Genomic DNA, 55964 nt, shown 5'->3' on the forward strand with positions numbered 1-55964 from the left:
CATCATCCGGGCGATGATCCGCGAATCGGGGTTCACCGTGACCAGACCCAGCGGCCGGCGTTCGGCATCCTCGAGCAGCGCAAAGCTGCCGGGCGGGATCGCCCGCGTGCGCCGGTCGGTGACCAGTTCGTCGGCAAAGACCCAGGGAAAACCGTGGCGGATTGCCTGCGGCTTGGATTTCGGGCGCAATCGGATGATGGGCAGATCGGCGTTCATGGCGGCCTCGTGCAAAACGGGGCAGGATTGCCACGGCAGGCGCCCGCGGGCAAGAGCGGGCCGGTTGCAATGTTACCGCTAACAGGATAGATTGGCAGCAAAGGAGACGCCAGCCATGACCTTGCACGCCACCATCGACCGGGTGACCGACCGCATCCGCGAGCGTTCTGCAAAAAGCCGCAGCGCCTATCTGGCCAAGATCGCCCGCGCCGCCGAGGAAGGGCCGCGCCGCGCCCATCTGTCCTGCGGCAACCAGGCCCATGCCTATGCCGCCATGCCGGACAAGCAGGATCTCGCCACCACGCGCAAGCCGAACATCGGCATCGTCACCGCCTATAACGACATGCTCTCGGCCCATCAGCCCTATGAGCGCTATCCCGACCTGATCCGGCAGGCGGCCCATGCCGCAGGCGCTACGGCGCAGGTCGCGGGCGGCGTGCCTGCGATGTGCGACGGCGTCACGCAGGGCCGGCCGGGGATGGAGCTGTCGCTGTTCTCGCGCGATGTGATCGCGCTGGCCTCGGGCGTGGCGCTGACGCATGACACATTCGACGCGGCGCTGTATCTGGGCGTTTGCGACAAGATCGTGCCGGGGCTGATCATCGCCGCCGGCACCTTCGGCCATATCCCGGCGGTCTTCGTCCCGGCCGGTCCCATGCCCTCGGGCCTGCCGAACGACGAGAAATCCAAGGTCCGGCAGCAGTTCACCACCGGCGAGGTCGGCCGCGAGGCGCTGATGGCGGCCGAGATGGCCAGCTATCACGCGCCCGGCACCTGCACCTTCTACGGCACGGCGAACAGCAACCAGATGCTGATGGAGTTCATGGGCCTGCACCTGCCCGGCTCCAGCTTCGTCAATCCGAACACGCCCTTGCGCGATGCGCTGACCAGCGCCGCGGTCCAGCGCGCGGCCGCGATCACCCGGCTGGGCAACGACTACCTGCCGGCAGGCGAGGTGCTGGACGAACGCGCCTTCGTCAACGGCATCGTCGGACTGATGGCGACCGGCGGCTCGACCAACCTGGTGCTGCACCTGCCTGCCATGGCGCGGGCGGCGGGGGTGATCCTGGACCTCGAGGATTTCCACGACCTGTCCGAGACGGTGCCGCTGATGGCCCGGGTCTATCCCAACGGGCTGGCCGACGTGAACCATTTCCATGCCGCCGGCGGCCTTGGCTACATGATCGGCCAATTGCTGGATGCCGGGCTGCTGCATCAGGACGTGCGCACTATCGCCGGCGGCGGCCTGGACCAATATGCCCACGAACCCCGGCTGAAGGACGGCCGGATCGAATGGGTCGAAGGCGCGCGAGAGACGCTGAACAACAAGATCCTGCGCCCGGCCGCCGATCCTTTCGCCCCGACAGGCGGGCTGAAGCAGCTTTCCGGCAACCTGGGCCGGGGGGTCATCAAGGTCTCGGCCGTGGCGCCCGAGCGCCATGTCATCGAGGCCCCCGTCCGGGTGTTTTCCGACCAGGAAGAAGTGAAGGCCGCCTTCAAGCGCGGCGAGTTCACCGAGGACGTGATCGTCGTCGTCCGCTTCCAGGGACCGCGTGCCAATGGCATGCCCGAACTGCATTCGCTGACCCCCACGCTGGCCGTGCTGCAGGATCGCGGCCTGCGGGTGGCGCTGGTCACGGACGGCCGCATGTCCGGCGCCTCGGGCAAGGTTCCCGCCGCGATCCATATCTCGCCCGAGGCGGCAGATGGCGGACCGCTGGCGCGGCTGCGCGACGGCGACCTGGTCCGGCTGGATGCGGCAAGCGGCACGCTGTCCTGCCTCGCCGCCGGCTTCGAGGATCGCCAGCCGGCCGAACATGACCCCTCGCATTCGGCCGAGGGATTGGGGCGCGAGTTGTTCGCCGCCTTCCGTCGCCATGTCGGGCCGGCGACCGAGGGCGCGGCGGTCGTCGTCTGACGGCCACCGCCCTTTGCCCTGCAGGCGGGCGGCCTCCATCAATGCTCACAACACGCCACGGGGCGGATGGCGATACCGTCCCGGGACTGGCCGTATCGTTGCAGCCACGACTCGGCCGGCGCGCGCGCCGGCAGGCAGATCATCTGCGCCATATCGGCCATCCCCGGCAGGTCCAGCCGCATCGGCCCCGCACCCTCGGCCAGTTCGCGCAGGAACAGCACGTTCAGGCAGATATGGCCGTCATCGTCGTGAATCGGGCAAAGGCGGGCATCGGCCCGGAAGCGTCGCCCAGACTTGGCGACCTGCGCCAGCCCAGGCAAGCGCAGGTCGCACCCGCCCGGCGTCTCAAGCATGCGCCAAAGCCGGTTCGGACCCTTCTCCGAGGGGTCCAGCAGGATCGCCACCGGCCGGCCGATCAATTCCTCGCGCCGATAGCCGCACATGCCGAGATAACTCTGGTTTACCGCGACGATATGGCCCGCAAGATCGAGGATGAGCACCGCGCGATGCGTGCCCATCGCCCGCATGGCCCATTCGAGGTCGTGGTGAAGCCGCTGGATTTCAGTCATTCCGGAAAACTCCCGCAAAGGATTTCCGGCAGGATTGCCCCAATAGGCTAAGATTCCGTTAGCGCGAGAGCTTTTTCCTCAAGCCTCGATCGGTGGGCCGAAGCGTTCGATCATCCGCTTGCGGATCTGGTCTCGCACGGTGCGGTAAAGCGCCAGTTTCGCCTCGCGCCCCTCTGCCAGGCCGCTGGGGTCCATGATCGGCCAGTATTCCACATCCAGATGAGAAACTCGCGTTAGTTCAAGGGCTTGCCTTTGGCTGGCCGGCGACAGGGCGATCACCAGGTCAAAGCTGGTCAGGTCGTCGCCCCAAGCCTTCATCTCCTCGAAGGAACGCGAGCGATGGGTCGAAAGCTCGACCCCGATCTCCTTGCAGACAGCGATGGCGAAGCCGTCGATCTCCATGTCGTTCTTGACGCCGGCCGATTGCACATAGGCGGCACGGCCGTAGAATTTCTTCATCATCCCCTCGGCCATGGGGGAACGGATGGCGTTATGGTCGCAGCAGAACAGCACCGAATGGGGAATCGGTCCGGCCACGAATCACCCCGGAACCAAGGCGCAGATCAGGGTGAACAGGCGCCGGGCGGTGTCGATATCGACCTCGGCCTTGCCCTCCAGCCGCTCTTGCAGGGTGCGGGCGCCCTCGTTGTGGATGCCGCGCCGGGCCATGTCGATGGCTTCGATCTGTGCCGGCGGCAGGCGCTTGACCGCATCGAAATAGCTGGTGCAGATCTGGAAGTAGTCCTTGACCGTCTGCCGGAACGGGCCCAGCGACAGGTGGAACTCGGCCACCTTGCTGCCCGATTCGGTGGCGATGTCGAAAACCAGCCGCTTCTCGCGCACCGCCAGAGCCAACGCATAGGGGCCGGGGGGAACGTCCTGCCCCTCGCGGCCAGGCAAGGTGAAGCTGTTGTCTTCCAGCAAATCGAAGACCGCGACGCGCCGGTCCTGCTCGATCTCGGGCGAGGGCGGCGGCAGCGCACTGTCGTCGATGTCGATCCGGCACAGCCGGTTCGCGGATTGGCTCATCCCTGCCCCCCGTTCAAAACCGCCAGCCGCGCCGAGACCGAACGGCCATGCGCCGACAGCCCCTCGGACTCGGCCAGCCGCACCGCCGCCGGGCCGATCGCCGCCAGCGCCTCGGGCGAAAGCCTGGCGATGGTGCTGCGCTTGAGGAAATCCATCACCGACAGGCCCGAGGAGAAGCGTGCCGAACGAGCCGTCGGCAGGACATGGTTCGGGCCGCTGACATAATCTCCCACCGCCTCGGGCGTCCAGCCGCCCAGGAAGATCGCCCCGGCATGGCGGGTCTTTTCCGCCAGTGCCTCGGGATCGTCCACGCAAAGCTCCAGGTGCTCGGGCGCCAGCCGGTCGGAAAGCGCCGCCGCCTCGTCGAGGTCGCGTGTCACGATCACCGTGCCATAGTCGCGCCAGCTCGCCCCGGCCACCTCGGCGCGCGGCAGCGCAGGCAGGATCCGCTCGACCTCGGCGACCACGGCGCGGGCCAGGGTTTCGTCCGGCGTGATCAGGATCGACTGGGCATCGGCGTCATGCTCGGCCTGCGCCAGCAGGTCCAGCGCCAGCCATTCCGGGTTCTGCTCGCCTTGGGCGATGATCAGCACCTCGGAGGGGCCGGCGATCATGTCGATGCCGACGCGCCCGAAAACTTGCCTTTTGGCCGCAGCCACATAGGCATTCCCCGGCCCGGTGATCTTGTCCACCGGGCGGATGGTCCGGGTGCCGTAGGCCATGGCGGCGATCGCCTGCGCACCGCCGATGCGATAGACCTCGTCCACGCCGGCAAGCTCCGCCGCCAGCAGCACCAGCGGATTCACCACGCCGTCGGGCGTCGGCACGCAGATCACCAGCCGCTCGACCCCCGCCACGCGCGCGGGAATGGCATTCATCAGGACCGAGGAGGGATAACTCGCCTGCCCGCCCGGCACATAAAGACCGGCGGCCGAGACCGGCGTCCAGCGCCAGCCCAGCGTTGCGCCTTCGGGATCGGTCCAGTTGAGATCGTCGGGCATCTGCCGGGCGTGATAGGCCCGGATCCGGCTTGCCGCCATGGCCAGCGCGGCACGATCCTCGGCCGAGACCTTCGCCGTTTGCGCGGCAATCTCGTCCTTCGAGAAGGCCAGCGTTTCCGCCGTCAGTGCCAGACGGTCGAAACGCCCGGTCAACTCGACCAGCGCGGCATCGCCCCGGCCGCGCACATCGGCGATGATCGACGCAACGGCATCGTTCACATCGGCCGCATCCTCGCGCTTCATCGAAAGAAGCGCGGCGAAGCGTTCGGCAAAATCGGGCTGGGCGGTCGAAAGATGGATGGGCATGGGTCGGGCCTTCAATGACCCGACCTTGTTAGCGGCTGCGGGCAAGGGGCTCAAGCGGCTATGGCACTGCTGAACCTGCCCGTTCAGCGCCGGTTGCATGACGGGATTCGAGTATTTAGGGAACAGAGAAGCCAAGCTCTCTTCTTCGTTCTCCAAATACTCATGCGGCCAGGCAACCAGCGCCGTCCCCGACCGGAAGGCGCGGCGGGATCAACTGTCGGGATGTTGCGGCGCGTGACGCGAGGGCGCGACATAGGGCCGGGTCACGTCGCGCAACTCAACATTCAGGCACTCCGCCTCGACCGCCAGCGTGCCGTCGCCGGCGAATTCCAGAAGCAGCAGGCCGGTGCCGTCCTCGCCCGCCTGCCATGTCAGGGTCAGCAGTTCCAGGATCAGGTCCTTGTCCTTGCGGTCGATCCCGTCGCTCAGCACGCGGCGCACGTCGGAGACCAGCAATACCGAGCGCACCCGCTCATAGGGGCGGCCGTCGCGGCGGGCCAGTTCGGCATCCTCCCAGCGGAAGCGGTTCAAAAGCAGCGCGAGCTGCCGGTGGCGGCTGTCATAGGCGATCTCGGTCACCGGCAGGATCGCGTCCTGCACCAGGGCCGAGATCACGGTCAGATCCTCGGCATCGCTGGCCAGAAGCGCCAGCGGCGCGGGATCGGCGTCGGTAAAGCGGGCGTCAGCCATCGGCGACCTCCTTGATGCGTTCGATATCGGCGCCGACGCCGCGCAGCTTGCGCACCACCTTTTCATAGCCGCGATCCAGGTGATAGACGCGGCTGACGATGGTTTCGCCCTCGGCGGCGAGCCCGGCAAGGATCAGGCTGACCGAGGCGCGCAGGTCGGTCGCCATCACCGGGGCACCGCGCAGCTTTTCGACGCCGTGGACGGTAGCATGGCCGCCATGCACCTCGATCCGGGCGCCCATGCGCGCGAGTTCCGGGGCATGCATGAAGCGGTTCTCGAAGATCTTCTCCTCCAGCACCGAGGTGCCCTCGGCGGTGCAAAGCAGCGCCATCATCTGCGCCTGGAGATCGGTGGGGAAGCCCGGGAAGGGTTCGGTCACCACGTCGACCGCGCGCACGCGGCCGTTCTTGCGCGAAACCTTCAGCCCCCGCCCGGTCTCGACCACCTCGATGCCGGCCTCGTCCAGCTTTTCGCAGAAGGCCGCGACCAGGTCGATCCGGCCGCCAAGGCATTCGACCTCGCCTCCGCAGATCGCGGGGGCCAGCATGTATGTGCCCAGTTCGATCCGGTCGGTCACCACCGGATGCGTCGCGCCGCCAAGCGCCTGGACGCCCTCGACGGTGATGGTCGATGTTCCCTCGCCCTCGATCTGCGCGCCCATGCGGCGCAGGCATTCGGCCAGGTCCACGATCTCGGGCTCGCGCGCGGCATTGTTGATGACGGTCGTGCCCCGCGCCAGCGTCGCCGCCATCAGCGCGTTCTCGGTCGCGCCGACCGAAACCAGCGGGAAGTCGATCACCGCGCCCCTGAGCCCACCCGAAGGCGCCTTGGCATGGACATAGCCCTCGCGCAGGTCGAGATCGGCCCCCATCGCCTCGAGCGCGCGCAGGTGCAGGTCCACCGGCCGGGCGCCGATGGCGCAGCCGCCGGGCAGCGAGACAACGGCATGGCCGTCGCGCGCCAGCATCGGCCCCAGCACCAGGATCGAGGCGCGCATCTTGCGCACGATGTCGTAATCGGCCCGGTGGCTGGTCAGGTCATGGCTCGACAGCGCAAGCACCTGCCCGTCCTGGAGGCTGGCGACCTCCGCCCCCAGCGATTGCAGCAGCGCGGTCATGGTGCGGATATCCGACAGCCGCGGCGCATTGGTCAACGTCAGCGGCTGGTCGGTCAGCAGCGTTGCCGGCATCAGCGCCAGGCAGGCATTCTTGGCGCCGGTGATCGGGATCTCGCCCTTGAGCGGCCCGTTCCCCCTTACAATGATCTGGTCCATCTATTCCTCGTTCCCGGGCGCCTGTCCGTTCGGCGGCATCTCTGGCCCGTGCTGCTCGTTCTGCGTCGTCTCGTCCGATGCCCCCGTCCGCGCACGCCCCTGTGCCTTGCGCCGCGCAAGATTGGCCCGCAGCGCGGCCTTGAGCCGCGCTTCGCGTGCATCGCCCTTGGGATCGCGGGGTGTTCTTGTCATGTCTTTCTGTTAGCGCCCTTGCCGGCTTGCGTCCAGCGGCGGCACCGTCGCCGCCGCGGCGATCGGCAACGAACGGCGAAGTTGGATTTTTTCCAACTCCCCCCTTGCACCCTTCGCCCAGTCGGTCTAAAGCCCCGCCCACGATGCTGTGGTAGCTCAGTGGTAGAGCACTCCCTTGGTAAGGGAGAGGTCGAGAGTTCAATCCTCTCTCACAGCACCATGAAAATCCCGAGATCTCGAGACGGCTCTTTGCAGTTGATCCGTGCATGCGCATGGCCCTTGCGAAGGCCAGGACACGCCCATGCGGGGCCGTGCATCGAAAAACTCGCAAGACCCGTCGGTTCCATGACTCTCGCAGGAGATTGCGGAAACGGTCGAGCGTACGGCGATCAGACGATACGACCGCGCCGGCAACCAAGGCCGCGCAATGCGCCCAGGCCGTTTTCGCAAGAAAGCCGTCAAGGCGGGCGGCGCTGGGGGTGCCAGCTTGTCCCAACGGGCCCCCGGGATTGGATCGGCCCTGCAAAGGCAGCGTTAGCCCGCGTGGTAATAATCCATGTTGTTGCCGCTGTAATAGTCGATGGCGCCGCAACCGGAGAGCAGAAGAGGAGCCGCGGCGGCGATAGCCAGCATCAGCTTGTTCATGCTTTTGCCCTCCCACTGATCCTGCGGACCATCTCCGACAGTGACGAAGGCCCGCCCAGTCCGGCGAGAGGGCCGGGTTCTAGCCGAACACCTGCCGTTCCTGCTCCGACCCTCGCCCGCCAGCGCCTTTTCCGGCCAGCATGGAATGCGCCGCTCATTCTTATCTGTTGCCGGACAAGCGGGCTTGGGGAAAGCCCCGCATTCCACCCGGCTCCAATCGAAACGCCGAATGGCTGGCCACCATGTTTACAGCGCACGAGGCGCAATCCGCCGCCGTCTGCTGGCGCTGACCCATCTCTTGCCTCCCGCGCCGGCCATGGCGATCCGGCAGCGAACTGGGGAAGCGATCAGGGGCATGACGAGGCATCATTGCGAAAAAAAAACGGTGAAACAATGGCTTGACGGCGATATGGCGGAGGGGATGGGTCTGAAAGACAACCTTCTCCACCTAAGTCGTTGTTTTCGCTGCTAGCGCTCGTGCAAGCTCAGCATGATCCGCCTGCACGCCCGTCGGCTCAACTGGAATAGCTAGTTTGCCTGTGACACGCTCTCCTGGTAACTCCGTTCGCGCTCCGGCCAGGTGCTCTTGATATAGGCGAGGACAGCCCGGATCTCGGCGTCGCCGAGGACATCGGCAAACCCCGGCATGTCGCTCTCATAGCCGCCCCCGACAATGGCGGCCGTGCCTTCCTTGACGATGCGGAACAGGATGTCATCGGGATGGTGCCATGTGTGGCCGCCGGCATCGTGCGGTGGCGCCGGGAGACGCCCGGACGGAAGCGGCGTCTTCCAGTCGGGCTGCCCCTCAAGCTGCGCACCGTGGCAGGACGCGCATTGATCCGCATAGACCTGCCGGCCCTGTTCGATGACTTCTGCAGACGCCGCGGCGGTGGACGCAGTACGGACCTGATACCATCCGACGAAGATCGCCAGGATCAGGCCGCCGAGGAGCAACCCGAGCCACAGAATATCGCGGAGTTCTTTGCGCATGAGTTGCATGATTGATGGCGAGGAATTTCTATTGGATACATGCCGAGGATGAATTTCTGCCAGAGGCGCGACGCTGGAGGCAATGGACATTCCCGTGACCAGCGCCTATCTTTCCGGCATGTTTTCGCGCCTTGTTGCCATGCTTGCCGTACTCGCGATCGCCGTTATGACGACGGTGACGTCCGCGCATGCGGCGGGCTTGAGCACAGAGCCCGATCACGCGGCGCATGTCAGCGAGATAATGCAGATTGCGGCCGGCAGCGACCATTCCTGTGATGGCGATCAGCACTGCGGATCGATCGACGCCGAAAGCTGTGAACTGCTGTGCGTAGGTCTTTCGGTCTTCCTGACCCCGCCGAGCGAAGGCTCGGGCCGTGATTACGCGCCTGCCGGCCATGACTTCCCCACCGGCGTCATCCTCGCCAGTCGGGCACCCGGGCTGAACGAACGCCCTCCCAAGCTCCGTCTCCTCTGATCGCGTCCGGGCCACGAGGCCCGCGGCGTCCTATCGGTTTTGATGAACGGGACTGCTGTCCCGAGGAGACGACCATGAATACCCTTTCACGACGCGGCTTTCTTGCCGCTGGTGCCGCCGTGCTGGCCTCTGCGCATCTGCCCCGGATCGCGGCGGCGCAGGGTCTGGCCCCGCTGCCTTTGCACGCCGCCAGCCGGGTGATCGATATCGACGGTCGCGCCGCCACCGTCTGGGGTCTGGCCGGGCTGGCTGGGCAGGGCCTGACGCTCGATCCTGGCGCGCGGTTCCGGGTGGATCTGCACAACGATCTCGATGTTGACACGCTGATCCACTGGCACGGCCAGATCCCGCCCAACGCACAGGATGGCGTGCCCGACATGCCCTTGCCGATGCTCGCCCCCGGCGAGACACGCAGCTATGATTTCGCGCCGCTGCCCGGCACCTATTGGATGCACGCGCATGTGCCGCTGCACGAGATGCGCCTTCTGGCAGCACCGCTGATCGTGCGCAGCGCTGAGGACGTCGCCGCCGACCGGCAGGAGGTGGTGCTGTTCCTGCATGATTTCTCGTTCAAGGCGCCCGAGGAAGTGATGGCCGAGATCCTCGATGGCCACGGGACCGCAGGTGGTCACGGAGGCAACCATGGCGCGGGCATGGGCGGCATGGCGGGTATGGATCATGGCGCCATGGGGAACATGCCGATGGGGGGCATGGATCACGGCGCGATGGGCGGCATGGCGGGCATGGGTGCCGCGGGCGGCATGGCGATGGACCTCAACGATTACGACTGGGACGCCTATCTGGCCAATGACCGCACGCTGTCCGACCCCGAGGTGGTGCAGGTCGAACGCGGCGGGCGCATCCGCCTGCGGGTGATCAACGCCGCCGCTGCGACGGTGTTCTGGATCGAGACCGGCACCGCGCAGGCCCGGCTGGTCGCCGTGGACGGACATGCGGTTCAGCCGGTTCCGGGAACGCGCTTCGGCCTGGCGATGGGCCAGCGACTCGATCTGGAGATCGATCTGCCGCAGCAAGGCGGCGCCTGGCCGATCCTCGCGCTGCGGGAAGGCGCGCCCGAGCGCACTGGCTTGATCCTTGCTACGCAGGGCGCCGAGGTCCGGCGCATCGACCCCATGGCAGAGGCCGAAGCCCCCGCCTTCGACACCGACCTTGCGCAGGAGCAGCGCCTGATCGCCGCCGACGCCCTGCCGGATCGTCCGGTGGACCGCAGCCACATGGTGATGCTGGGCGGCACGATGCAGCCCTATGTCTGGACGATCAACGGGGCCGTCTGGGGCCAGCATCGCCCAATAGCCGCGCGCAGCGGTGAGCGGGTGGTGCTGTCATTCCATAACATGTCGATGATGGGTCACCCGATGCACCTGCATGGGCATGTGTTCCAGGTCGTCGGGCTGAACGGACGTGCCGTCCGGGGCGCGCTGCGCGACACGGTCTATGTGCCGCCGATGTCGATGGTCGATGTAGCGCTCGACGCCGGCGAGGCCGCGCGCTGGATGCTGCATTGCCATCACATGCCGCATCTTGAGACCGGCATGATGACCGAATTTACCATCAGCGCATGATCGTATGATGCTGGGGGCGCCCATGCCAGCGCCCCCAGCGGGAAATCTGCAAAGGGCAATATTCCAAGCCTCCTGATCGCCTCTTGACCTTCCAGCGGTTGGAAAGTGCAGAACAGGTGAAACGCAAGCTCAGGATGAAACGCCGAGGAGGCGTAAAAATGAACAGCAAGATCGAACACGATCACCAGAACCGCGCTCATTCGGCCAACGATCATCGGCACGATCACACGCATGACCACGCCGCCGCGTCGGACACAGCCCACAAGGTCAAGGACCCGGTCTGCGGCATGATGGTCGACCCCCACACCACCGCCCACAGGACCGACCACGGCGGCCGACCGTATTACTTCTGCTCGGCCGGGTGCCGGGAAAAATTTCTGGCCGATCCGGAGCGCTACGTCGACCCTTCGGCGACGGAGGCCAAGGCAGAACCGGTTCCCGAGGGGACGACCTACACCTGCCCGATGCACCCCGAGATCCGGCAGGTCGGCCCGGGGTCGTGCCCGATCTGCGGCATGGCGCTGGAGCCGGTGCTGGTCAGCCTCGATACCGGACCGAACGAAGAACTGATCGACATGACGCGCCGATTCTGGATCGGTCTGGTGCTGACGCTGCCGGTGTTCGTGCTGGAGATGGGCGGCCACCTTCTCGGTCTGGACCACCTCATCAGCCAGCGGACGTCGAACTGGATCCAGATGCTGCTGGCGACACCGGTCGTCCTCTGGGCGGGCTGGCCCTTCTTCCAGCGCGGCTGGCAGTCGCTGGTCAACCGCAGCCTCAACATGTTTACCCTGATCGCCATGGGCACCGGGGCGGCCTGGGTCTACAGCATGGTGGCGACACTTGCGCCCGGCATCTTTCCTGACCAGTTCCGGCAAGCCGACGGCTCGGTCGCGGTCTATTTCGAGGCGGCGGCGGTCATCACCGTCCTTGTCCTGCTCGGGCAGGTGCTGGAACTGCGCGCCCGCGAGAGCACCAGCGGCGCGCTCCGGGCGTTGCTCGACCTTGCCCCCAAGACTGCCCGGATCATCCGTGACGACGGCACCGAGGAGGAGGTGCAGCTCGATACCGTTCAGGTCGGCGACCGGTTGCGGGTCCGGCCCGGCGAGAAGGTGCCCGTCGATGGCGAGGTGCTGGAAGGCCGCAGCGCCGTCGATGAATCGATGGTGACGGGCGAGTCGATGCCGGTCACCAAGGAGGCCGGCGCCACCGCCATCGGCGGCACCATGAACCAGTCCGGCGCGCTGGTGATCGGGGCGAAGAAGGTCGGCCGCGACACCATGCTGTCGCAGATCGTCCAGCTCGTCGCCGAGGCGCAGCGAAGCCGTGCGCCGATCCAGCGGCTTGCCGACCAGGTGTCAGGCTGGTTCGTCCCGGCGGTGATCGTGGTCGCGGTGCTCGCCTTCATCGCCTGGTCGTTCTGGGGGCCGGAGCCGCGCTTCTCCTTCGGTCTGATTGCCGCAGTGTCGGTCCTCATCATCGCCTGTCCCTGTGCGCTGGGGCTGGCAACGCCGATGTCGATCATGGTCGGCGTCGGCCGTGGCGCACAGGCGGGCGTGCTGATCAAGAACGCCGAGGCGCTGGAGCATATGGAGAAGATCGACACCATCATCGTGGACAAGACCGGCACGCTGACGGAAGGGCGCCCCGCCGTCACCGCCATCGTGCCGGCGCCGGGGTTCACCGAAGAAGAGGCGCTGCGGCTTGCCGCCAGCGTCGAGCGGGCCAGCGAGCATCCACTGGCACTCGCCATCGTGCGCGCCGCAGAGGAACGGGGCATCGCGACCGCACCGGTTGCGGATTTCGACTCGCCCACCGGCAAGGGCGCCTATGGCACGGTCGAGGGCAAGCGCATCCCCCTCGGCAACGCCAAATTCCTCGCCGAACAGGGGGTCGATGTGGCGCCGCTGGCCGACGAGGCCGACCGGCTGCGCGAGGATGGGGCGACCGCGATCTTCATGGGCGTGGACGACCGCGTCGCCGCGATCTTCGCCATCGCCGATCCGGTCAAGCCCTCGACGCCCGAGGCGCTGGCGGCGCTGAAGGCGCAAGGGATCCGGGTTGTCATGCTCACCGGCGACAACTGGACCACCGCAAAGGCGGTCGCCCGTCAGCTTGGCATTGACGAGGTCGAGGCCGAGGTGCTGCCAGATCAGAAGAGCGCGGTCGTGCAGCGGCACAAGGCGGCGGGCGAGGTGGTGGCAATGGCCGGCGATGGCGTCAACGACGCGCCGGCGCTGGCTGCGGCGGATGTCGGCATCGCCATGGGCACCGGCACCGATGTGGCGATGGAAAGCGCCGGCGTCACCCTGCTGAAGGGTGATCTGACCGGCATCGTCCGGGCGCGCAAGCTCTCGGAAGCGGTCATGGGCAACATCCGCCAGAACCTGTTCTTCGCCTTCATCTACAACGCATTGGGTGTGCCGATCGCGGCCGGGGTGCTGTATCCGTTCTTCGGCATCCTTCTGTCGCCGATCATCGCCGCCGCCGCCATGGCGCTGTCCTCGGTCAGCGTGATCGCCAATGCAGCTAGGCTGCGGAGGGTGAAGCTGTGACGATTTGCGGAGCCCTCAGCCGGCCCGCACGGGCGCCGCTCAACCCTTTCCTGCGTCGCGCCCGGACCGTGACGGCGAGACAATCCGATCCATGCAACGAGGTTTGACGATGAGAAACGATCACTGCATCAGCCGACGCGCCATTCTGGCCGCTGCCGGCGCACTTCCCCTGCTGATGGCCACGGCAAGGTGGGGGCAGGCAGAGAACCTGCCACTGGTCAGCGTCAGCAAGGATCCCTCCTGCGGCTGCTGCGACGGCTGGGCTGCGCATATCGAAGCCGCAGGCTTCCCGGTGCGGGTTGTGGAATCCGCTGATATGGCCAGCCTCAAGCGGCGGCTCGGTGTGCCGGCCGATCTGGCATCGTGCCATACCGCCGAGGTCAACGGCTATGTGGTCGAGGGCCATGTGCCCGCCGCCGCGATCCGACGCCTGCTGGCCGAGCGGCCCGACGCGGTGGGCCTGGCCGTTCCCGGCATGCCCGCCGGCTCGCCCGGCATGGATTTCCCCGGCGTCGACCCCGAGCCCTATGAAGCGTTCCTGTTCGGCCAGACCACCCGCAGCTTCGGGCGCTTCCTCGGCCCGCGGGAAATCTGACACGGGGTATACCGACATGACCGACCGGCTTGAGAATGATCCGAAACAGCACCTGACCGAGGCGGATCGCCTCCGTCAGCGGGGCTGTCTCGCGGCGTTGAGTAGAGGGCGGGTTCGGCGAGCGCCCGTTCCGCTGATCCGTCTCACTGCCCGGCGGCCCGGGCCAGAATCGCTTCCAGTTCGGCGTCTGACCGATCAGAACTGTGCAACGGCATCGGCGCCTCCCGCATCCTGCGCCCATCACGCCTCGGCCAGTATCTCGAGACAGGCGCCATCCTCGCTGGGCCGAGGATCTTCCTTGAGATCGAAGATCACCGCATCGATGACAGCGCGCCATTCGGAGGTGATGGCGCGGGTCTCGGCGCTGGCGCGGATCGTCAGGATGGCCGGTGCTTTCGAGACCAGCCGTGCCTGCATGACGGCCTCGGAGCCGCGCAGATAATGAACATGGCACCAGAGGGTGAAGCGATCCTCCCACCCTTGGATCAGCATCCCGTCCGGATCGCGGATCATCACAGCCTGCTGGAAGGTGACCCGGCGCCGCAGGCGTCCGGCAACCATTCTCACAGCCGGATCCTGCGATAGGGGGCGAGCAGCGCATCGACCGCCATGGGCAGCGCCGATGGACTTGCCCCGAGGCTGACCGCCTCGCGATGCTCATACCAATGCGCGATCAGCAGCAGCATGGCCTGACGGATTGCCGCAGGCACATCGGCGGGGGCGCCATAGCCGGCGGTGAAGGTGATGGCCGCGGGGCGGCCGAAGCCGGCCAAGGGTCGCAGCAACAGCCGCTGGTCCTGCAGCGCGATATGATAGTCGAGATCAACGCCCGCGGCATCGGTGAACACCGCGCTGTCGATCTCGCTGTCCGGAAACGGCAGCAGGATCGGGCCGGTGAGGGCATCGAGGTCCATCTGCCAGGATTGCGTGACTAGGCAACGACCGAGAATGCCGGCAGGGCCGTCCAGCCAGGCGGTGGCCGCATCGATGCTGTGCTGGATCAACAGATCCTCGTCATCATGATCGACGCGGAGCTGGGCCTTGGCTTCGGCCAGCGTGATCGGCACCGCCGCAGGCGCCGTAATGCGGGTGAGCGTGAACATGGTGAAATCCCTGATGCAGAGCGCGGGCGGCCTTCACCGCCCGCGACATTGCCATCACGCCTGATCGGCCTGCGGGTTGATCTGGCCGTGGCCCTTGATCACCAGCGCGGCGACGGGCGTGCCGGTGGCATGGGTGCCTTCAAGCGCCGCCAGCAGCTTCAGGTAGCGTTTGGTTCCGACATAGCCGAAGCGGTAAACGGCGGCGGTGGCGTGGGCCTCGACCAGCGCCTTGATGATGCCGCCTTCGCCCACGGTCGGGACACCCAGCAGGTCGGCTGCGGTCACCGCCTCATAGCTGCTGTCGTCATCGGAATGGGTCAGGATGAACTCGATCCTGTTGGTCGAGGTGAAGGTGATGCCGCCCGCGCCAATGGCGAGAATGATCTCGGCACCGTCATGACCGCGCAGATCAATGGCCACGGGGGTGCTGTCGTCGGTGAGCGTGGCCACGTCGATGGCCGCGGCCACCGAGAGACTGGAATGCAGATCCTTCATCGGATCCTCCTGTGCAGGAATGTGGGTGGGAAGACGCGGGCTGAACCCTGCCGCGCGCGCGCCTTGGTTCAGCCGGGCGATCAGCTGGCCGCGATCTTCAGCAGCTTGATGGCATCAAAATTCTGCACCCCGCCACCGACGCGCTTGGTGGTGTAGAAATGCACATAGGGCTTGTTGGTGAAGGGATCGCGCAGCACCCGGATGCCGAAGCGGTCGACGATCAGATAGCCGCGCCGGAAATCCCCGAAGGCGATCGGGAAAGCTCCGACGGCAATATCGGGCATGTTGTCGTCATCGCTGATCGGATAGCCGAGCAGCGTCGCCGGCTGGCCAGCCTGGACCGGGGGCTGCCAGAGATAGAGCTCCTCGGTCTTCGACTTCAGCTTGCGGATCGCCGCCTGCAGCGAGCGGTTCATCAGGAAGCGCGCATTCTGCCGGTAGCCCTGCTTCAGCCCGTAGACGAGGTCGATCAGCGCATCGACGCCGTTGTGGCTGGCATCGGTCAATGCGGCCGCGACGCCCGAGGCGGTGTAGCCGATCTTGCCCCATGCGTAAGAGGCATTGGCGACCGTGTCATAGGCCAGGATGCCGCGGGGCCTGTTCACCCCGTCGCCGGTGATGAAGGCGGTGGCCTCGGCCTCGGCGAAGGCGGTCGAGACCTCCTCGGCCAGCCAGGCGGCGATATCGACGCGCGCATCGTCGAGCAGGGTCTGGGTCGCGGCGGGGTTGGCGTAGATTTCCATTGCCGGGAAGGCCAGTTCCGCCAGGGTGGGCGTGGCGGTCTCGGGCCGGGCCTGGCGTTCGCCGACCCAGCCGGCTGCGGCCCCGCCCTGATTGACCAGCTTCTTGTAGCTGCCGGCCGAGATCGAGATGACGCTGGCGATCGACCGCATGGCCGAGACCGAGCCCAGCACCCGGTCGATGGTCTGTTCCATCTGATCAGGCACGACATAGCCGCCATCGGGATCGCTGTCGGTGCGGAGGGCGGCCTTCACCTCCAACTCCCGCAACCCGGCCTCGACCCCGCGGCGGAAGAACTGGTTGAAGGCGCGGGCGTGCTCGCGGGTCTCGGGGCTGTCCGCCCGATCCGCGCTGCCACCACCGCCGCCGAGCCTGGCCGCCGCCAGCACGGCATTGGTCTCGTCGAGCGCGCCCTGAAGCCGGGTGATCTCTGCATTGATGCGCTCCACCTTCTCGGCCTGCACGACATCGGCGAAGCGGGCGTTGATGCTGCTGATCTCGGCCTGATGCTCGTCCTTGAAGGCGGCGAAGGCGCGGTTCAGATCGGCAAGGATGGCGTTCGCGTCGCCGGTCTCGGCGCGCACGCGAACGGCCCCGTGGATGCGGGGGGATTTCTGGATGCCCATGGGCTTCTCCTTATGAGCGGATGGTATCGATGAGCTGCCGGATGGCGCTCAGGGGGATGCCAGCGTTTTGCGTGGCGGGTTCGGCAGCGTTCCGCGTGCCGGTGAGGTCTCTCAGCATCGCGCGCCGCGCGGATCGCGGGATACCTTGCTGGGCCAGTGCCGCGTCTATGCGGCGCCGGGCCTGAATGTCGGGGCGCGACTGCGCGCCGCTCTGCGGTGACCGCGCGAGCGGGCCGGCGGCCGAACCCTCGACCATGCCGTCGGCCATCCCGGCCGTGATGGCCTCCTCGGCGCCGAGAAAGGTCTCGGCATCCAGCAACGCGGCAATCTCGACCTGTGGCCTGCCACTGCGGGCGGCATATATCCCGGCCAGTGCGGCATCGAAACTCTCGAAGAGCGCAGCGGCCTCAGCCATATCGTGGCGATTGCCGATCACCACGCCCCAGGCATTGTGCAGCATCAGGAAGCTGCCGGGGCTCATGTGGATCTCGTCGCCGGCCATGGCGATAATCGAGGCCGCCGAGGCCGCGAGCCCCAGCACCTCAACGGTGACCGCGGCCGGATGGGCGCGCAGCAGGTTGTAGATGGCAATGCCCTCGAACATGTCGCCGCCCGGCGAGTTGATCTGCACCGTCACCGCCTGCGGGCCGATCCTGCTGAGCGCCGCTGCGATCCGGCGCAGGCTCACCCCGCCGCCCATATCATCCTCGCCGATCACGTCGAAGATGGTGATGGTGCTGTCGCTCTCGGTGACGGAAGTGACCTGCACGGCGACCGGCATCTCGGCCCAGCGGACCAGCGCGTCCGATGGCGCATCGGCCTGGAACGCCGCGGGGCGCGGCAAGACCGGTCCGGCCGGAAGATCACGCAGGCTCATCAGATGGTCCTTTCGGATGTGTGCGGCTTATAGCTGAGCAAGAAAGACCGGCAGTTTCCTGCCGCTCTCCGCGCCTCAGGCGCTTGTGATGGATAATCAGCGGCGGTTGTCGTTTATCTGCTCAACCAAGAGTATGACGGAGCAGACCCATGCGTATTTTCCAGAAACTGGCCGTATTGGCCGTCACCGCCGCCACCGTGGTCGCTGTGCCGGCCTCGGCAGACCCGGGACGGGGCAAAACCCATGATCGTGACCACTTCCGGACCAGCCAGGCAAGACACTGCCCGCCGGGGCTGGCGAAGAAGAACCCGCCCTGTGTTCCCCCCGGCCAGGCCAGAAAATATGACGATCGCAGGGATTTTGATCGTCACCGGCACCATGAGCGTCGGCGGCACCATGACCGCTACGGGGTCCGGATCGGCGATATCCTGCGGATCGACGATTACCGGGTCATTCGCGATCCTCGCAGGATGAATCTCGAGACCCGTGACGACTGGCGCTATTACCGCGATGGCCATCGCGCCTATCGGGTTGATCGCGAAACACGGAAGATTCTCTCGGTCATCGAGTTGATCGACGCCTTTACGAACTGAGGCAGCGCCGGCTGCATTCCAGCCCCGAGATCAGGGATCGGCTTGGGCGTCGGGATCGATAGATTCGTTCTCCGCCTTCCCGGCTTCTGCGGTCATGTTCGGCGGCGGGTAATAGACATCACCGCCGTCACGTGGATTCTGGTCCTCGAGGGTGCGGATCTCGTTGGGGCTCCAGACGCCCCATTGCAGGCCCTTCACATAAGCCTCCCAGCGGGCCCGAATGTCGCCCTTGACGAGGGCGGCGCGGTTGAAGCGGGCATAGAGCAGATCATCCGCGCCGATCAGGTCGCGGTCGAGCGCTTCCTCCCACATGGTCAGGTGATCCTCGAGCGTATAGGCCACGAAGCCGATCGACTGCTGCTCGATGCCGGTCCCCCAGCTGGTGGACTTCTCGGTATCGCCGATCATGTGCGGCGGCACCCCGAAGAACATGGCGATGTCGGTGCGGCTGAACTTTCTGCTCTCGATCCATTGCGCATCCTCGGCGGTCATCGCGATGCGGGCGTAATCCATACCTTCCTCAAGGATGAGGTGCTTGCCTTCCTGGTCACCGCCGGCGCGGAATGCCTCGAGCCCGGCCTTGAGATTGGCCACCGCCTCGGGTCCGAGCTTCTGCGGGTGCCTGAGCACGCCCGAGACCCGGGCGCCATTGCGGAAGGTGGTGGCGCCATGATCCTCCATCGCCAGCGCCAGCCCGATGGTCTCGCGGGCATAGGCGATGGGTGAGACACCTCGCACCCCATCCAGCGTCAGCCCGACCAGATGCAGCACCTCGTCCTGCGCCAGCCGCAGACGCCTTCCATCGGGGCGGGTATAGAGAAAGCTCAGCGCCAGGTCCTTGTCCTGCACCACCTCGACCCGATCCGGATGCAGCGGGATCAGCGCCTGCACGGTGCCGCGCGAGCGCACGATCATGGCATAGGCATTGCCGCGCAAGAGCAGATGCGCCTGCAGCATGCGGCGGAACTGCGATGGCGTTTGCCAGCGATTGGGCCTTCGCCGCAGCAGCTGCCAGATCGGGGCATCCGAGGCATCCTCGCGGGTCCGGGCATCGACCCGGCGCTTGATATGCAAGGGCAGCGTTGCCACCGCGCCGGAAATGATGCGCACACAGGCATAGACTGCCGCCACCCGCATGGCGCTGTCGGGCGTCACCGCCATGCCGGAGCCGCTGACCGCCCCGGCTCTCAGCGCTGCCTCCAGCTCGGCAGCGGAGGTGATGACCAGCCCGCCACCCGCCTCCTGGACGGACGCGCGCGGTGATGGGGAGTGCGGAGGTGAGGCCGCAGGCGGGGCGCCTGCAAACCAGCGGGACCAGAAGGACATGGGGCATTCTTTCCGTAAGACGGGTAGCCTACAGCACCAGGATGCTGCGGCTGTCATAGACCGAGCGGCCGGCATTGGCGTCGCGCAGGAGCGCCCGGCCGAGGGCGTTACAGATCGCGACAATGCCGTCGATGCGCTCCGAGGAGCGTTCCTTGTCCGGCTTGATATTGCCGGCCGGATCATGGCGCACGGCGACATTCGAGGCATTCCAGCGCAGCACCGGATGGCCGCCATGCCACAAGAGCCGCGAGACCGAGAGCCGCTCGAGTTCAGCGGTCGGTGCCGCCATGCTCAGAAACCCCTGACCGAACTGCACGAGGTTCAGCCCCTCATCCTGCAGATGCTGGACGATCTCTCCGGCGAAGGTGCGGTCGTAAGAGAGCTCGCGCAGATCGTAGCGCCCCGCGAGTGCGATGATCTCCGCCTCGATGAAGGCGAAGTCGGTGGCATTGCCGGGCGTGGCAGTCAAAAACCCCTGGTCGCGCCATGTGGCATAGGGCACCCGGTCGCGCCGGGCGCGGCGCAGGATGTCCTCCTCAGGCACCCAGAAGCGGCTGAGCACGATCCATTTGTCTGCGAGGTCGCCGAGCGCGGGGTCCCCCGTCGGTGGGAACAGCAGCATGAAGGCCGAGAGGTCGTTGACCCGGGCGAGATCGAGCCCTCCATAGCATTCGCGGCCCAGCAGCTTGCCTTCCAGATCATCCAGCCCGGCGCGGATGTCTCGCCAATCAGCCCCGTCACCCGGCCCGCCCTCGGCCCAGACGCCCATGTCGAGCCAGCGGGTGACCTGTTCGGTCCATTCATTCAGCCGCAGCCGCCGGATGGCGTTCTGCTGCGCCGGCATCTCGCGGGCCTCGTCGATCTGGCGCTTCAGATCATCGCGCTTCACCGTCACGCCAAGACTCGGATTGGCCTTCACCCAGACCGCAGGATCAGTCCAATCATCGCCCTCGTCGATGGTGGCGATATAGGCAAACCAGCTGGCGGCCGTCTCATGCGGCACCGTGCCCTCCAGCGCCTTGACCGAGAACTCATGATGCTGGCGGCAGACTGAGTGGCGGTCATGGCCGGCGGTGGTGATCTCGACGATCAGCGGCTGGCGCCGGGCACCGGTGGCGGTGTTGAGCTTCTGGATGATCTCCGGCCCCGGATGTTCATGCACCTCGTCCACGGCGGCCAGATGCACGTTGAGCCCGTCCATCTTGCTGGCATCGGCCGAGAGCGGCCGGAACCACGACGCGGTGGGCAGCACCGCGAGGTTGTTCACGGTGCGCGTCACCCGCGCTGACAATGCAGGACTCGCCGCCACCATACGCTCGGCCTCGCCGAACACGATGCGCGCCTGATCGCGGGTGGTCGCCGCGGCATAGACATGCGCGCCGGCCTCACCATCGGCGATCAGCGCGTAGAGCGCGATGCCTGCGAGCAGCGCGGATTTGCCATTCTTGCGCGCCACCTCGACATAGGCAGTGCGGAACCTCCTGAGCCCATCAGCGCGTTTCCAGCCAAAGACGGATCCGACCACGAATTGCTGCCATGGCTGCAGCACAAAGGGCTGGCCGGCCCATTCCCCGGTCGAGTGCCGCAGATGGCTGAAAAACTCGATCGCGTGCAGCGCGGCGGCGCGGTCCCAGGAGAGACTGCGGGTCTTGCCGGTCTTCAGGTCCTCCAGATGCCGTGCGCAGGCCAGCTTCACCAGCCGGCCGGCGGTGATCTTGCCGCCGGTGACCGCCTTTGCATAGGCGGTGACCGGGCACGCCGGTGCCTTCCGAGCGGTACCAGATTTACGCGCTGCTGCCACGGTTCAGATAATCCTCGAACGGGTCGCGGGTCTTGGACGGCTCTGCCATGCGCACCCGGGTGCGGCTGGATGGCGTCATCCCGAACTCACTCTCGATCTGGCCCATCTGCGCGAGGCATTTATTGGCCACCGCCAGGAACGGGTTCTGGATGATATTCCCGCCCACGGTCTTCACCACCGGGCCGCGGCGCTTGACCTCGGCCTCCGCCTCGAGCCAGCGGCGCCAGATCACCACGTAACGGGCCAGCGCGCCGACATCGAGTTCGGTCATCACCCCATGCCGCGCCAGCAGCGCGGCCATCTCGGTGAACTTCGCGGCAGCCGCTTCGTCGAGATGCTCGGGCGGGTCCGGGGTCGCGACCACCGGCTGCGGCTCATCCGGGTTCAGCCGGTGCGACCGGGCCGTGCCCTTGACCAGTTTGAGCTGCGTCGGCAGTGGCTTGCGACCCGCCATGATCCTGATCCTTTCTGCTGCGCCTCCACATAAAGCAATGATGCTGCTCCGGTTTGCCTGCACTCCGGGGCGCCGCGGAGCGATGGTGGCGGAACGCCGATGCACTCCAGGGAGCCATCCGATGACCCGCCCGGACCCGATCACCAACCCCCGCCCGCCGATCCGGCAGGATGCTCTTGCGGCCTTCGTCGCGCAGAAGGCCGAGATCGACGAGATGCTCGCCCGGCTGCAGGAGCTGAGCGACGACCACTTCTGCGCCCACCCCGAGGAGATCGCCTGGGGGCATATCGGCACGCTCGAGCACTATGCCAGCCCGCTGAAGCGCATCACCGACATCGCCTTCGGCGAGGGCGAGCACGCAAACTAGCGTCGTCGGCGGTCGAACCCCGCTTGCCCGCCGACTGGCGGGCTCGACCTCGTAGAAGGGCCCGCATCCCGCGCGCCCCGATACGGGAGACGACGATGACCAAGCTTTCCGACACCCAATCCCTGATCCTCAGCGCCGCCGCACAGCGCGAGGACCGCAACGTCCTGCCGCTCCCCGGCGGCGCCGCGACCGGGGTGGGCGCGCTGCTTCCCCGCGGACGGGTCTACAGAATTGCTAGGATTTGACTGCACGCCCCTCCAACGGGAGAAGTAAAGCCGCCGACTGAAGCACAGCCCCCGGCTGTTTCGTTCTGACTATGGACCGAGCTGGCGTTGCTCAAGCGTTTCCGTGTTGCCATCGGATTTCATGGCGCCGGCGATCAAATGGTCCACCATCTCGTCGAAATAGCTCGTCAGTTCCCGATGAAGCATCCGAAACTCGGTCGCGATCGTTCGCTCGAAGTCCGCCTTGTTCGTCCGGACCATGACCGTGGTCCGCCGCTGGCGAGGGTAGCGATACGGCGTCACGCCGTGCTTGCGACACAGCGCCACAAAGATCCGTACCGCCCAGGAGTCGGGAAGGATGTATTGCAGTTCGACGTCCGGCTCGGCCTTGCGTCCGATCGCGTCCAGCCTGGCCTGCATGCGCTCAAGCGCCGCGCCGGCAGCTGCCCGTTCTCCCGCCGTCGCCCCGCGCGCAAAGAGCGCTTCGAGCTTCGCCAGCTTGTCACGGATCTCTTCGTGGTGGTTCATTCTTCGAGTAGCCCTATTCAGGATGATGCGTGACGTAACAGCATCTCTCCGGAGCGACCATGGCCCGATTCACCGCCACCTTTCGAACAGCCGCCGCAGCGCGAAGGATCGCGCGAGGCTCACCATGGTGAACACCGCACCGATTCTCAGGTTCTGCCCGATCGTGGGGTGCCATCCGAAGTGCGGGAAGATCAGGACCTGCGTCACGACGGCGACGCCATAGCCGACGGTCACGTTGGCGATCGACTCCACAAATGACATGGTGCGGCTTTGGCTCATGCCGCGTCCTCCTGGCCCTCGTCGACATCGCCCAGCCGCTCGACCGTCACCTCGGCGAAGGTCCGGCCGTCGCCGTCGAGGATCGCATCCGTGCCGGTCTCGGCCTGCCAGCGCTCCAAGGCGACATCGACATAGGCTGCGCTGATCTCCATCGCGAAGACGCGGCGGCCGTTGGCCTCGCCCGCCATGATCTGCGAACCGGAGCCCGAGAACGGCTCGTAGCACAGCCCGCCGCGGGCGACGTGCTGGCGCATCGGGATGCCGAAGGCGTCGAGCGGCTTTGGGGTCGGGTGATCGGGCCGGTCGTCCCTCGCGAAGCTCGGCATCTCCCAGGTCGAGGGCAGCGTCTGCTCCGCCACCTTCGGCGGGCGGTTCGGGCGGCGCCAGCCCATGAAACAGGGCTCGTGCTTCCAGAGATAGTGGGACCGGGTCAGCACCCCGCGGTCCTTCACCCAGATGATCTGCTGGTGAACGAAGGCGCCGGCCTTCTCCCAGCAGGCCTCGAGCATCGCCTGCCGGCGCGAGGCGTGCCAGCAGTACCACGCGGCATCCTCGGTGATCGCCTCGGCCACGGCGGCGCCGATAAATCCGTCGTAGAGTTCGGCGCCCTGGCTGCTGTCGTCCCAGGTCGTGCCATAGGACTGCGACCAGTCCTTGTTCCGGGTCGGGTGGTTGCTGCCGTCGTAGTCGACCAGATACGGCGGGTCGGTCGCGAACAGCACCGCCCGCTCGCCGTTCATCAGCCGGCGGACGTCGTCGTGGGACGTCGCGTCACCGCAGAGCAGCCGGTGATCGCCGAGGATCCAGAGATCGCCGGTGCGCGAGACCGGGTTGCGCGGCGGCTCGGGGATAACGACAGGCGGGGTCGAGCCTTCCTCTTCCCCCTCGGTCCCGGCCAGCAGCCGGTCCAGTTCCCCATCCTCGAAGCCCATGATCCCGAGATCGAACCCGGCCTCCTTGAGGTCGCCCAGTTCCAGCGCCAGCAGGCTCTCGTCCCAACCGGCGTTGAGCGCGATGCGGTTGTCCGCCAGCACCAGTGCCCGCCGCTGGTTGTCGCTGAGCCCGGTCAGGGTGATCGTCGGCACGGTGTCCATGCCGAGCAGTCGCGCCGCCAGCACCCGCCCATGACCGGCGATCAGCGTGCCGTCCTCGGCGATCAGCACCGGGTTGGTGAAGCCGAACTCCCGGATCGAGCCCGCGATCTCGGCCACCTGCGCCTCGGAGTGAGTACGGGCATTCCGCGCGTAGGGCACGAGGCTGTCGAGCGGGCGGTATTCAACGGTGAGCGGATGATCGGACAAGGGCGGTTTCCTTCGATTTTCGTGGCTGCACCCCCCCTCGCCATTTTGGCCATGGATGCAGAAAGCTTGGCGCCTGGTCCGGGGCTGGAAGGCCCCAGAGATTTACCCTCCCCCCGGGGGGGCGGTGGTTTATGGTTGGCGGCGGGCGTTGCCGAAGCCGCCATCCTCGCTCGCGGTCTTGCGACTGTGACAGCTGGCACAGAGCGGCTGCCAACCGTCCGGGTCCCAGAACCGCTCCGTGTCGCCGCGGTGCGGGATGATGTGATCGACGGTATTGGCGGCGCTCACACGGCCCTGACGCTGGCATTCCGCGCAGAGCGGGTGCCGGGCGAGAAACATCTGCCGCGCACGCTGCCAGCGGGCGGACTTGTAGAGCGCCCTGACCGCGGGGTCGCGGTTACGGTCAGCATCGCGGTCGCGTTCACGCTTGTCGCGCCGCCCCACCGGGCGATGGATCGGCGGGCGCACAGGCATGGGGCCTCGCGAAATGGATGGAATGGGTGTGGGAACGATCGGTGGCGCTCATGGCGCTCTTCTCCCGATCATGCCCTGCTTGTAGCACGGATCTGTTGCATGTGTCGAACAGAAAAGTGTTGCAACACTTTGGACTCGTTCACGCATTCAGCCGCGCAGCGATCTTCGTGAGCGCCAGCTGCCAGCGCCGCCAGGCGGTGGTCCGGTCGCAGCCCATCTCGCCCGCGATCTGCTTCCACGGCACCCGTGCCGCGCGGGACCAGACCAGCCGCCGCTCGGCCTCCTCGATCCACAGCACCCAGTCGAAGGTCTGCTCGAGCCGGGTGATGGCTGCCGCCGAAGGCCAGACGCGCATCGGCTCCGGTTCCATGGCGGCGATCTCGCGGGGGCTGCGCAGTACCTGCGGCCAGCCGCTGAAATGCCCCCGTGCCTTCACCGCCGGCAGCTTGCGCAGGGTGCGGAACGCCTCCTCGAAGTGATCCGCCACATCGTCAGTGGTCCAGTGGCGCTCAGCCATGGCCACGCCCTCCCTCGCCGGCGCGGGGGCCGTAGAGCTTGCGACCCAGTTGCGCGACCATTTCGCGCTCGGGCCAGGTCAGCCGCGGATCATTCACGCTGACCGCCAGCAGGCCCATTTCCTGCCAGCCGTCGCGCTTGACCTCATCGGGGCTGCGCCGCGTGCCACCGTAGCCGGGGGGCGCGTAGCGCATCGTTGTCAGTTTCATTCGGGCCATTGTCATCTCCTGTCGTTCGGGCCGCTGTGATCGGATGAGGCAGAGACGAGGGCGGACGGCGGACCGCGGGCACGGACGCAGCGTATGGGCCGCCCCGCCTGACGGCGGGCGGTCCCATACGTAGTATGGGGGGGATCATTGTTCGACTTATTCAGTGGCTCATGACATTGATATTGCTTGCCTTTCCTGCTCTGCATAAGTCGGACAACGAAGTCGGACATGTCTGACTTCGACTTATGTAAGCCATTGATAATCAAGCAATCAGTCAGACAGGTGCGGAAGTCAGACATTCTCGACTTATGTCGGACAAGGGATTTGTCAGACATCGGCCACCTCCGGCCAGACCCAGACGGAAGGGTTCTCGACCTCGAGTGCGGCACCCGAGGAGGCGCAGCGATAGTGGCTCGGGAACACGGGGATCCCGCAGGCAGTCACCTCGCCGGTCTCGGGATCGACATGCTCCGCGCGGCCGAAGCGCATGCCTTCGACGCACATGTAGCCGAAGCGTGACCGGACCAGTGGCAGTCCATAAAGGGCGCCGTTGCGCTGGTACTTGATGAAGCCCTTGGTCGCGAGGACGTTGAGCCGGTCCTGGATGGTGTGCTGGCTGCCGAGCCCCGCGCGGTTCTCGAAGGTCGAGGCGAATTGCGTCGAGGTGTAGAGCCGGCCTTCCGCAGCCTCCTCGTAGAGCAGGTCAAGGATCACCTCGGCCTTGCGGTCGCGCTCGGCGTCGAGACGGGCCCCGACCTCCTTGCGCACCAGGCGCTCGTTCATGGGGTTGATCTCGACCCATTGGCCGCCGATCTTGTCGACGAGCATCGGGGCCAGCGCCGGACCGTTGCGCAGCTCGATCTCGATGCGGCGCGTGCTGGCCTCCTCGTCCGGGCGGTGCAGGATCAGACCGCTGGTGTAGAAGCCCCGCAGCGCGCTGGCACCCGACAGCGCCTGGAACGGATCGTCCTTGACCTGCTGACGGGCGAGTTTCCTGGTGTGATGGACGAGGATGATCCCGGAATCGGGATTGATCGCGGCCTGCAGCGCCTCGACGCGTTCCTTGAGGAAGAACATCATCGCGCTGTTGTCATTTTCGCCGCGGCTCTCGGGACCGCCGTCGAAGAGGTTCCGGATCGGATCGATGCAGATGATGTCGGGCGGCGCGTCGGGAAAGGCGGCACGGATCGCGTCGGTGACGCGCTCGCCCCCCTGGTGATCCAGAAGCAGCTTCAGGCGCGGCGTGGCCACGAACCCTTCGCGGGCCGCGGCAATCACCTCGGGCGGCAATGCGATCTGGCGGATGCGTTCCCGCAGATAGTGGTATTGCAACTCCGCCTGCAGGTAGAAGATGCGCAGCGGCCGTGGCGGTGCGAAGCAGAGGAACGGCACACCAGCGGCCATGTGGACAAGCCAGGAGATCAGGAAGTCGCTCTTGCCGACCTTGGGCGCGCCACCGAGCACCAGCAGGCCGCCCGGCGTCAGCACCCGTGGGGCGATGAGATCATCGGGCAGCGGACTGGTGTCGTCGAGCAGCGTACCGAGGCTGAACCAGTCCAGTGGCGCGGGCGGCGGGGTCTCCCGCGTCGGCACCGGCGGACCATTGCGTTCGAGATGTCGCATCCACAAGCGACGAGCTTCGGCCTTCAGCCGCGCCTCAGGCCATGCTGGCCGCAGCATCGCTTCATTATAGCCGCAGATCGCGTCCCAGGCCTCGTCCAGCGACATTCGGCCCTCATGGGCCTGGCGCAGGTAATGACCGATCGCGGCACTGGCCCCCTGGAACCGGGTCCAGTCGTCCACCGCGCCTTCGCGCACCGGCGTGGTCAGCACGGCGTCGACCGACGGCTTGTCCGTGACGTTTGCGGCCCGCGGGGCGTCAGGCGACGGCATCTCCGCCAAAGCCGGCATCGCGGCTGCGCGGGTGTCGAGTTCGGCCAGATCCACCTCGATCGCCTGATGATCGATGATCCGGACCTGTGACTTCAGTCCGTACTTGCCATGGACGGTGCCCGGCACACGGACCGGCTGATGCGCCGAGCCGAAACTGTCGTCTCCCCCGACTTTCCGTGCAAGCGCAGCGCGTAACCGGCACAGCCTGGTAATATCCTCCCCCTCGACCGGCTCCGTCAGCTTCCACCACAGATGCAGCTTGGGCTGGCCGTCCCCGGTCATCCCGCCGCTCGCCACGGTCAGCGTCGCCGGACCAAGGTGACGAACCAGATGCGCGCGTTTGGCCGCAATGTCGCCCTCATCGAGATCGACGATCACTGCCTGCATCTGCAGCACATGCTCGGCCCGGGCTTCACCCTGTCGGGCAACGGTTCCGGGGATGACATAGATGGCGCGGCCGAGCGGGGCGGCTGTGCCGGCGCAGGCGGTGATGATCGCCGGCGCGTGCGCATCGGCTGGCAGCCAGCGCAGATCATGGGGCGGTGGCGGCACGACCGCCTTCTCGGGCAGACCGCGCAGCGGGATCAGGCCTTCGCACCAGGAAAAGACCACATCGAGGAACAGCGCGATCTGAGCGTGATCAACCCGGAGGCCGGTCATTGCAGCCGCCCTTCGCCCCGTGCCAGATCGGCGGGCTGGATATAGACCGCGAACAAGTCTTCGCCGTCCCCATGCTGGCCGGCCGCCTCGAAGAAGTAATACCGGTCTGGCATCACCAGCTCGGTCAGCTCCCAGCGGCGGTAATACCCCGGCAGACGTTTCAGGAGATCAGGCGGCGGAATGGGCGGCAGTGTCATCGATCGGGCTCGTGAACAGGGGCTTCACCTGTTCAAAAGCCAACCGCGAACGTCGATCGGGACATTGAAGCCGCGATTAAATGTGATATCTATAATTAAAATTGATATCGAGCGAGCTTCATCATGGCCCAGATCGTCGTGCGTCAGATCCCGGAAGAGGTGCATCGCGCGCTGAAGGCGCAGGCCGCCGCGCATGGTCGCAGCGCCGAGGCCGAGTTGCGCGAGATCATCGCTCACGCCGTTCTGCCGCAGTCGCGACCGCGTGCCGGTGATCTCATGCGCAGTATCTGGTCGGGGGCTGAGACGGAGGCGCTCTCCTTCGATCGTGATCGGACCCCGGCGGAACCGGCCCGCTTCGAATGATCATCCTCGACACGAATGTCGTCTCGGAGACGATGAAGCCGAGCCCGGAGCCGCGGGTGATCGGTTGGCTGAACCGGCAGGAACTGACCACCCTGCACCTGACGACCATCAGTCTGGCCGAGTTGCGGTTCGGCATCTCCCGGCTTGCGCCCGGGCGCAGGCGAGAGGATCTGGAGGCGCGTCTCGACCGGATTCTGGCCGAGGTCTTTCCTGGCCGCATCCTCGCATTTGACGAGGCTGCGGCACATGCGTTTGGCGTGCTCGTGGCGACGGCGGGGCGCCAGGGGCATGCGGTGAGTTTCGCGGACGGCGCGATCGCCGCCATCGCGGCCGCCAGCGGCTATCCCGTCGCCAGTCGCGATAGGGCGACCTTCGCCGCCATGGGGGTGGAGGTGGTCGATCCCTGGGGCCTGCCGGCAAACGAAGCGTAATGCAGCGCCAGCGAGGCCATTGCGCGCTGGTAGCGTTTGCGCGCAGCTGACGCGGTTACAGCCATCGCGGCTCCCATCTCGACCTGGCTTGCGCCGTCGAGCACCACGCCGAGGACCAGATCGGCGTCCCGCCCGATCAGCGCGACGAGATCGCGTCGCAACGCCCCGCGCAACCGCTGCCGCTCCGCCCATGACGGCGCGGCCGCGATCCAGTCGGGATCGAGATCTGCGCAGGACGGCTGCCGGGCATCGTCACGGATCACGGCACGCAGCACGTCGCGTTCGGCATTCCTCAACACCGTCGCGGCGATCTGGTTGACTCTGGTGAGGTCCAGCTTGCGGATGGTCTCAGTCGCGCGCGCCAGCAGGTCGGACGCGATGTCGTCGGGGCCGCCGATCCGGCGGCGCAGACAGCGGTTGCGGATCGCATCGAGGCCGGGCCACAGCGCAAGCAGCACCACGCCGAGAGCCATATCCGCAGGCCTGTCGCCGCCCTGAGACGCGCGCACGAGTGCAAGGAGCATGGTGTTCCTGCAATCGTGGTCGAGCTGGCCGTGGTGCAACGCCCCGAGCAACGCGGCGATATCCGCATGGGGCTGCAGCGCCGGCTCGATCGACCGGATGGCACGATAATCTCGTTGGGATTGCAGGGTGGAGGAGGAACGGGCGAGATCGTCGCGGATCCCTGACCAGGAAAAAGACACTGGACGTCAGCCTTTCGGCCGGGCGTCCAGCGCCTCTCTCGGGCCTCAGGGCGTCTTGCGCCTCTGATGATCGGGAAAGTTGAGCGGCGCGCCTTAGCGCGCTGTCGCCTGGTTCAGCGCACCGCAGCGGCGGCAGGTCGCCGTCGCCGGGTAGCTGACAAGGTATTCGTGGCCACGCGCAAAGCTCAGATGCATCAGGCCGTCACGGCGGATGCCAAGCAGCTTGCCGCAGCTGTTGCAGCGCCAGTCGGCAGACATGTCCGCGCTGCGGGCGCCGCAGCCGGCAGTGGCTTTGCGGATGGGGCGGGAGGGATGGATTGTCGGCATTTGAAATGCTCCTCTGTTGATGGAGCCATTCCAATAATCATCCGAATGTCGGACCGTCGCCCGTCAAGATTCGGATCTGCATCCGACTCTTACGTCGTGCCCGGCAGATGGGCCGTTTTCAGGCGCCAGAAACTTTGCCGGTGGTTCTCGAAATAAACGCCCGCGACGCTGTCGCGTGTCTCCGACGGCCACGCATCTCTTGGGCTTCGGACCCCGGTTCCCTCGATCAATGTGCCGGTTCGAACCTCGACCGCACCTGATCTGTACGCCGTAATGAGCCGTTCGATGATGCGGATCTGTTTCGTGCCGGAAACGGGCAATGGCGCCAAGCCCGGGATGTAGAGCATCGCGGATAGTGGCCCGACCCTGGCCAGCGTGACTTCACTTCCTCCCCGGGCGAGCCATCGGCCTGCCTTGAATCGGTCGAACATGACCGATTTTGCCGCATCATCGATCTGTCCATGGTTCAGGAGATCGCCAAGTGGCAACACCACATTGGGACCGAGATGGGTGAACGGCGTGACTGCGGCAGTAAGGACGATCCCGATTCCCCCATCCTGGCGACTGCGCAGCACCACATCGAGGCGCTGCAGTATCCTGGCTTGATCGAGACGACGGGCAAAATAGATCGGAATCTCTGCATCAGCGGTGCGCCATCTGCCGAGATGGATCAGGTCGCCATCCAGATGCTCGATACCGGCGCGTCCGATCAGCGGCTTGAGGGCGGCAAGCAGGTTCTCCTCGAGCCAATCGCGCCTGATTACATACTGCCTGATATCCTCCAGCGGGACGCTCCCGAGATCCTCTCCATGAAGACCGGCAATTGCGGCCTGGCCCTGTCCCGACATCGCTCCGGTTTCGACATCGCCGAAATCATCTTCGTCGTCGATCAGGACGATGTTCTGCTTTCTCCGCAGATCAAGGATGCCGGCCTGAATCAGACGTTTGGGGTCGAGACCATGTTGCCGGATCATGCCGCCGGCGATCTCATCTTCGGGAAGATCGTGCAGGCGGAGAAGAACGGGCAGGAAGCTGCTGATCTCGCCTTGGTCCAGCGGCTGCAAACGATCGAGGATGCCCCAGAACTGCAGCAGCCGATAACCCAGATCACGCTGCTCCGCCTCGGTCTTGCTCTGAAGATTGGATCGTGTATCGCCGAATGAAATCTCGAACGATCGCTCTTTCTTGCTGCCCGGCAGGCCATATCTCACCGCCACCGCAAGCCGGCTGAACCCTTCCGCATGCTTGAGAATACGGTCGCCACCGAGATAGCGCTGCGCCACGGCCTCGATATCGTCGTCGATGGTGACGCGAAGCGCCAGGCGTCGTGCCCAGTTGCCGAGGCGCAGCTCAACCTCGATCAGACGCGCGGCCGAGACATCCACATCGTCCCAGGAGGGCAAGGGCAATGTCAGGGACTTTCGGAACCGTGACAGATCGTATCGCCGCCAGCTCAACGGCTTGCTGGACAGGTCGGCCTTGAGAACCACTTCCGCAAACCCGTCGCCGAGAAGCTTGCGCACCTTGGGCGCGGGACCACAGATTTCCATGGTTCTTTCTGCCGGCGTCCAGATCAGCGTCGCCTCGTTTGGCGGCCGGAAATAGATCGGGCTCCGCATCCCGTTGTCCTTGTGATTGAGAACGCTGGACAAGGGACCGCCATGACGAACGATCACCATCACCGATGCGGGATGGTTCTGGGTCCTGGGGAGATCGAGACTGCGGATAGTGACACGCGAGGGCAACTCGAGCTTGGCGGTCAGAAGCGAGGCCAGGGCATCCTCGTCGATTTCGCCCGCATCTATTCGCGCGGCAGTTTCGACATTGACCTCAAAGGAATCGTACATCTTGCCGAAGTCGCGATATTGCCGCGCGGCATGAAACGCCTCGGCATCCTCGAAATCTTCCGGGTAGCGCAGGAAAAGCCAGGCGCTTCGGCACAGTGCGTCCAACTGCGCGTCGAACTCCTCGAGCTCCTCATGAGAGCGCCGTTCATTAGCCACGTGCTCCAACGACGTCGGCCCTTTGCCGCGCGCAAGGGATCGGATCCGTCGACAGCGATCTTCGATCGGGCGTAAATCATCGGCTGGCGAAGCGTTCAGTTGACCCAGCAGCACCGCGCGCCATTCCTCTTCCTCCTCCGTTGCCGGCCATTCAATCGCGATTTCGGGTTCGGTGTCGGAGCCGCGATATTCGAAGATCTCGTGCAGCAGCGGGATCGGCGCGGTTTCGACCAGCTCATGGGTTTCCGGACCAAGATTGCGAAACTTCCGGCTCATCTCGTTGCTCCACGCCAAACGATAACATGCATGTGATTACATCCGAAGAACCCTGCCGACGGCAATATTTTTAGTCGCCCCGTGTCCCGAAATGCGGGCGGACCTGGCTTTTCATGTTCGAGAAGCATGTGAGCCCGAGATGAAGCGCCCCAATCCCCTGTCGCCCTTCCTGATGACGCCGGCCGAGCGCCGCACTGAGCTGTGCGGTCTGCTGGCGCTCGGGCTGGTTCGGTTGCGAATGCGGGATGGGGACGAAGTATCTGACGATACTGGAGAACGTTGCCTACACTATCCGCCCGACCAATGCCGTCATGCAACTCCAACGCACCGGAGAAATGCATGAACAAGCCCGATCCCATCCCCGCGCGCCTGGCCGCGCTCAAGACCACGCCGACGCCCGACCTGAAGAAACAGTGGCGCGACCTGTTCGACAGCGAGCCGCCACCGTTCAACCGCCGCTACCTTGAATCCCGCCTGGCCTACCGCATCCAGGAACTCGCCTATGGCGGGCTGAAGCCCGAGGCGGTGCGTCGGCTGGAACGGCTGGGCGAGGAACTGGACGGCGGCGACAGGAAGAAGCGTGGCATCCGCCTCGACCGCGACCGTCCCATCACCGGCACCCGGTTGCTGCGAGAATGGCAGGGCGTCGAACAGATTGTCACCGTCACTGCCGACGGGTTCGAATGGCAGGGCCGCCCTTACAAGTCGCTGTCCGCCATCGCCCGGGCGATCACCGGCACGCGGTGGAACGGGTGGGTCTTCTTCGGGCTCAAGAACCACAGGGGGCGGACATGACGAAGCCCATGGAAAAATCGAAGGTCGTCCGCAAGCTGCGGTGCGCGGTCTACACCCGGAAATCCTCAGAGGAAGGGCTGGAGCAGGAGTTCAACTCGCTCCACGCCCAGCGGGAGGCTTGCGAGGCGTTCATCGCCAGCCAGCGGTCCGAGGGCTGGGTGCTGGTCCGCGATCAGTATGACGACGGCGGCATCTCCGGCGGCACGCTGGAACGGCCGGGCCTGAAACGGTTGATGGCAGACATCGAGGACGGGCTGGTCGACGTGGTGGTGGTCTACAAGATCGACCGCCTCAGCCGCTCGCTGGCGGATTTCGCCAAATTGGTCGAGGTGTTCGACCGGAACGGCGTCACCTTCGTCTCGGTAACCCAGTCCTTCAACACCACCACGTCGATGGGACGGCTGACGCTGAACATCCTGCTCTCCTTCGCCCAGTTCGAGCGCGAGGTCACGGCCGAGCGCATCCGCGACAAGGTCGCCGCCAGCCGGAAAAAGGGCATGTGGATGGGTGGGGTGCCACCCTTCGGGTATCGGGTGGAAAACCGGAAGCTGCTGGTCGACGAGGACACCGCCGCGCATGTGCGCTGGATCTTTGCCCGTTTCCTCGAGATCGGGTCTTGCACGGAACTGGCGCGAGACGTCGGCGCTCGCGGCATCCGGACGCCGCGCGGCAACAGGATCGACAAGAAGTACCTCTATCGGATGCTCAGCAACCGCGCCTACATCGGCGAGGCAGTCCACAAGGGTGACAGCTATCCCGGCGAGCATGACGCCATCATCGACCGCGAGATGTGGGACCGAGTCCACGCCATCCTGCAGGAGAGCCCGCGCAAGCGCGCGGCCCGCACACGCGCCGACACGCCCGCGCTGCTGAAGGGGCTGCTGTTCGGCCCCGATGGCGCGGCCTTCTCGCCGACCCACACGCGCAAGGGCGACAGGCTCTACCGCTACTACGTCAGCCAGACGGTGCTGAAGCACGGCGCAGGATCTTGCCCGGTGGGCCGGGTGCCCGCCGGCGAGATCGAGGCGGCCGTCATAGACCAACTCCGCGCCGTGCTCCGCCAGCCCGAGATCGTGGCGGGGACGTGGAAGGCGGCACGTGCCCACGCCGACGACATCTCCGAGGCAGACACCCGCGCGGCCCTGCAGCAACTCGACCCGCTTTGGGACGAACTCTTCCCCGCCGAACAGGCACGCATCGTGGCACTGTTGGTCGACCGTGTCGACATAGGCACGGACGGGCTCAACGTCGGGCTCCGCGTCGACGGACTCAGCAGCCTCGCTCGCGAGATGCTGGCCGGGGGCATCGGAGAAGCGGCGTGACCAGCGCGTCGCCGATCCCCAAAACCATGACGCTCCACGTGCCGTTCCGCGTCGTGAAGCGCGGCGGGCGCAAGGAAATGCACCTGCCCGATGGTGTCCGGCCAGACCGCAAGGCGGACAACACGCTGGTCAAGGCGCTGGCCCGCGCCTTCCGCTGGAAGCGGATGCTCGAGTCGGGTGAGTTCGCCACCATCGCAGAACTGGCCGAGCGCGAGGGGATCGCGACGTCCTATATGACGCGCATCCTGCGCCTGACGCAGCTTGAGCCTGGCATCATTGAGGCGGTTCTCGACGGACGACAGGGTGATGCCGTTACGCTTGCGCGACTTATGGACCCGTTCCCGATCAGCTGGATCGAGCAGAAGAATATCTTCTCTGGCACCTGATCACCTCGCTGCACAATCTCACGCCACCGCTGCTATTGCTTCATTGGGCCAAATTGGCCAAAAGTAGTGAAGGAATGGGCGGGGAGTCGAATGCAGACACTGAGCGCGAAAGACGCGAAGTACGGCTTCGGACGGTTGATCGATCTCGCCCGAGCCGAGCCGGTGGCGGTGGCCAAGCACGGGCGGACTGTCGTCGTCGTGTTGGCCGTCGAGGAATATGAACGGTTGAAGGCGGTCGAGGCCGGCGCAGCCCCCAAAGCCCCCGGTGGCGCTCAGAGTGAAGAATGAACGATTCGTTGAACAATGGTCTGCAATTGAAATCTGCGATGTGGGACGCCGCGAATACTCTTCGCGGCTCCGCTGTCGATCGCACCGACTGGAAGGGCTACATCCTTCCCCTGCTTTTCTTCAAGCGCATCTCCGACGTCTGGGACGAAGAGACGGCTGAGGCTCGGGAGATCTATGGCGAAGCGGACCCCTCCCTGTTTCCGGAGGTGCACCGTTTCGTGCTGCCTGAAGGCTGTCACTGGAACGACATCAGAGAAGTTCCGGCCAACGTCGGCGCGGCTCTCCAGAAGGCCATGCAGGAGATCGAGCGGGCCAATCCGGACACGCTGTTCCGCGTATTCGGTTCGGCGGACTGGGGCAACAAGGAGAAGTTCTCCGACGAGTTGCTGAAGGATCTGATCGAGGGGTTCTCCGAGATCGGGCTCGGCAACACCACCGTCAGCACCGACGTGCTGGGCGACGCCTACGAATATCTGGTGGGCAAGTTTGCCGACGTCACCCGCCGCAACAAGGCGGGCGAGTTCTACACGCCGCGTAGCGTCGTGCGCATGATGGTCGAAATCCTCGACCCCAAGGAAAGTGAAAGCATCTACGATCCCGCCTGTGGCACGGGCGGCATGCTGCTCGGGGCTATCGAGCATGTCATGCGCAAGGGCGGCGACCCGCGCACCTTCTACGGCAAGATCTACGGCCAGGAGAAGAACCTGACCACCGCCGCCATCGCCCGGATGAACCTTGTCCTGCATGGGATCGAGGATTTCCAGGTGGCGCGCGAGGATACACTGCGCAATCCGGCTTTCACCGATTCCAGCACGGGCGGCCTCGCCACCTTCGACTGCGTCATTGCGAACCCGCCGTTCTCTCTGAAGGAATGGGGTCGTGACCTGTGGGAGGCTGATCCTTGGGGCCGGGCCCAATACGGCATCCCACCCGAGAGCTACGGCGACTACGCCTTCGTCCAGCACATGATTGCATCGTTGGCGCCGAGCGGAAACAGCCGCATGGCTGTTGTCCTGCCGCAGGGCGCGCTGTTCCGGAAATCGGCTGAAGGCACGATCCGACGGGCGCTTCTGGAAAAGGACATGGTCGAGGCGGTCATCGGCCTTGCGCCGAACCTGTTCTACGGTACGCAGCTGGCCGGATGTGTCGTCATCCTGCGCCGCAAGAAGCCCGAGGCCCGCAAGAACAAGGTCCTTATCATCGACGCCTCTGGCCTGTTCCGCAAAGGCCGGGCGCAGAACTTCCTCGATCAGGAGCACAGCGACCAGATCGTCGCCTGGTATCGCGCCTTTGCGGACGTCGAGGATCGCGCCAAGGTGGCGACGCTGGACGAGATTAAGAAGGAAGGCTGGACGCTGAACATCTCGCGCTACGTCCTGCCGCCCATCGGCCAGGACATCCCGCCGCTGCCTGAGGCCGTCGAGGCGTTCAAGACAGCGCTGGCGGACGCGCGGGCCGCCGAGGATCACCTGCGCAAGGTGCTGGTCGAAGGAGGTTGGCTGCAATGAGCGGGCTGACCCAACGCGAACTCGAAAACTATCTCTGGGGCGCCGCCACCCTGCTTCGCGGGCTGATCGATGCCAGCGACTACAAGCAGTACATCTTCCCGCTGTTGTTCTTCAAACGTCTGTCCGACGTCTGGGATGGGGATTACCAAGACGCCCTCGATGAAACCGGCGATGAAGGCTATGCAACCGACACAGCCAACGACCGCTTCGTGATCCCCGAAGGCGCGCATTGGAATGACGTCCGTTCTGCGCCGCGTGACGTGGGGCGGGCGCTACTGTCGGCCTTCCTCGCCATCGAAGCCGCGAACCCAGAGCGCCTTCAGGGCGTCTTCGGCAATGCCAACTGGACCGACAAGGCCCAGATGCCCGACAGCACGCTGAAGAACCTGATCGAGCATTTCTCGAAGCACGATCTGACCCTCGCGGCCGTGCCAGAGGACGAGCTTGGCAACGGCTATGAATACCTGATCAAGAAGTTTGCCGACGACAGCGGCCACACAGCGCAGGAATTCTACACCAACCGCACCCTCGTGCATCTGATGGCGCAGATGCTGGAGCCGCAGCCGGGCGAGAGCATCTATGACCCGACCTGCGGCACCGGCGGCATGCTCATTTCCTGCCTGGCCGAGGTGAAGCGGCGCGGGGGCGACATCCGCACCACCGGCCTTTACGGGCAGGAGCTGATCACCATCACCGCCGCCATCGCGCGGATGAACCTGGTCATCCATGGCGTGGACGATTTCCACATCGCCAGCGGCAACACGCTGGCCACGCCCGCCTTCGTGCAGGGCGACCGGCTGCGGACCTTCGACGTGGTCCTGGCCAACCCGCCCTATTCCATCAAGAAATGGAACCGCGGCGCGTGGGAGCAGGATGCCTGGGGTCGCAACTTCCTTGGAACCCCGCCGCAGGGGCGGGCGGATTACGCCTTCTTCCAGCACATCCTGTCGTCGATGCACCCGCAGACCGGGCGCTGCGCGATCCTGTTTCCGCATGGCGTGCTGTTCCGCAATGAAGAGGCCGAGATGCGGCGCAGGCTGGTGGAATCCGACCGGGTCGAATGCGTGCTGGGGCTGGGGCCGGGGCTGTTCTACAACTCACCGATGGAGGCCTGCGTGGTGATCTGCCGGTCGCAGAAGCCAGATGCCCGCAAGGGGCGCATCCTGTTCATCGACGCGGTGGCCGAGATTGCGCGCGAACGGGCGCAAAGCTTTCTGCGCCCCGATCATCAGGCGCGCATCCTGTCGGCCTATCACGCCTTTGCCGATGATCCCGGCTTTGCCGCGGTGGCGGATGTGGCCGATGTGCTGGCGGCCGACGGCAACCTGTCGATTGCCCGGTATGTAAAGCGGCCCAAGGCGGCGGTGGCGGGGGGTGCCACGCTGGCGGCGACCTGGGCGGCGTTCGATGAGGACGGGCGTGACTTCTGGACGGGCATGGACGCGCTGGTGGACATGCTCGATGGCCTGACGCCTGCGGAGGATGCCGATGCTTGAGCGGCCGATTTCCAAGGCTGGGTGGACGCGCGTTGCCTTTGGCGACGTGGTGCGCCTGTCGAAAGCGCGGGTCGCTGACCCAGCGGCTGCCGGGATCGAACGTTTCGTAGGGCTGGAACATATCGAGCCCGGCGACCTGCGCATCCGGCGCTGGGGCGATGTGGCCGATGGCACGACCTTCACCACCCTGTTCAAGCCGGGGCAGGTTCTGTTCGGCAAGCGCCGCGCCTATCAGCGCAAGGTCGCGGTGGCGGATTTCGAGGGGGTCTGTTCCGGCGACATCTATGTGCTGGAACCGGCAAACGACCGGCTGATGCCCGAACTGCTGCCGTTCCTGTGCCAGACAGATGCCTTCTTCGATCATGCGGTCGGCACCTCGGCCGGGTCGCTGTCGCCGCGCACCAACTGGACCAGTCTGGCCAGCTTCGAGTTCCTGCTGCCGCCGATCCAGGAGCAGGCGCGCTTGGTGGAGGCGCTGTCCGCAATTCAGGAAACAGCAGACCAAATCAAGAATGTAATTCAGGCGGGCGAAGTCCTGATCGAAGCCGCGCTAGCAGATGTATTTCGGAAGGGTTCCAAGTCTCGACCGCTGGCTGAATGGTGCCGGAACCTGATTACCTACGGCATTGTTCAGGCAGGCCCAGATATCCCCGACGGCATCCCATACATCCGCGTTTCTGACATGACGGATGTGGACGAACTGTCGCTCGACGGGATGCTGCGCACGAGTCCGGAAATCGCACACAAATATCGGCGATCCATGGTGAAAGCAGGCGATCTGGTGATTGCGCTACGCGGCCCAGTAGGATTGACCCATATCGTTCCACCTAGCCTTGATGGTGCAAACCTCACTCAAGGCACCGCCCGCATTTCCGTAAGCGAAGACAACTCGACCGATTATGTTCGCTGGGCATTGAGATCACCATTGGTCAAGCACGAGTATTCGTCTCACGCGAAGGGTTCAACGTTCGCTGAAATTAGCTTGGAAGCCCTTCGCAAGCTTCCTATCCCGGTCGCAACAATTGATGAGCAGCGCGCGGTCTCTGAAAGATTAGCCGCGATTAGTAGCGCGGCGACGTCCGCTCGGACGAGGTTGTCCGATGCGCAACGAATAATGTCTCACATCATTTCTCAGGTGGCCGAATGAGCGCGTTCACCGAAGCCAACACCGTCGAAGCCCATCTGCGCGACCTTCTCGCGGGCGCGGCCTCGGCCCGCCCGGCGCAACTTTCCATCGGCCTCGCCCGCACGGGCGGCAAGATTGCGGGCCTCGGCTGGCATTACGTCGCCGCGGCCGACCTTCCGCGCCAGCCGCAAGAGGTGCTGGTCGAGCCCCACCTGCGCGACGCCCTGATCCGCCTGAACCCCGACATCGCCGCCAACCCCGGCCGGGCCGATGACGTGCTCTACCGCCTGCGTGCTATCGTCATGGGCGCGCGGTCGGATGGGCTGGTGAAGGCGAACGAGGAATTTGCCGCGTGGCTGCTGGGCGAACGCTCAATGCCCTTCGGCGTGAATGGCGAACACGTCACCATCCGCCTGATCGATTTCGACGAGATCGAGAAGAACAGCTTCGTCATCACCCAGCAGTTCATCATCCGCGCGGGCAAGACCGAAAAACGCGCCGATCTGGTGCTGCTGGTCAATGGCATTCCGCTGGTGCTGATCGAGGCCAAGACGCCGGTGCGGTCCAGCCAAAGCTGGCTCGACGCCGCCATCCAGGTCCATGACGATTACGAGAAGAACGTGCCGGAGCTGTTCGTGCCGAACGTCTTTTCCGTGGCGACCGAGGGCAAGGAGTTCCGCTATGGCTCTGTCCGGATGCCGGTCGACATGTGGGGCCCCTGGCGCGACGGCGACGGCAAGCAATCGCTGGGCGAGGTTGAGAAAGCCGCCTGCTCGATGCTGCGCCCGGCGATGGTGCTCGACATGCTCGACAGCTTCACAGCGTTCGCGACGCAGAAGGGCAAGCACCGCATCAAGATCATCGCCCGCTATCAGCAGGTGGACGGCGTCAACAAGATCGTCGCGCGGGTCGTGGCGGGCCAGCCGCGGAAGGGGCTGATCTGGCATTTCCAGGGGTCGGGCAAATCGCTGCTGATGCTGTTCGCCGCGCGCAAGCTGCGGCTTCACCCGGCGCTGAAGAACCCCACGGTGCTGATCGTCGTGGACCGCATCGACCTCGACAGCCAGATCTCGGGCACCTTCTATGCCGCCGACATGGCCAACATGGTGCGCACGGAAAGCCGCAAGGAGCTGGCCGATCTCTTGGGCAAGGACGCGCGGAAGGTGGTGATCACCACGATCCACAAGTTCGCTGAGGCCGACGGCGTGCTGAACGACCGCGACAACATCATCGTGCTGGTCGACGAGGCGCACCGCACGCAGGAAGGCGATCTGGGCCGTAAGATGCGCGACGCGCTGCCGAACGCATTCCTTTTCGGACTGACCGGCACCCCGATCAACCGTGCCGACAAGAACACCTTCTACGCGTTCGGCGCCGACACCGACGATGGCGGCTACATGAGCCGCTACGGCCTGAACGACTCGATCCGCGACGGAGCGACGAAGGAGCTGCATTTCGAGCCGCGGCTGGTGGATCTGCACATCGACCAGAAGGCCATCGAGGAAGCCTATGCGGAGCTGACGCAGGGTCTGACCGACGAGGACCGGGATCGGTTGGGCAAGGCGGCGGCCAAGATGTCGATCCTGGTCAAGGCTCCGAAGCGGATCACCGCGATCTGCGCCGACATCGCCAAGCATTTCCAGGAGAAGGTCGCACCGAACGGCTTTGGCGCGCAGGTGGTAAGCTTCGACCGCGAAAGCTGTCTGCTCTACAAGCAGGAACTCGACCGCCACTTGCCACCCGAGGTTTCCGACGTGGTGATCTCGGTCAACAGCGGCGAGCCGGAATATGCGGCGTTCAAGCGCGACCGCGATGCCGAGGAGAAGCTGCTCGACCGGTTCCGCGACCCGAAGGACCCGCTGAAGATCATCATCGTGACGTCAAAGCTGCTGACCGGCTTCGACGCGCCGATCCTGCAGACGATGTACCTCGACAAGCCGCTGCGCGACCATACGCTGCTGCAGGCGATCTGCCGCACAAACCGCCCTTATGGTGAGCAGAAGACCCATGGCCTGATCGTCGACTACCTAGGCATCTTCGACGACGTGGCGCAGGCGCTGAAGTTCGACGAGGAGGGCGTGCAAAAGGCGGTGTCGAACATCGCCGAGCTGATCAACGCCCTGCCGACCGCCCTGCAAAAGTGCCTCGCCTATTTCGCGGGCGTGGATCGCAGTCTGACCGGTTACGAGGGCCTGATCGCAGCGCAGGAGTGCATCCCCAACAACGATATGCGAGATGCCTTTGCGGCTGATTTCAGCGTTCTGGCGCGTATCTGGGAGGCGCTGTCGCCCGATCCGGTGCTGACACAGTACGAGACCGACTATCGCTGGCTGGCGCAGGTCTACGAGTCGCTGAAGCCCTCCAGTGGCACAGGGCGGCTGCTGTGGCATCGGCTGGGCGCCAAGACCATCGAGCTGATCCACGAAAACGTCCATGTCGATGCGGTGCGGGATGATCTCGACACGCTGGTTCTGGATGCCGAACTGCTGGAAGCGGTTCTCGGCAACCATGACCCGGAAAAGAAGGCCAAGGAAATCTCGGTCAAGCTGGCAGGCCGCCTCCGCAAGCACGCTGGGAACCCGAAGTTCAAAGCGCTGGGCGAGCGCCTGGAGGACCTGAGGAACCGGCATCAGCAGGGTCTCCTGCTGTCCATCGACTTCCTGAAAGAGCTTCTGGCGCTGGCGAAGGACGTGGTGAAGACCGAGCGCGAGACGCCGGAGGAAGAGGACATCGACCGGGGCAAGGCGGCGTTGACCGAGCTGTTCGAGGAAGCACGGAACGGCGACACGCCTGTGATGGTCAAGCGGGTCGTGGACGATATCGACGAGATCGTGCGCGCGGTCCGGTTCGACGGCTGGCAAGCCACGCACGCGGGTGAACGCGAGGTCAAAAAGGCGCTTCGCCAGACCCTCTTCCGCTACAAGCTGCACCAGGACGCAGAGCTGTTTGAGAAGGCCTACGGGTATATTCGTGAATATTATTGAGGGCTTATAGGAGATGACTGCTTCCAAACATGTTCTCGGTCGACTGACCCGGGTCGATCTCCGGAATATCTGGACGAGCGAGTCCAGTGACTTCACCCCGTGGCTGGCGCGAGAAGAAAACCTGACGGTATTGGGTGAAGCGCTCAGCATTGATCTCGAGCTGGAAGCACAGGAGAAGGCCGTTGGGCCTTTTCGGGCCGACATCCTGTGCAAGGACATCGGAACCGGTGCTTGGGTACTCGTCGAGAACCAGCTTGAACGCACGGACCACAGTCACCTGGGGCAGCTCCTGACATATGCCTCAGGGCTGGAAGCGGTGACGATCGTATGGATTGCGGCCAGATTCACAGAAGAGCATCGTTCGACACTCGATTGGCTCAACAAGATCACAGACGAGAGCTTCCGGTTCTTCGGATTGGAGGTTGAGCTGTGGAGGATCGGGGACTCGCCCGCTGCACCCAAGTTCAACATCGTTTCCAAGCCGAACGACTGGTCTCGCTCCGTCGCGCAGGCCGCGAGAGCCATCGACGAAGCTGAACTGTCTGACACGCGGGTGAAACAGCGAGCCTATTGGGGCGCCTTTCATCAGGCGCTTGACCAAGCTGCAGGCGCCGTTTCCGGTGGCCGTAAGCCGCAGCCACAGTCGTGGATGGGATACTCGATCGGTCGAACCGGCTTCAACCTTGGAGCGGTAATGATCCGCCCGAAGCGACAGATCAGGACGGAACTATACATCGCGGGCGACCAAGCGAAGGCCTTCTTCCACCTGCTCCACGAACAGCAGCAAGCCATCGAGCAGGAACTTGGCTATCCCCTTGAGTGGGAGGAGCTCCCCACGCGGCGCGATTGCCGCATCTCGGTCTACATGACGAACGTCGATCCGGAAGACGAGCGAGACTGGACCCGCCAGCATGAGTGGCTGACGTCCAAGATCAACGACTTCCACAGGGTTTTTCTTGCTCGAGTGCGGGATCTGGACGCCGAAGACTGGAAGCAAGATGGCGAGTTGGACGTCTCGGCCGGAACATCTCAGATTGAAGAGTAGAGGAGTGCGAACTGCTGGCAGAGTTCGATTTATGTTCCTTCTGGGGTGCGACCCTGAAATCCAAGTGTTCAGCGCGCCATCCCATAAAACAACACAATTTCATTAGCTTATTGAAAATTCACCGAAACTGCGCAGTCAACAGGTCCGGAGAATATCGACCCCGAGAGACCACGTCCGGGCCTGCAGGCGCGGGCGACGGTTAACAGCCACACCCGCATAACCCCCGAAAACAACGGAAAAATCCGGCCGCAACCGGATCGGGAGAACGCTTTCGCGGGGGCAAGTGGCGGGCCGAAGCCGACGAAACAGAGAACTACACCTACGCTATAGCCCTCCAAAAGTGAGTCTCAAACCCATCCGGCTGCGTCATGCCCAGAAGCCGTAAAGCGTTGCTTTACAGGCAACGTTAGGTCCGATACGCTGCATCCGACTCGATGAACAATCACCGGACAGCGCGCGATGACCGATGAGGATGGCCTTCGGCTAAAAAAGCCTTCCCATCCGGGCGGCTTCGTGAAGCACGAGGTCTTGAAACCGCTCGGCCTGTCGGTGACTGAGGCGGCGGATGCGCTGGGCGTCACGCGCCCGGCACTGTCGGCGCTCCTGAACGAGCGCGCGCACCTGTCGCCGGACATGGCGATCCGGATCGAAAAAGCCTTCGGCATCTCGATGGAGACGCTGATGCGCATGCAGAACAGCTACGACATTGCGCAGGCCCGCAAGCGGGAAGCGGAGATCAAGGTCGAGCGATACACGGGAATGAATACGAAAGGGCGGGCATGACGGAGCTGAGTTTCAAGGGCAAAGAGTTTGTTTATAACCACCATCTGGCGGTGCCCTTCCGTCCGCTCGTGCCCGATGAAAGCAAGGGCATCGGTCCTGTCGCGCTTGACGGCAACCTCGTCATCCACGGCGACAACCTGCACGCGCTGAAGGCGCTCCTGCCGCTCTACGCGGGCAAGGTGGACTGCATCTTTATCGATCCGCCGTACAACACCGGCAACGAGGGATGGTGCTACGACGATAACGTCAATGCGCCAATGATCCGGGAGTGGCTGGAGTCCAATCCGGTCGGTGTTGAGGACGGCCTACGTCATGACAAATGGTGTGCCATGATGTGGCCGCGCCTTCGGATGCTCCATGAGCTGCTGGCGGACCATGGCGTCATCTTTATAACCATCGATGATAACGAGGCGCACCGCCTCGCAAATATTTGCTACGAAATATTTGGTGAGGAAAATCATGTCGCCACCTTCATCTGGCGGAAAGTGGATAGCCCGAACGATAACAAGGTAGCTATCACCCCTGACCATGATTACGTCCTCTGTTTTGCGCGCGATATTGGCTCTGCAAAGTTCAAGAGGATGATCGCCCCGTCCATCCTGAAAGCTTATCCGAACCGAGACGAGAACGGACGCCCTTTTAGAGATCGCCTTCTGAAGAAGAACGGACGGGCGAGTCTCCGCCGTGATCGGCCGACCATGTTCTTCCCGCTTGAAGACCCCGATGGAAATGAGGTTTTCCCCATACATGATAACGGGGAAGAAGCGCGATGGTCGATGGGGAAGAAGGGCATCAAGAAACACAAAGATGCCGGTACATTGATCTGGAAGAGGATCGAAAAGCTCGGACGTGAAGTGTGGGAGCCTTACACCCGCGAGTTTGCGCCCGAAGACAATCCCACGCGGCCGTTTCCAACGATTTGGAGCGACGTGGATACGATGCGGCAGGCCAAGGCAATGCTCAGGAACATATTTGGCACGTCTGATTTGTTCGACACGCCGAAAACCGTGAAGCTTCTGGACAGGATCATCGACATTGCTGCCGATGATGACGCAATTATCCTAGATTCCTTTGCGGGTTCTGCAACAACGGCTCACGCCGTGCTCGAAGCCAACAAGCGCGACGGCGGCAATCGCCGCTTCATTCTCGTGGAAATGGAGGAATATGCCGACAGCCTGACGGCAGAGCGCGTCCGGCGTGTCATCAACGGCTATGATTTCCAGGGCACACAGCGAACAGAGATGTTGCGGGAGCGGCTGAACTGGCGCGCGCTCAGCAATGCCGGAGAGCTGGCGCACAAGGTCGAAGGAATCGAGAACCTGCACGGCCACGAATACGACCGCATCAAGAAGGAAGTGAAAGACGGCGAGCTGATCGTCACCGGCGAAAAGACGGTGGCGGAACGCGCAGAAGGTCTTGGCGGCACCTTCACCTATTGCACCCTCGGCGATCCCGTCGAACTGGACAAGGTGCTGAGCGGCGAAACCCTGCCGCCCTATGCCGGTCTCGGCGCGGCGCTGTTCCACATGGCGACCAATCAGGCGCTCGACCCCGCCGCTGTGCGCGAGGATGATTTTTATCTCGGTGCCATGGAAGGGCAACACGTCTGGTTGATCTACAAGCCCAATCTCGACTGGCTAAAGTCGCCGGAAGCGGCCTTGACGCTGGCGCGCGCCAAGGCATTCGCCGCCTCCGATCCGGACATGCGGCATCTTGTCTTCGCCCCGGCGCGCTTCGTGAGCCACAAGATGCTGGCGGAACAGAACATCCCCGTGGAGTTCGTGCCGCTGCCTTTCGCGCTCTACCGGATAGATCGGAGCTGACGCCGTGTTTCGCCAGCTCGATTATCAGGATCGCGTACTCTCGACGCTTGACGCCTATCTTGACCTCCTGAAGGAAAAGAAAACGCGCGCCGACAAGGTGGCGGCGCTCGCCGCGCAAGACCCGGACCTTGGCCTTGCCATTCCGGATTTCGCGAAAGAGGCTTGGGAAGCGATGAAGGCGGCGGGGAAGCTGCCCGCTTCCCGCGCCGCGATTCCGTTCTCGCCGCGCATGGACGGCTGCGAGCGGCCCGTGCCCAACGCCGTGCTGAAAGTGCCAACCGGCGGCGGCAAGACATGGCTTGCCGTCTCCGCCGTCTCGCGGGTGATGGGCCGCTATCTCGACCGCAACACCGGTTTCGTCCTGTGGATCGTGCCGAACGAGGCGATTTATACGCAGACGCTCAAGCACCTGAAGGATCGCCAGCACCCCTACCGTCAGGCGCTGGACCGCGCGGCGGCGGGGCGCGTGAAGATCATGGAGAAAACGGACCGGCTCGATGCGCGGGACGTGGAAACCAATCTCTGCGTCATGCTGCTGATGCTGCAATCCGCGAACCGCGAGACGCAGGATTCCCTGAAAATGTTTCAGGACCGGGGCGACGTGCACGGCTTCTTCCCGCCCGAAGGCGAACAACAGGCTCATCAGGCCGCCATCGACCGCACCCCGAACCTCTCCGCCTATACGGGCATGTTCCCGATGGTGAAGGATTCTCTCGGGAACGCCCTCAGGATCATCCGGCCCGTGGTCGTGATGGATGAAGGCCACCGCGCCATTTCCGATCTCGCCTTCGGCACGCTTTACGGATTCAACCCGTGTTTCGTGCTGGAGCTGACGGCCACGCCCCAGGATGTGCAGCCGCGCGGCGGCCGCAATCCGCGCGAAGGCCGCTATGCCAATGTGCTGGTGGAAGTGACGGGGCGCGAGCTGGACCGTGAAGGCATGATAAAGATGCCGCTCAACCTTGATCCCCGGCAGGGCAATGACTGGAAGGCGACGCTGAACGCGGCGCTTGCCAAGCTCAACGCGCTCGATGCCGAAGCCCGGCAACTGCGGGCCGATACGGGCCGCTATATTCGCCCGATCATGCTGATCCAGGTCGAGCGCACGGGCGCGGATCAGCGCGAAAGCGGCCATATCCACGCCGAGGACGTGAAGGAATGGCTCCTGACGGCAGGTTTCGATCAGGCGGAAATCGCGATCAAAACCGCGCAGCAGAACGATCTCAACGATCCGGAAAATCAGGACCTCTTGTCGCCCACCAACCGCGTGCGGGCGATCATCACGAAACAGGCCCTGCAAGAGGGCTGGGATTGCCCCTTCGCCTATGTGCTGTGCAGCCTTGCGGCCAGCGCCAACCTCAAGGCCATGACTCAGCTTGTCGGCCGCATTCTCCGCCAGCCCGGCGCGCTCAAAACGGACGTTGAAGCGCTCGATGAGTGCCACGTCATCACGCATCACGCCGATACTGCGACGGTCGTCGGTGCCATTAAAGACGGCCTCGAACAGGACGGCCTCGGCGATCTGGTCCTGCGCGTGACGCAGGACGACAAGAGCGGGACCGGTAAGACGGCCCGCACGATCAATCGCCGCCCGGCTTTCGCCTCCACGGAAATCTACCTGCCCAAGGTGATGGTGGTGGAAAGTGGCGACGCGCGCGAGCTGGACTACGAGACGGATGTGCTTTCCGCGCTCGACTGGCGGGGTTTCGATCCGCAGGACATCGCGGATCGGGTGCCCGAAAACGCACAGGCGGCGGAAAGCCAGCTCCAACGGATCAGGCTTGCCGAGGACGGCGACGAATTGTTCGTCGGCGAGACTGTCGCCGCCAACGCGGAAATCCTCGCCTTCGATCCGGCGCATGCTGTCCGGATGATTTCCGACATCGTGCCGAATCCCTTCGTCGGCCGCGAGATTGTCGGCGCGACGGTTGCGGCCCTGCGGGCGCGGGGCTTCGATGATGCGAAGCTCGGCCTGCTCGCTAGCCTGATCGTGGAAGAGCTGCGCAAGGGCCTCGAAGCGGCGCGGAACGCGCGCGCCGAAGCCCTGTTCAAGGCCGAGGTAGCGGCGGGACGCATCCAGTTCCGCTTGCGGCTCGATGGCCGCAACTGGCGAATGCCGTTCAGCATCGAAACGACGGAACCGGAGAACGCCCGCCAACTCCTTAACCGCGCCGGTGGCCCGCTCGAGAAGAGCCTGTTCGCTCCGGTCTATGAGAACGAGCTGAACAGCGACGAGCGGGATGTGGCGGTCTATCTCGACGGCGAAAAGACGCTGGCCTGGTGGCACCGCAATGTCGCGCGGACGCAATACGGCATTCAGGGATGGAAGAAGGCCAAAATCTATCCGGATTTCATCTTCGCCGTGCAGCGCGACGGCGAAGCGAAGCGGATCACGGTGCTGGAAACCAAGGGCGACCAACTCGACAACCTCGACACGGCGTACAAGCGCGAGGCGCTTGCGTTCCTCTCGGACCATTTCGAATGGGACGAGGCAACGCCGGTCGGCGAGCTGGAACTGGTCAACAACGGCGAGACCGTGGAAGGCACCTTGATCCTGATGAGCGAATGGAAGGCGAAACTGCCCGCGTATCTCTGACGGCGCGGTATTGGGGGGCGTATGGAATTTGATCCGGCATTGTCATTCTCGGACAACCTTGCCCGTTTCCGGGCGGAAGCGGAGCGCATCGATGCCGATTGCGCCCGCATTCTTTTCGACAATTTGGCCCTGCTCGCGCGCGACGGTGATGCGACGCGCACCCGTCAGGCCGTTCAGGAGTTCAACCGGGCGATCCTCGCCGCGCTCGACGGCCTGCCGGAAGGGCCTGCGGCATGAGCCGGTATTTTCTAGCTTCCGCCGCCATTGAGGGATTTCGCGGCATCAATAATGACGGCGATCCCCTCGTGCTGAAGTTCAAGCACGATGCCGTCAATTCCGTCCATGCGCCCAATGGGGTCGGAAAAAGCTCGATCTTCGAAGCGCTGCACTTTGCCCTGCACGGCACGGTGCCGCGCCTGGAAGGGATGCAGGACGCCGAACAGGGTGCCAGTTACATCGTCAACAAGTTCCATCCGGCGCAACAGGCGACGGTCGCCCTTGTTTTCAAGAGCGATGACGGCACGCCCGATGTGTCGATCACCGTCACCCGGACGGCGGCGGGCGGACGGGTCGTCACGTCTCCTTCCGGCCACGCCGATCCGGGCAGCTTCCTCGCCGATCTTTGCGAGGATTTCGTGCTGGTCGATTACCCGCGCTTTGCCTCCCTCGTGGACTGCTCGGCCTTGGAGCGCGGGCGCTCCTTCGCCTCGCTGGTCGGCATGAGCCGGTATTCCCAGCTCCGCCAGGCGCTCGACGGGGCCAAGAACACCCGCAACATCAATGGCGATCTTGGGCTGTCCACGCTTCACACCGAAGTGACCGCCGAAAACCGCGCCTTGGGGGTTGTTGAACAGCGCATCCTCGCCGCGCATCAGGAAGTGACCGGCGTGGCCGGTGGCCAGATGGCGGATACAGCCGCGCTGAAAGCGCAGGTGACGGCCGGATTGGCGGGCATCGCGCTTTTCACGCCGTTGCTCGCCAACGCCTCGGTGATGGACTTCGATTTTGACGCCGCTGAAAAGATCGTCGATCAGGAAGAAGGCGGCGCGGCGCGGAAAACTCTCGACGGCCTCAACACCGCCGTCACGACGCTCGGCGGCTTGCAGGTCTCGGCGGCGGAACTTGCCGAGATCGACGCGCTGGTGACGGCGGCCAAGGCGCGCGACGATGCGATGCGCAACGTCGGTGCCGCCAGCCTGCACGCCTTGCTGAAAAGCGCGCTGTCGGTTGTGAACAGTGCGGACTGGCACGATCCGAAGGTCTGCCCTGTCTGCGAAAAGGCTGGCGACGGGCCGCTTCAGGATCAACTGGAAGCGAAGATCGCGCTTTACGACGAGGCCGATCAGCTCGACGCGGAGCTGAAACGGCAGGTGCAGAGCGCGGGATGCGTTGGCAAGCTCCGGCAGCTTGAAGAGCAGGCGCGTCTTGGCGTTGTGGACGCTGATCGCATCGCGCCGGTCCTGACGCTGGCCGCGCGCCAGTCGTCGGTTTCGACGGCGGACCTGGAACGCGCAAAGGATGCGCTTGGCGCGCTCGAAGCGAAGCGGGTTGACGTGCTCACGGCAATCAATGCCGAGATAGCGACGCTGCAAGCCGGCTTGCCGCCGTCGCTGGTCGCCGTCACCCGCACCCTTGGGCAGGCCAAGCAATTCCGCGACGCCATGAACGAATACGAGCGGACCCTTCCGGCGCTCGCGGCCAAACGGGCCAAGCTCGCAAAGCTCAATCGCTGGAAGACGTTCATCACGAACGTAGCCGGGCAGTTCGCAACGGCGGAAAGCGCGCTCGCCAATGCACGCATCACGGATATTCAGGCTAGTTGTCAGGAGCTTTTCGGGCATCTGGTGCGCGGGGGTCCGGACGTGCGGCCGACGCTGAACCGGGCGCAGAATACCGAACAGGTAGATTTGAAGCTCGCCGATTTCTTCGGCCTTCCAAACCAAAGCGCGCGGGCGCTCCTGTCGGAGAGCTACCGCAATGCCGTCGCCGCCTCCATCTTCATGGCGGCGGCTACCCGGCAACAGGGCGTACCGCGCTTCATGGTGTTGGATGATGTGACGTCAAGTTTCGATGCCGGACATCAGTTCAGCCTGATGGATACGATCCGGACGAAATTGCGCTTTGGCGCGGCGAACGGTCTGCCCGGCGGACTTCAATTCATCATCCTCAGCCATGATACGAGCCTTGAGAAGTATTTTGACCGGCTCAACGGCACGACGGAGTGGAATCACCAAAAGCTACAAGGCATGCCGCCCCGTGGGCGGCTAATGATCGCCACGCAACAGGCGGATCGCCTGAAGGCGCAGGCGGAGCAATATCTGAATGCGGGGCAGATAGATATCGGTGAACCGTTTGTCCGCCAGTATCTTGAATACAAGCTCGGCCAGATCATCACCCGTTTAGAGGTTCCGGTGCCGCCCGATTACGCGACGCGGGGGGACAAGCGTACCTTGTCCACGTATGTGGACGCGATCACGGCGGCGGTCGCGCTCTATCAGGCGGCGGGGCGCTGCGTCCTCTCCGCTCAACAGGTCGCCGACCTTCAGAACCACCACATGCCTTCCATCATGGCGAACTATGTCAGCCACTATGAGACAGGCGCAGGCAATCCGTTCAACGCCTATGCCTTGCTCGGCGTTCTGCAAAGTGTGGACGCGCTTGCCGATTGTTTCTGCTGGACCGATCCTGCCAACAATCAGCGGAAATATTATCGACGACTTGATCGGCAGTAATCGCCGAAACTGCTAAAGAAGGCGAAGGGGGAGTGGGCGATGGCATCCGAACAGCAGTTGTTGGCATTTGATCAGCGTTTCTTGGACCGCCATGCTGGACCGATCATTTCTGATCTTTCGGTCGCCTTGGTCGAACTTGTCGCGAATGCTTGGGATGCCTACGCGACAGAGGTGGACATAACTTGGCCGACAAATGACGGTGCCCGGAAATTCTCGATTAAGGATAACGGTCGCGGCATGACCGCCGCGCAGTTCGAGCAGCGCTGGGGCGTCTTTGATTATAATCGGGTAAAGGCCGAGGGCGAGTATGTCTCACCCCCCACAGAACTCCCCGAACTGGCGCCGCGCCGAGTATACGGACGCAATGGTAGAGGGCGGCACGGCGGCTTCGCCTTCTCCAATCCCTATGAAATAATCATAGAGGCCGCTGGCGAAAAAGTAGCCTATCGGGTTTCCAGGGGCGGGCAGCGCCCCTTCGATTGGGAAATCATTAAGCGTGAACAGAGCACCGGGCACGGTGTGGAAATTCGCGCGGTAGAATCGACGCGGCTACGGCTTAGCGCCGCTGATGTTCGAGAGGTGCTTGGAACACGCTTTCTGACAGACCCGAACTTCAAGGTGTCGGTGGACAGCCAGCCCGTCACTTTCGATGACATTCCCCAGGATTTTTTGCGGGAGAGCTTCGTCGATATCCCCGATATCGGTCGTGCGACAATCCTCATGATCGACTCGCAGCGGGCCGACCGGACAACGCGGCAGCACGGCATCGCTTGGCATGTCAACAACCGGCTGGTCGGTGATTGCGGCTGGCGCGGCACCGACTATGAACGCGTGCTCGACGGGCGGACGAGCGAAGCCAAGCGCTTCACGTTCATCGTCTTTGCCGACTTCTTGGCGGACAGCGATGCCGTGCTGCCAGACTGGTCGGGGTTCCAGCCCAACAATGAAATCTGGAAGAAGACTCAGATCGCCGTACAGGACAAAATTCGCGAAGAAATTGCTGCGTTCAATTTCGAGCGGCGTTCGGAAGCCAAGGAGGCGGTTCGCGAACGCTATGCTTCGACCGTCGTCAGGATAGCTCCGAGCGCGCGTGAGCGGTGGAACAGCTTTGTCGATCAAGTCATCGATACCTGCCCCGGCATCTCTCCCGAACAGATTGATCAAGTGGCTGGCATTCTTGCTAATTTGGAGGCGTCGTCGTCCCAATACAGCTTGCTGGCGCGACTGCATGGCCTTCAACCAGGCGAGCTGGACCAATTGGACGGCATTCTCGCAGATTGGAGTGTCGCGACCGCTAAGCTGGCGCTAGATGAAATCCAGAATCGACTGAGGCTGATCGGCGAACTGCACGAAAAGCTTCGCGATGAACGCGCCGATGAAGTCCGCGAGCTTCAGCCTCTTATTGAGCGGAGTCTATGGGTATTCGGTCCTGAGTTCGAAAGCATCGAGTTCACGTCGAATCGCGGCATGTCGGAGGTTATCAGACGGTTGCTTGGCGGAACCGCACAGGGCAGCCTGAACCGGCCCGACTTCGTTATTCTACCCGATAGCAGTGTAGGACTGTTTGCCCGCCCCGCGTTCGATGAGCAGCACGAAGTTATTGGCGTGGAGCACTTGATTGTTGTCGAGTTGAAGCGGCCCGGCATTCCTATCGGCATGGATCAGAAGAACCAAGCATGGAAGTATGTCGTTGAATTGCAGACTCACGGATTGATCGACGATTCTACGCGTGTGACCTGTTTTGTCCTGGGATCGCGACTAACGCCGCGTGAAGGCGTCCGTGAGGAAGGGCGGACCAAGATTATCCCCATGGCCTATGAAACATTTATCCGACGTGCCGAAACTCGGATGCTTAATCTGTATGCACGGCTTTCCGAGGCACCATTCCTGCGCCAAGCTGGCTTGGATGCCGACAGCTTCGTGAAAGAGCCAATCGCACGCCAAGGTGGTTTCGACGTGTAGTTGATCTGGCAGGAAAAAAGTTCGGTAACTTAGGGCTCTGCCCTCGGCGCACTTCGAAAGGCTTCCGCCCAGCTTCCTCCGCGCGTGACGCGCTCCGTGCAGCCGGTTCCCCGCGAAGCCTCCCTCCGTTTGCACACCCGGTCTCGGCGACGGCCAGAAGGTCAGGCGCGGCGTTCCGCTTCGCTGACCTTCAGACCCGAGGATCAGAGACATGACCAACGTATCCGACAGCACCCCCCGCATCTATATCGCTTGCCTCGCCGCCTACAACAACGGCCATCTGCACGGAGCTTGGATCGACGCGGATCAGGACGCGGACCAGATTAGGGACGCGATTGCCGCGATGCTTGCCCGTTCCCCTGTCGAGGACGCGGAGGAATACGCCATTCACGATTACGAGGGCTTCGAGGGCGTCAGCATCTCGGAATATGCCGGCATCGACATCGTGGCGCGGGTGGCGACTTTCATCGCAGAGCATGGCGCACTTGGCGCGGGCCTGCTGGAGCAGTTCAGCGGCGACATGGACCAAGCCGAATGCACGTTGGAGGATTGCTATCATGGTCAGTTCGCCAGCCTCGCCGACTACATGGAGGAATTGACCACCGAGAGCGTCACGATCCCAGAGGCGCTGCGCTACTATGTCGATTGGGAGGGGATGGCGCGCGACGCCGAGATGGGCGGCGATCTGTTCACTATCGAGACGGCGCACGGCGAGGTCCATGTGTTTTCCAACAGGTGAAAACATGACTGCCTGTCCGTGCTGATACGGGCAGGCATCTCGAAAGCACCAGCTGTTGCGAAGCTAAAAACACCAAAGAATGATCGGGTTAGCCGCTCAAGGTATCTGCTTTGAGCGGCTTCTATATTTCCGGTGATCCTTGAACCTCTTTTTGCCGGGCGCTGCCCAGCATCCCGGCTTGGGGAGGTGACGCCATGCTCAGCATCGATTGGCGATCTCCGGCGGCATACGGGCACACAAAACACATTCCAGCCGCTGGCTTCGCTTGGGAATATTTGCGCCGTAACGACGAATATCGTCGGGACTGCCAGACCATCGCATTGACCGGACAGCCGGGTAGCCGCGACCTTGAAGCGTTCGCGCATCGCTGGGGGTTGCGATTTCCCGTGCGATCCCGACGCGCCGCATGACCGGCAATCGCCGATCTGGAGTCCGGGCCTTCAACCGCAAGCCGTGATGTTGTCCCCGGTCGATCACAAAAACGACGACACCGAGCCGATATTGATGTTGGCGCATCTTGAAGGTCTCGACCTGCGCCGCGCCGCTGATGGCTGGCACGGTATTTGGCAGGTGGATGGCGTCAAACATCAATTCTGGCTGCCCGAGGCTGTGCCCGACTCAGCCGCCTTCTATGCCGCTACCCTGCCGATGGATTCCTTTCTGGAACTGCGCGCCCACGCCGCCCGCCGTCTTTGGCGGTCCCTCAACGGCCGTGCGCCCGGGCCCGACTTCCGTGCCGTTCCCGCCCAACTCCGACAATGGCATATTCTGTCCTTGCGCGCTCTCGACGCCCGGCGGCGCGGCGAGAGCTATCGCACCATCGCCGAAGTCCTGCTCGGCTTTCGCGGAACCAAGGAGGATTTCGAGACCGACCCCCGCAAGAACAAAGCCCGCCGCCTGGTCGCGCACGGTATCAAGATGATGCGCGGCGGCTATCGCCTGCTGCTTCACTACCCGATCAAGCCCGGCAAGCGTTGATCAGGAGACGTGACCCTCACGCCTTATTGGCTGCTGCCTGCTCCAGAATCTTCCGATAGCCTTCACGCGATAGCCATTGCGCGCGTTCGAGATGGCTTTGCCAGCAACGACGCGTGCGAAGTTCATCGGCGACCGGATCGCGGTGCAGCACAATCCGCGCGACTTCCTTCCAGTCCGCGCCCTCGGCCTTCGCATCCAGCAAACGCAGATAGGTGATGTAATGTCGTTCGTCATAGACGGTTATGGTGTCGCCGGTCGGCGCTTCATCGTCCACATCTGCATCGAGTTCGACGGGAACCCGCATGGTCATTCCCCGTATCCGAGAGAGCTTGTCTGCGGTGCGCCCCCGCAAACGATTCTCTCTGACTCTTGGTGATCGGGGAGTTCGAAACCGTCACGAAACGGCCCCATGGCCTTTAGCTCGGAAAGCCTGTTGTATACGCCACAGGCTCCCCGACCATAAGGTCAAGGAGTTGGTGCCGTTCTGGCTGGCACCGGCCATTCGTGAGGGGTTTCGACGCCCCAGAGCAGCGCGTCTGCTCCGCTGCGATTCTTAACCGAACCGCGCGGGAATGTCTCCGGCTTTTCGGCGTGGC

General features: G+C 64.3%; 57 protein-coding genes and 1 tRNA gene (1 of these 58 cut by a window edge). 29 read left to right on the forward strand and 29 right to left on the reverse strand.

Annotated features, from left to right (window positions below; genetic code table 11):
* Nucleotides 1–216: the beginning of an RSP_2647 family RNA methyltransferase gene (locus QPR87_RS03595; protein WP_285048352.1), read on the reverse strand. 981 nt of this gene lie to the left of the window's left edge; only the first 216 of its 1197 coding nucleotides appear in the window; the start codon lies at nt 214–216; the stop codon falls past the left edge of the window.
* 115 nt (nt 217–331) lie between these two features.
* Between QPR87_RS03595 and edd the strand changes: the two genes are divergently transcribed.
* Nucleotides 332–2134: a phosphogluconate dehydratase gene (gene edd / locus QPR87_RS03600; RefSeq protein WP_285048353.1), complete on the forward strand. Its 1803-nt coding sequence runs from the start codon at nt 332–334 to the stop codon at nt 2132–2134.
* Between the two features lie 38 nt (nt 2135–2172).
* Here the strand turns inward: edd and QPR87_RS03605 are convergent, their stop codons facing one another.
* The 7 genes from QPR87_RS03605 to QPR87_RS03635 form a co-directional block, all read right to left on the reverse strand.
* Nucleotides 2173–2703, reverse strand: a complete 531-nt coding sequence (locus QPR87_RS03605) for a PAS domain-containing protein (RefSeq protein ID WP_285048354.1) — start codon at nt 2701–2703, stop codon at nt 2173–2175.
* Between the two features lie 78 nt (nt 2704–2781).
* Entirely contained in the window at nt 2782–3240 is a 459-nt protein-coding gene (locus QPR87_RS03610; RefSeq protein WP_285048355.1) for an arsenate-mycothiol transferase ArsC, read from the reverse strand.
* A gap of 3 nt (nt 3241–3243) precedes the next feature.
* Nucleotides 3244–3732, reverse strand: coding sequence for a UPF0262 family protein (locus QPR87_RS03615; protein ID WP_011748247.1), 489 nt, complete (start codon nt 3730–3732; stop codon nt 3244–3246).
* On the reverse strand, nt 3729–5039 hold the full coding sequence (gene hisD, locus QPR87_RS03620) for a histidinol dehydrogenase (protein ID WP_230999168.1): 1311 nt from the start codon (nt 5037–5039) through the stop codon (nt 3729–3731). The genes QPR87_RS03615 and hisD overlap by 4 nt, the downstream gene beginning before the upstream one ends.
* A 210-nt stretch (nt 5040–5249) precedes the next feature.
* Nucleotides 5250–5729: a DUF2948 family protein gene (locus QPR87_RS03625; protein WP_285048357.1), complete on the reverse strand. Its 480-nt coding sequence runs from the start codon at nt 5727–5729 to the stop codon at nt 5250–5252.
* On the reverse strand, nt 5722–7002 hold the full coding sequence (gene murA / locus QPR87_RS03630) for a UDP-N-acetylglucosamine 1-carboxyvinyltransferase (RefSeq protein ID WP_011748250.1): 1281 nt from the start codon (nt 7000–7002) through the stop codon (nt 5722–5724). The genes QPR87_RS03625 and murA overlap by 8 nt, the downstream gene beginning before the upstream one ends.
* Nucleotides 7003–7194 carry a hypothetical protein gene (locus QPR87_RS03635; RefSeq protein ID WP_041529909.1) on the reverse strand — a complete coding sequence of 64 codons (192 nt, stop codon included), beginning with the start codon at nt 7192–7194 and terminating at the stop codon, nt 7003–7005.
* Nucleotides 7195–7339: 145 nt separating this feature from the next.
* Between QPR87_RS03635 and QPR87_RS03640 the strand changes: the two genes are divergently transcribed.
* Nucleotides 7340–7414, forward strand: a tRNA-Thr gene (locus tag QPR87_RS03640).
* Between the two features lie 953 nt (nt 7415–8367).
* Here QPR87_RS03640 and QPR87_RS03645 read toward each other — a convergent pair.
* Entirely contained in the window at nt 8368–8829 is a 462-nt protein-coding gene (locus QPR87_RS03645; protein WP_104492637.1) for a c-type cytochrome, read from the reverse strand.
* A gap of 94 nt (nt 8830–8923) precedes the next feature.
* On the opposite strand from QPR87_RS03645, the gene QPR87_RS03650 reads away from it, so the two are divergent.
* The 4 genes from QPR87_RS03650 to QPR87_RS03665 all read left to right on the forward strand — a co-directional run bounded on the left by QPR87_RS03650 (nt 8924) and on the right by QPR87_RS03665 (nt 14037).
* The gene (locus tag QPR87_RS03650) at nt 8924–9304 is read left to right on the forward strand and encodes a hypothetical protein (protein WP_231964697.1); all 381 of its coding nucleotides are present in this window, start codon (nt 8924–8926) and stop codon (nt 9302–9304) included.
* Between the two features lie 74 nt (nt 9305–9378).
* On the forward strand, nt 9379–10887 hold the full coding sequence (locus QPR87_RS03655; protein ID WP_104492423.1) for a multicopper oxidase family protein: 1509 nt from the start codon (nt 9379–9381) through the stop codon (nt 10885–10887).
* Nucleotides 10888–11045: 158 nt separating this feature from the next.
* Complete coding sequence (locus QPR87_RS03660) at nt 11046–13442, forward strand: heavy metal translocating P-type ATPase (protein ID WP_104492426.1); 2397 nt, start codon at nt 11046–11048, stop codon at nt 13440–13442.
* 109 nt (nt 13443–13551) lie between these two features.
* Entirely contained in the window at nt 13552–14037 is a 486-nt protein-coding gene (locus tag QPR87_RS03665) for a DUF411 domain-containing protein (RefSeq protein WP_024844639.1), read from the forward strand.
* 240 nt (nt 14038–14277) lie between these two features.
* Here the strand turns inward: QPR87_RS03665 and QPR87_RS03670 are convergent, their stop codons facing one another.
* The 5 genes from QPR87_RS03670 to QPR87_RS03690 form a co-directional block, all read right to left on the reverse strand.
* Nucleotides 14278–14598: a phage head closure protein gene (locus QPR87_RS03670; RefSeq protein ID WP_285048362.1), complete on the reverse strand. Its 321-nt coding sequence runs from the start codon at nt 14596–14598 to the stop codon at nt 14278–14280.
* A 2-nt stretch (nt 14599–14600) separates the two neighbouring features.
* Nucleotides 14601–15140: a head-tail connector protein gene (locus QPR87_RS03675; RefSeq protein ID WP_010399407.1), complete on the reverse strand. Its 540-nt coding sequence runs from the start codon at nt 15138–15140 to the stop codon at nt 14601–14603.
* A gap of 54 nt (nt 15141–15194) precedes the next feature.
* Nucleotides 15195–15635, reverse strand: coding sequence for a hypothetical protein (locus QPR87_RS03680; protein ID WP_115754700.1), 441 nt, complete (start codon nt 15633–15635; stop codon nt 15195–15197).
* A gap of 80 nt (nt 15636–15715) precedes the next feature.
* Nucleotides 15716–17002: a phage major capsid protein gene (locus QPR87_RS03685; RefSeq protein ID WP_285048365.1), complete on the reverse strand. Its 1287-nt coding sequence runs from the start codon at nt 17000–17002 to the stop codon at nt 15716–15718.
* A gap of 10 nt (nt 17003–17012) precedes the next feature.
* Nucleotides 17013–17879 (reverse strand): head maturation protease, ClpP-related, encoded by an 867-nt coding sequence (locus tag QPR87_RS03690; protein ID WP_115754698.1) that lies wholly within the window; start codon nt 17877–17879, stop codon nt 17013–17015.
* A gap of 149 nt (nt 17880–18028) precedes the next feature.
* On the opposite strand from QPR87_RS03690, the gene QPR87_RS03695 reads away from it, so the two are divergent.
* Nucleotides 18029–18472, forward strand: coding sequence for a hypothetical protein (locus QPR87_RS03695; protein WP_115754697.1), 444 nt, complete (start codon nt 18029–18031; stop codon nt 18470–18472).
* Between the two features lie 30 nt (nt 18473–18502).
* Here the strand turns inward: QPR87_RS03695 and QPR87_RS03700 are convergent, their stop codons facing one another.
* The 3 genes from QPR87_RS03700 to QPR87_RS03710 are packed head-to-tail and all read right to left on the reverse strand — an operon-like array spanning nt 18503 to nt 22053.
* Entirely contained in the window at nt 18503–19798 is a 1296-nt protein-coding gene (locus QPR87_RS03700; RefSeq protein WP_285048369.1) for a phage portal protein, read from the reverse strand.
* Between the two features lie 28 nt (nt 19799–19826).
* Nucleotides 19827–21599: a terminase large subunit gene (locus QPR87_RS03705; RefSeq protein ID WP_285048371.1), complete on the reverse strand. Its 1773-nt coding sequence runs from the start codon at nt 21597–21599 to the stop codon at nt 19827–19829.
* Entirely contained in the window at nt 21583–22053 is a 471-nt protein-coding gene (locus QPR87_RS03710; RefSeq protein WP_285048372.1) for a phage terminase small subunit P27 family, read from the reverse strand. Before QPR87_RS03710 ends, QPR87_RS03705 begins: the two co-directional genes overlap by 17 nt.
* A 121-nt stretch (nt 22054–22174) precedes the next feature.
* Between QPR87_RS03710 and QPR87_RS03715 the strand changes: the two genes are divergently transcribed.
* Together QPR87_RS03715 and QPR87_RS03720 are read left to right on the forward strand one after the other, a co-directional pair.
* The gene (locus QPR87_RS03715; protein WP_285048373.1) at nt 22175–22420 is read left to right on the forward strand and encodes a hypothetical protein; all 246 of its coding nucleotides are present in this window, start codon (nt 22175–22177) and stop codon (nt 22418–22420) included.
* Between the two features lie 95 nt (nt 22421–22515).
* Complete coding sequence (locus tag QPR87_RS03720) at nt 22516–22665, forward strand: hypothetical protein (RefSeq protein WP_285048374.1); 150 nt, start codon at nt 22516–22518, stop codon at nt 22663–22665.
* A 69-nt stretch (nt 22666–22734) separates the two neighbouring features.
* On the opposite strand, the gene QPR87_RS03725 is transcribed toward QPR87_RS03720, so the two are convergent.
* The 8 genes from QPR87_RS03725 to QPR87_RS03760 all read right to left on the reverse strand — a co-directional run bounded on the left by QPR87_RS03725 (nt 22735) and on the right by QPR87_RS03760 (nt 28701).
* Nucleotides 22735–23172 (reverse strand): hypothetical protein, encoded by a 438-nt coding sequence (locus tag QPR87_RS03725; protein ID WP_285048375.1) that lies wholly within the window; start codon nt 23170–23172, stop codon nt 22735–22737.
* A gap of 69 nt (nt 23173–23241) precedes the next feature.
* Nucleotides 23242–23451, reverse strand: a complete 210-nt coding sequence (locus QPR87_RS03730) for a DUF7220 family protein (RefSeq protein WP_285048377.1) — start codon at nt 23449–23451, stop codon at nt 23242–23244.
* Entirely contained in the window at nt 23448–24752 is a 1305-nt protein-coding gene (locus QPR87_RS03735) for a site-specific DNA-methyltransferase (RefSeq protein ID WP_285048379.1), read from the reverse strand. Before QPR87_RS03735 ends, QPR87_RS03730 begins: the two co-directional genes overlap by 4 nt.
* 129 nt (nt 24753–24881) lie before the next feature.
* On the reverse strand, nt 24882–25226 hold the full coding sequence (locus QPR87_RS03740; RefSeq protein WP_018000081.1) for an HNH endonuclease: 345 nt from the start codon (nt 25224–25226) through the stop codon (nt 24882–24884).
* 139 nt (nt 25227–25365) lie between these two features.
* Nucleotides 25366–25743, reverse strand: coding sequence for a DUF6362 family protein (locus QPR87_RS03745; RefSeq protein ID WP_011748357.1), 378 nt, complete (start codon nt 25741–25743; stop codon nt 25366–25368).
* Nucleotides 25736–25960 (reverse strand): hypothetical protein, encoded by a 225-nt coding sequence (locus tag QPR87_RS03750; RefSeq protein WP_350310439.1) that lies wholly within the window; start codon nt 25958–25960, stop codon nt 25736–25738. The genes QPR87_RS03745 and QPR87_RS03750 overlap by 8 nt, the downstream gene beginning before the upstream one ends.
* A gap of 318 nt (nt 25961–26278) precedes the next feature.
* Nucleotides 26279–28504 carry an AAA family ATPase gene (locus tag QPR87_RS03755; protein ID WP_285048384.1) on the reverse strand — a complete coding sequence of 742 codons (2226 nt, stop codon included), beginning with the start codon at nt 28502–28504 and terminating at the stop codon, nt 26279–26281.
* The gene (locus tag QPR87_RS03760; RefSeq protein WP_285048386.1) at nt 28501–28701 is read right to left on the reverse strand and encodes a hypothetical protein; all 201 of its coding nucleotides are present in this window, start codon (nt 28699–28701) and stop codon (nt 28501–28503) included. The genes QPR87_RS03755 and QPR87_RS03760 overlap by 4 nt, the downstream gene beginning before the upstream one ends.
* A 123-nt stretch (nt 28702–28824) precedes the next feature.
* On the opposite strand from QPR87_RS03760, the gene QPR87_RS03765 reads away from it, so the two are divergent.
* Nucleotides 28825–29064 (forward strand): FitA-like ribbon-helix-helix domain-containing protein, encoded by a 240-nt coding sequence (locus tag QPR87_RS03765; RefSeq protein WP_285048388.1) that lies wholly within the window; start codon nt 28825–28827, stop codon nt 29062–29064.
* Entirely contained in the window at nt 29061–29495 is a 435-nt protein-coding gene (locus QPR87_RS03770) for a type II toxin-antitoxin system VapC family toxin (RefSeq protein WP_285048390.1), read from the forward strand. The genes QPR87_RS03765 and QPR87_RS03770 overlap by 4 nt, the downstream gene beginning before the upstream one ends.
* On the opposite strand, the gene QPR87_RS03775 is transcribed toward QPR87_RS03770, so the two are convergent.
* From QPR87_RS03775 to QPR87_RS03785, 3 genes are all read right to left on the reverse strand, one after another.
* A complete protein-coding gene (locus tag QPR87_RS03775; RefSeq protein ID WP_285048392.1) occupies nt 29405–30199 on the reverse strand; it encodes a sigma-70 family RNA polymerase sigma factor in 795 nt (264 codons plus the stop codon). The genes QPR87_RS03770 and QPR87_RS03775 overlap by 91 nt on opposite strands.
* Nucleotides 30200–30292: 93 nt before the next feature.
* Nucleotides 30293–30457 (reverse strand): hypothetical protein, encoded by a 165-nt coding sequence (locus tag QPR87_RS03780; protein ID WP_285048394.1) that lies wholly within the window; start codon nt 30455–30457, stop codon nt 30293–30295.
* 158 nt (nt 30458–30615) lie between these two features.
* On the reverse strand, nt 30616–32805 hold the full coding sequence (locus tag QPR87_RS03785) for a hypothetical protein (protein ID WP_285048396.1): 2190 nt from the start codon (nt 32803–32805) through the stop codon (nt 30616–30618).
* Nucleotides 32806–33144: 339 nt separating this feature from the next.
* On the opposite strand from QPR87_RS03785, the gene QPR87_RS03790 reads away from it, so the two are divergent.
* From QPR87_RS03790 to QPR87_RS03870, 18 genes are all read left to right on the forward strand, one after another.
* Nucleotides 33145–33600, forward strand: a complete 456-nt coding sequence (locus tag QPR87_RS03790) for a DUF2924 domain-containing protein (protein WP_285048398.1) — start codon at nt 33145–33147, stop codon at nt 33598–33600.
* Nucleotides 33597–34922, forward strand: a complete 1326-nt coding sequence (locus QPR87_RS03795) for a recombinase family protein (RefSeq protein WP_285048399.1) — start codon at nt 33597–33599, stop codon at nt 34920–34922. Before QPR87_RS03790 ends, QPR87_RS03795 begins: the two co-directional genes overlap by 4 nt.
* Entirely contained in the window at nt 34919–35308 is a 390-nt protein-coding gene (locus tag QPR87_RS03800; protein ID WP_285048401.1) for a ParB/RepB/Spo0J family partition protein, read from the forward strand. The genes QPR87_RS03795 and QPR87_RS03800 overlap by 4 nt, the downstream gene beginning before the upstream one ends.
* Before the next feature lie 90 nt (nt 35309–35398).
* Complete coding sequence (locus QPR87_RS03805; RefSeq protein WP_100651825.1) at nt 35399–35596, forward strand: type II toxin-antitoxin system Phd/YefM family antitoxin; 198 nt, start codon at nt 35399–35401, stop codon at nt 35594–35596.
* The gene (locus QPR87_RS03810) at nt 35593–37104 is read left to right on the forward strand and encodes a type I restriction-modification system subunit M (protein WP_285048405.1); all 1512 of its coding nucleotides are present in this window, start codon (nt 35593–35595) and stop codon (nt 37102–37104) included. The genes QPR87_RS03805 and QPR87_RS03810 overlap by 4 nt, the downstream gene beginning before the upstream one ends.
* Nucleotides 37101–38600 (forward strand): type I restriction-modification system subunit M, encoded by a 1500-nt coding sequence (locus QPR87_RS03815; RefSeq protein WP_285048406.1) that lies wholly within the window; start codon nt 37101–37103, stop codon nt 38598–38600. The genes QPR87_RS03810 and QPR87_RS03815 overlap by 4 nt, the downstream gene beginning before the upstream one ends.
* Entirely contained in the window at nt 38593–39747 is a 1155-nt protein-coding gene (locus QPR87_RS03820; RefSeq protein WP_285048407.1) for a restriction endonuclease subunit S, read from the forward strand. The genes QPR87_RS03815 and QPR87_RS03820 overlap by 8 nt, the downstream gene beginning before the upstream one ends.
* Nucleotides 39744–42710 carry a type I restriction endonuclease subunit R gene (locus QPR87_RS03825; protein ID WP_285048408.1) on the forward strand — a complete coding sequence of 989 codons (2967 nt, stop codon included), beginning with the start codon at nt 39744–39746 and terminating at the stop codon, nt 42708–42710. Before QPR87_RS03820 ends, QPR87_RS03825 begins: the two co-directional genes overlap by 4 nt.
* Nucleotides 42711–42723: 13 nt before the next feature.
* Nucleotides 42724–43755, forward strand: coding sequence for a DUF4268 domain-containing protein (locus tag QPR87_RS03830; protein WP_285048409.1), 1032 nt, complete (start codon nt 42724–42726; stop codon nt 43753–43755).
* Between the two features lie 459 nt (nt 43756–44214).
* Nucleotides 44215–44538, forward strand: a complete 324-nt coding sequence (locus QPR87_RS03835) for a HigA family addiction module antitoxin (protein ID WP_285048410.1) — start codon at nt 44215–44217, stop codon at nt 44536–44538.
* The gene (locus QPR87_RS03840; RefSeq protein ID WP_285048411.1) at nt 44535–46361 is read left to right on the forward strand and encodes a site-specific DNA-methyltransferase; all 1827 of its coding nucleotides are present in this window, start codon (nt 44535–44537) and stop codon (nt 46359–46361) included. The genes QPR87_RS03835 and QPR87_RS03840 overlap by 4 nt, the downstream gene beginning before the upstream one ends.
* Before the next feature lie 4 nt (nt 46362–46365).
* Nucleotides 46366–48957, forward strand: a complete 2592-nt coding sequence (locus tag QPR87_RS03845; RefSeq protein WP_285048413.1) for a DEAD/DEAH box helicase — start codon at nt 46366–46368, stop codon at nt 48955–48957.
* Between the two features lie 21 nt (nt 48958–48978).
* Nucleotides 48979–49194, forward strand: coding sequence for a hypothetical protein (locus QPR87_RS03850; RefSeq protein ID WP_176074708.1), 216 nt, complete (start codon nt 48979–48981; stop codon nt 49192–49194).
* Nucleotides 49191–51689 carry an AAA family ATPase gene (locus tag QPR87_RS03855; RefSeq protein ID WP_285048415.1) on the forward strand — a complete coding sequence of 833 codons (2499 nt, stop codon included), beginning with the start codon at nt 49191–49193 and terminating at the stop codon, nt 51687–51689. Before QPR87_RS03850 ends, QPR87_RS03855 begins: the two co-directional genes overlap by 4 nt.
* A 39-nt stretch (nt 51690–51728) precedes the next feature.
* Nucleotides 51729–53651 carry an ATP-binding protein gene (locus QPR87_RS03860; RefSeq protein ID WP_285048416.1) on the forward strand — a complete coding sequence of 641 codons (1923 nt, stop codon included), beginning with the start codon at nt 51729–51731 and terminating at the stop codon, nt 53649–53651.
* Nucleotides 53652–53862: 211 nt separating this feature from the next.
* The gene (locus QPR87_RS03865; RefSeq protein ID WP_285048417.1) at nt 53863–54390 is read left to right on the forward strand and encodes an antirestriction protein ArdA; all 528 of its coding nucleotides are present in this window, start codon (nt 53863–53865) and stop codon (nt 54388–54390) included.
* Nucleotides 54391–54584: 194 nt separating this feature from the next.
* A complete protein-coding gene (locus tag QPR87_RS23595; RefSeq protein ID WP_084684087.1) occupies nt 54585–54800 on the forward strand; it encodes a transcriptional regulator domain-containing protein in 216 nt (71 codons plus the stop codon).
* A complete protein-coding gene (locus QPR87_RS03870; RefSeq protein ID WP_285048419.1) occupies nt 54739–55368 on the forward strand; it encodes a DUF2285 domain-containing protein in 630 nt (209 codons plus the stop codon). Before QPR87_RS23595 ends, QPR87_RS03870 begins: the two co-directional genes overlap by 62 nt.
* Before the next feature lie 16 nt (nt 55369–55384).
* Here the strand turns inward: QPR87_RS03870 and QPR87_RS03875 are convergent, their stop codons facing one another.
* Nucleotides 55385–55678: a DNA -binding domain-containing protein gene (locus QPR87_RS03875; RefSeq protein ID WP_502921592.1), complete on the reverse strand. Its 294-nt coding sequence runs from the start codon at nt 55676–55678 to the stop codon at nt 55385–55387.
* Nucleotides 55679–55964: the final 286 nt, after the last annotated feature.

This window comes from Paracoccus sp. SSJ, from assembly GCF_030234105.1.
GTDB lineage: Bacteria > Pseudomonadota > Alphaproteobacteria > Rhodobacterales > Rhodobacteraceae > Paracoccus > Paracoccus denitrificans.

Coding starts and splice junctions, on each gene's coding strand:
- edd (WP_285048353.1), top strand. CDS start 332: ATGACCTTGCACGCCACCATCGACCGGGTGACCGACCGCATCCGCGAG.
- QPR87_RS03605 (WP_285048354.1), bottom strand. CDS start 2,703: ATGACTGAAATCCAGCGGCTTCACCACGACCTCGAATGGGCCATGCGG.
- QPR87_RS03615 (WP_011748247.1), bottom strand. CDS start 3,732: ATGAGCCAATCCGCGAACCGGCTGTGCCGGATCGACATCGACGACAGT.
- hisD (WP_230999168.1), bottom strand. CDS start 5,039: ATGCCCATCCATCTTTCGACCGCCCAGCCCGATTTTGCCGAACGCTTC.
- QPR87_RS03625 (WP_285048357.1), bottom strand. CDS start 5,729: ATGGCTGACGCCCGCTTTACCGACGCCGATCCCGCGCCGCTGGCGCTT.
- murA (WP_011748250.1), bottom strand. CDS start 7,002: ATGGACCAGATCATTGTAAGGGGGAACGGGCCGCTCAAGGGCGAGATC.
- QPR87_RS03635 (WP_041529909.1), bottom strand. CDS start 7,194: ATGACAAGAACACCCCGCGATCCCAAGGGCGATGCACGCGAAGCGCGG.
- QPR87_RS03645 (WP_104492637.1), bottom strand. CDS start 8,829: ATGCGCAAAGAACTCCGCGATATTCTGTGGCTCGGGTTGCTCCTCGGC.
- QPR87_RS03655 (WP_104492423.1), top strand. CDS start 9,379: ATGAATACCCTTTCACGACGCGGCTTTCTTGCCGCTGGTGCCGCCGTG.
- QPR87_RS03660 (WP_104492426.1), top strand. CDS start 11,046: ATGAACAGCAAGATCGAACACGATCACCAGAACCGCGCTCATTCGGCC.
- QPR87_RS03665 (WP_024844639.1), top strand. CDS start 13,552: ATGAGAAACGATCACTGCATCAGCCGACGCGCCATTCTGGCCGCTGCC.
- QPR87_RS03670 (WP_285048362.1), bottom strand. CDS start 14,598: ATGGTTGCCGGACGCCTGCGGCGCCGGGTCACCTTCCAGCAGGCTGTG.
- QPR87_RS03675 (WP_010399407.1), bottom strand. CDS start 15,140: ATGTTCACGCTCACCCGCATTACGGCGCCTGCGGCGGTGCCGATCACG.
- QPR87_RS03680 (WP_115754700.1), bottom strand. CDS start 15,635: ATGAAGGATCTGCATTCCAGTCTCTCGGTGGCCGCGGCCATCGACGTG.
- QPR87_RS03685 (WP_285048365.1), bottom strand. CDS start 17,002: ATGGGCATCCAGAAATCCCCCCGCATCCACGGGGCCGTTCGCGTGCGC.
- QPR87_RS03690 (WP_115754698.1), bottom strand. CDS start 17,879: ATGAGCCTGCGTGATCTTCCGGCCGGACCGGTCTTGCCGCGCCCCGCG.
- QPR87_RS03695 (WP_115754697.1), top strand. CDS start 18,029: ATGCGTATTTTCCAGAAACTGGCCGTATTGGCCGTCACCGCCGCCACC.
- QPR87_RS03700 (WP_285048369.1), bottom strand. CDS start 19,798: ATGTCCTTCTGGTCCCGCTGGTTTGCAGGCGCCCCGCCTGCGGCCTCA.
- QPR87_RS03710 (WP_285048372.1), bottom strand. CDS start 22,053: ATGGCGGGTCGCAAGCCACTGCCGACGCAGCTCAAACTGGTCAAGGGC.
- QPR87_RS03715 (WP_285048373.1), top strand. CDS start 22,175: ATGACCCGCCCGGACCCGATCACCAACCCCCGCCCGCCGATCCGGCAG.
- QPR87_RS03720 (WP_285048374.1), top strand. CDS start 22,516: ATGACCAAGCTTTCCGACACCCAATCCCTGATCCTCAGCGCCGCCGCA.
- QPR87_RS03725 (WP_285048375.1), bottom strand. CDS start 23,172: ATGAACCACCACGAAGAGATCCGTGACAAGCTGGCGAAGCTCGAAGCG.
- QPR87_RS03730 (WP_285048377.1), bottom strand. CDS start 23,451: ATGAGCCAAAGCCGCACCATGTCATTTGTGGAGTCGATCGCCAACGTG.
- QPR87_RS03740 (WP_018000081.1), bottom strand. CDS start 25,226: ATGCCTGTGCGCCCGCCGATCCATCGCCCGGTGGGGCGGCGCGACAAG.
- QPR87_RS03745 (WP_011748357.1), bottom strand. CDS start 25,743: ATGGCTGAGCGCCACTGGACCACTGACGATGTGGCGGATCACTTCGAG.
- QPR87_RS03750 (WP_350310439.1), bottom strand. CDS start 25,960: ATGGCCCGAATGAAACTGACAACGATGCGCTACGCGCCCCCCGGCTAC.
- QPR87_RS03755 (WP_285048384.1), bottom strand. CDS start 28,504: ATGACCGGCCTCCGGGTTGATCACGCTCAGATCGCGCTGTTCCTCGAT.
- QPR87_RS03760 (WP_285048386.1), bottom strand. CDS start 28,701: ATGACACTGCCGCCCATTCCGCCGCCTGATCTCCTGAAACGTCTGCCG.
- QPR87_RS03765 (WP_285048388.1), top strand. CDS start 28,825: ATGGCCCAGATCGTCGTGCGTCAGATCCCGGAAGAGGTGCATCGCGCG.
- QPR87_RS03770 (WP_285048390.1), top strand. CDS start 29,061: ATGATCATCCTCGACACGAATGTCGTCTCGGAGACGATGAAGCCGAGC.
- QPR87_RS03780 (WP_285048394.1), bottom strand. CDS start 30,457: ATGTCTGCCGACTGGCGCTGCAACAGCTGCGGCAAGCTGCTTGGCATC.
- QPR87_RS03785 (WP_285048396.1), bottom strand. CDS start 32,805: ATGAGCCGGAAGTTTCGCAATCTTGGTCCGGAAACCCATGAGCTGGTC.
- QPR87_RS03790 (WP_285048398.1), top strand. CDS start 33,145: ATGAACAAGCCCGATCCCATCCCCGCGCGCCTGGCCGCGCTCAAGACC.
- QPR87_RS03795 (WP_285048399.1), top strand. CDS start 33,597: ATGACGAAGCCCATGGAAAAATCGAAGGTCGTCCGCAAGCTGCGGTGC.
- QPR87_RS03805 (WP_100651825.1), top strand. CDS start 35,399: ATGCAGACACTGAGCGCGAAAGACGCGAAGTACGGCTTCGGACGGTTG.
- QPR87_RS03810 (WP_285048405.1), top strand. CDS start 35,593: ATGAACGATTCGTTGAACAATGGTCTGCAATTGAAATCTGCGATGTGG.
- QPR87_RS03815 (WP_285048406.1), top strand. CDS start 37,101: ATGAGCGGGCTGACCCAACGCGAACTCGAAAACTATCTCTGGGGCGCC.
- QPR87_RS03820 (WP_285048407.1), top strand. CDS start 38,593: ATGCTTGAGCGGCCGATTTCCAAGGCTGGGTGGACGCGCGTTGCCTTT.
- QPR87_RS03825 (WP_285048408.1), top strand. CDS start 39,744: ATGAGCGCGTTCACCGAAGCCAACACCGTCGAAGCCCATCTGCGCGAC.
- QPR87_RS03830 (WP_285048409.1), top strand. CDS start 42,724: ATGACTGCTTCCAAACATGTTCTCGGTCGACTGACCCGGGTCGATCTC.
- QPR87_RS03835 (WP_285048410.1), top strand. CDS start 44,215: ATGACCGATGAGGATGGCCTTCGGCTAAAAAAGCCTTCCCATCCGGGC.
- QPR87_RS03840 (WP_285048411.1), top strand. CDS start 44,535: ATGACGGAGCTGAGTTTCAAGGGCAAAGAGTTTGTTTATAACCACCAT.
- QPR87_RS03850 (WP_176074708.1), top strand. CDS start 48,979: ATGGAATTTGATCCGGCATTGTCATTCTCGGACAACCTTGCCCGTTTC.
- QPR87_RS03855 (WP_285048415.1), top strand. CDS start 49,191: ATGAGCCGGTATTTTCTAGCTTCCGCCGCCATTGAGGGATTTCGCGGC.
- QPR87_RS03860 (WP_285048416.1), top strand. CDS start 51,729: ATGGCATCCGAACAGCAGTTGTTGGCATTTGATCAGCGTTTCTTGGAC.
- QPR87_RS03865 (WP_285048417.1), top strand. CDS start 53,863: ATGACCAACGTATCCGACAGCACCCCCCGCATCTATATCGCTTGCCTC.
- QPR87_RS23595 (WP_084684087.1), top strand. CDS start 54,585: ATGCTCAGCATCGATTGGCGATCTCCGGCGGCATACGGGCACACAAAA.
- QPR87_RS03875 (WP_502921592.1), bottom strand. CDS start 55,678: ATGACCATGCGGGTTCCCGTCGAACTCGATGCAGATGTGGACGATGAA.